Origin of the sequence: Phaeodactylibacter xiamenensis (genome assembly GCF_965229835.1) — a bacterium.
Lineage (GTDB): Bacteria > Bacteroidota > Bacteroidia > Chitinophagales > Saprospiraceae > Phaeodactylibacter > Phaeodactylibacter xiamenensis.
The window spans coordinates 288,358-346,028 of record NZ_OZ245931.1 but is presented as its reverse complement, the minus strand read 5'-3'; the positions used below and the strand labels follow the sequence as shown (position 1 = coordinate 346,028).

At 50.9% G+C, this 57,671-nt stretch carries 52 protein-coding genes and 2 tRNA genes (1 of these 54 running past the window's edge); 26 read left to right on the top strand and 28 right to left on the bottom strand.

Going from position 1 to position 57,671, the window contains the following annotated elements; all coding sequences use genetic code 11:
• The 9 genes from ACO08I_RS01290 to ACO08I_RS01250 form a co-directional block, all read right to left on the bottom strand.
• Positions 1 to 219 carry the 5' portion of a four helix bundle protein gene (locus tag ACO08I_RS01290; RefSeq protein ID WP_345894636.1) on the bottom strand. It extends 141 nt beyond the left edge of the window, so 219 of the gene's 360 nt are visible here — the first part of the coding sequence; it begins with the start codon at positions 217 to 219; the stop codon falls past the left edge of the window.
• Between the two features lie 344 nt (positions 220 to 563).
• Positions 564 to 1,625 (bottom strand): ketol-acid reductoisomerase, encoded by a 1,062-nt coding sequence (gene ilvC, locus ACO08I_RS01285; RefSeq protein ID WP_044226152.1) that lies wholly within the window; start codon positions 1,623 to 1,625, stop codon positions 564 to 566.
• Positions 1,626 to 1,984: 359 nt separating this feature from the next.
• Positions 1,985 to 3,349 (bottom strand): TrpB-like pyridoxal phosphate-dependent enzyme, encoded by a 1,365-nt coding sequence (locus ACO08I_RS01280; protein WP_421948232.1) that lies wholly within the window; start codon positions 3,347 to 3,349, stop codon positions 1,985 to 1,987.
• 110 nt (positions 3,350 to 3,459) lie between these two features.
• Positions 3,460 to 4,107, bottom strand: coding sequence for a class I SAM-dependent methyltransferase (locus ACO08I_RS01275; protein WP_421948231.1), 648 nt, complete (start codon positions 4,105 to 4,107; stop codon positions 3,460 to 3,462).
• Between the two features lie 26 nt (positions 4,108 to 4,133).
• Positions 4,134 to 5,291 (bottom strand): DUF3419 family protein, encoded by a 1,158-nt coding sequence (locus tag ACO08I_RS01270; RefSeq protein ID WP_421948230.1) that lies wholly within the window; start codon positions 5,289 to 5,291, stop codon positions 4,134 to 4,136.
• A 68-nt stretch (positions 5,292 to 5,359) separates the two neighbouring features.
• Entirely contained in the window at positions 5,360 to 7,411 is a 2,052-nt protein-coding gene (gene ppk1, locus ACO08I_RS01265) for a polyphosphate kinase 1 (protein WP_421948229.1), read from the bottom strand.
• Positions 7,412 to 7,503: 92 nt separating this feature from the next.
• Entirely contained in the window at positions 7,504 to 8,238 is a 735-nt protein-coding gene (locus ACO08I_RS01260; RefSeq protein WP_282779971.1) for a tRNA1(Val) (adenine(37)-N6)-methyltransferase, read from the bottom strand.
• Positions 8,239 to 8,321: 83 nt separating this feature from the next.
• The gene (locus ACO08I_RS01255) at positions 8,322 to 10,349 is read right to left on the bottom strand and encodes a DUF5689 domain-containing protein (protein WP_421948228.1); all 2,028 of its coding nucleotides are present in this window, start codon (positions 10,347 to 10,349) and stop codon (positions 8,322 to 8,324) included.
• A gap of 45 nt (positions 10,350 to 10,394) precedes the next feature.
• A complete protein-coding gene (locus tag ACO08I_RS01250; protein WP_421948227.1) occupies positions 10,395 to 13,184 on the bottom strand; it encodes a TonB-dependent receptor in 2,790 nt (929 codons plus the stop codon).
• A gap of 259 nt (positions 13,185 to 13,443) precedes the next feature.
• Here ACO08I_RS01250 and ACO08I_RS01245 point away from each other — a divergent pair, with 259 nt between their 5' ends.
• From ACO08I_RS01245 to ACO08I_RS01210, 8 genes are all read left to right on the top strand, one after another.
• Complete coding sequence (locus tag ACO08I_RS01245) at positions 13,444 to 14,538, top strand: endonuclease/exonuclease/phosphatase family protein (RefSeq protein WP_421948226.1); 1,095 nt, start codon at positions 13,444 to 13,446, stop codon at positions 14,536 to 14,538.
• Between the two features lie 130 nt (positions 14,539 to 14,668).
• Complete coding sequence (locus ACO08I_RS01240; protein WP_282780802.1) at positions 14,669 to 15,970, top strand: ATP-dependent DNA helicase; 1,302 nt, start codon at positions 14,669 to 14,671, stop codon at positions 15,968 to 15,970.
• Positions 15,971 to 16,026: 56 nt separating this feature from the next.
• Complete coding sequence (locus ACO08I_RS01235; RefSeq protein WP_282780803.1) at positions 16,027 to 16,860, top strand: phosphatase PAP2 family protein; 834 nt, start codon at positions 16,027 to 16,029, stop codon at positions 16,858 to 16,860.
• A 79-nt stretch (positions 16,861 to 16,939) separates the two neighbouring features.
• Positions 16,940 to 17,680: a class I SAM-dependent methyltransferase gene (locus ACO08I_RS01230; protein ID WP_421948225.1), complete on the top strand. Its 741-nt coding sequence runs from the start codon at positions 16,940 to 16,942 to the stop codon at positions 17,678 to 17,680.
• A 3-nt stretch (positions 17,681 to 17,683) separates the two neighbouring features.
• Positions 17,684 to 18,274, top strand: a complete 591-nt coding sequence (locus tag ACO08I_RS01225) for a phosphatase PAP2 family protein (RefSeq protein ID WP_421948224.1) — start codon at positions 17,684 to 17,686, stop codon at positions 18,272 to 18,274.
• Positions 18,271 to 19,008: a ZIP family metal transporter gene (locus ACO08I_RS01220; RefSeq protein WP_282780808.1), complete on the top strand. Its 738-nt coding sequence runs from the start codon at positions 18,271 to 18,273 to the stop codon at positions 19,006 to 19,008. Before ACO08I_RS01225 ends, ACO08I_RS01220 begins: the two co-directional genes overlap by 4 nt.
• 191 nt (positions 19,009 to 19,199) lie before the next feature.
• Positions 19,200 to 22,028: a TonB-dependent receptor gene (locus tag ACO08I_RS01215; RefSeq protein WP_282780810.1), complete on the top strand. Its 2,829-nt coding sequence runs from the start codon at positions 19,200 to 19,202 to the stop codon at positions 22,026 to 22,028.
• 65 nt (positions 22,029 to 22,093) lie between these two features.
• Positions 22,094 to 23,689 carry a T9SS type A sorting domain-containing protein gene (locus tag ACO08I_RS01210; RefSeq protein ID WP_282780811.1) on the top strand — a complete coding sequence of 532 codons (1,596 nt, stop codon included), beginning with the start codon at positions 22,094 to 22,096 and terminating at the stop codon, positions 23,687 to 23,689.
• 111 nt (positions 23,690 to 23,800) lie between these two features.
• Here ACO08I_RS01210 and ACO08I_RS01205 read toward each other — a convergent pair whose 3' ends face one another.
• From ACO08I_RS01205 to ACO08I_RS01190, 4 genes are all read right to left on the bottom strand, one after another.
• Positions 23,801 to 24,172 carry a response regulator gene (locus ACO08I_RS01205; protein ID WP_421948223.1) on the bottom strand — a complete coding sequence of 124 codons (372 nt, stop codon included), beginning with the start codon at positions 24,170 to 24,172 and terminating at the stop codon, positions 23,801 to 23,803.
• A gap of 218 nt (positions 24,173 to 24,390) precedes the next feature.
• Positions 24,391 to 25,404, bottom strand: coding sequence for an acyl-CoA reductase (locus ACO08I_RS01200; protein ID WP_421948222.1), 1,014 nt, complete (start codon positions 25,402 to 25,404; stop codon positions 24,391 to 24,393).
• Positions 25,401 to 25,961, bottom strand: a complete 561-nt coding sequence (locus tag ACO08I_RS01195) for a DUF1415 domain-containing protein (protein ID WP_421948221.1) — start codon at positions 25,959 to 25,961, stop codon at positions 25,401 to 25,403. Before ACO08I_RS01195 ends, ACO08I_RS01200 begins: the two co-directional genes overlap by 4 nt.
• Positions 25,961 to 27,019, bottom strand: coding sequence for an RluA family pseudouridine synthase (locus ACO08I_RS01190; protein ID WP_421948220.1), 1,059 nt, complete (start codon positions 27,017 to 27,019; stop codon positions 25,961 to 25,963). Before ACO08I_RS01190 ends, ACO08I_RS01195 begins: the two co-directional genes overlap by 1 nt.
• 407 nt (positions 27,020 to 27,426) lie before the next feature.
• Between ACO08I_RS01190 and ACO08I_RS01185 the strand changes: the two genes are divergently transcribed.
• Positions 27,427 to 28,626: a trans-sulfuration enzyme family protein gene (locus ACO08I_RS01185; RefSeq protein WP_421948219.1), complete on the top strand. Its 1,200-nt coding sequence runs from the start codon at positions 27,427 to 27,429 to the stop codon at positions 28,624 to 28,626.
• Positions 28,627 to 28,628: 2 nt separating this feature from the next.
• Here ACO08I_RS01185 and aroF read toward each other — a convergent pair whose 3' ends face one another.
• From aroF to ACO08I_RS01140, 9 genes are all read right to left on the bottom strand, one after another.
• On the bottom strand, positions 28,629 to 29,639 hold the full coding sequence (aroF, locus tag ACO08I_RS01180; protein ID WP_282780821.1) for a 3-deoxy-7-phosphoheptulonate synthase: 1,011 nt from the start codon (positions 29,637 to 29,639) through the stop codon (positions 28,629 to 28,631).
• Between the two features lie 3 nt (positions 29,640 to 29,642).
• Positions 29,643 to 30,434, bottom strand: coding sequence for a tryptophan synthase subunit alpha (gene trpA, locus ACO08I_RS01175; RefSeq protein WP_421948218.1), 792 nt, complete (start codon positions 30,432 to 30,434; stop codon positions 29,643 to 29,645).
• Positions 30,431 to 31,627 carry a tryptophan synthase subunit beta gene (trpB, locus tag ACO08I_RS01170; RefSeq protein WP_421948217.1) on the bottom strand — a complete coding sequence of 399 codons (1,197 nt, stop codon included), beginning with the start codon at positions 31,625 to 31,627 and terminating at the stop codon, positions 30,431 to 30,433. The genes trpA and trpB overlap by 4 nt, the downstream gene beginning before the upstream one ends.
• Positions 31,624 to 32,283: a phosphoribosylanthranilate isomerase gene (locus ACO08I_RS01165; protein WP_421948216.1), complete on the bottom strand. Its 660-nt coding sequence runs from the start codon at positions 32,281 to 32,283 to the stop codon at positions 31,624 to 31,626. Before ACO08I_RS01165 ends, trpB begins: the two co-directional genes overlap by 4 nt.
• A gap of 11 nt (positions 32,284 to 32,294) precedes the next feature.
• Positions 32,295 to 33,116: an indole-3-glycerol phosphate synthase TrpC gene (gene trpC, locus ACO08I_RS01160; RefSeq protein ID WP_282780829.1), complete on the bottom strand. Its 822-nt coding sequence runs from the start codon at positions 33,114 to 33,116 to the stop codon at positions 32,295 to 32,297.
• Positions 33,117 to 33,149: 33 nt separating this feature from the next.
• The gene (gene trpD, locus ACO08I_RS01155) at positions 33,150 to 34,142 is read right to left on the bottom strand and encodes an anthranilate phosphoribosyltransferase (protein ID WP_421948215.1); all 993 of its coding nucleotides are present in this window, start codon (positions 34,140 to 34,142) and stop codon (positions 33,150 to 33,152) included.
• A 2-nt stretch (positions 34,143 to 34,144) separates the two neighbouring features.
• A complete protein-coding gene (locus ACO08I_RS01150) occupies positions 34,145 to 34,741 on the bottom strand; it encodes an anthranilate synthase component II (protein WP_282780834.1) in 597 nt (198 codons plus the stop codon).
• 3 nt (positions 34,742 to 34,744) lie between these two features.
• Positions 34,745 to 36,163 (bottom strand): anthranilate synthase component I family protein, encoded by a 1,419-nt coding sequence (locus tag ACO08I_RS01145; protein ID WP_421948214.1) that lies wholly within the window; start codon positions 36,161 to 36,163, stop codon positions 34,745 to 34,747.
• A gap of 497 nt (positions 36,164 to 36,660) precedes the next feature.
• The gene (locus tag ACO08I_RS01140; protein WP_421948213.1) at positions 36,661 to 37,323 is read right to left on the bottom strand and encodes a Uma2 family endonuclease; all 663 of its coding nucleotides are present in this window, start codon (positions 37,321 to 37,323) and stop codon (positions 36,661 to 36,663) included.
• A 450-nt stretch (positions 37,324 to 37,773) separates the two neighbouring features.
• Between ACO08I_RS01140 and ACO08I_RS01135 the strand changes: the two genes are divergently transcribed.
• The 5 genes from ACO08I_RS01135 to ACO08I_RS01115 all read left to right on the top strand — a co-directional run bounded on the left by ACO08I_RS01135 (position 37,774) and on the right by ACO08I_RS01115 (position 42,284).
• Positions 37,774 to 38,124: a hypothetical protein gene (locus tag ACO08I_RS01135; RefSeq protein WP_282780840.1), complete on the top strand. Its 351-nt coding sequence runs from the start codon at positions 37,774 to 37,776 to the stop codon at positions 38,122 to 38,124.
• A gap of 189 nt (positions 38,125 to 38,313) precedes the next feature.
• Positions 38,314 to 39,660, top strand: coding sequence for a Gfo/Idh/MocA family protein (locus ACO08I_RS01130; protein WP_421948212.1), 1,347 nt, complete (start codon positions 38,314 to 38,316; stop codon positions 39,658 to 39,660).
• Positions 39,661 to 39,709: 49 nt separating this feature from the next.
• The gene (locus tag ACO08I_RS01125; RefSeq protein ID WP_282780844.1) at positions 39,710 to 40,459 is read left to right on the top strand and encodes a 3-keto-disaccharide hydrolase; all 750 of its coding nucleotides are present in this window, start codon (positions 39,710 to 39,712) and stop codon (positions 40,457 to 40,459) included.
• Positions 40,456 to 41,043 carry a 3-keto-disaccharide hydrolase gene (locus tag ACO08I_RS01120; RefSeq protein ID WP_282780846.1) on the top strand — a complete coding sequence of 196 codons (588 nt, stop codon included), beginning with the start codon at positions 40,456 to 40,458 and terminating at the stop codon, positions 41,041 to 41,043. Before ACO08I_RS01125 ends, ACO08I_RS01120 begins: the two co-directional genes overlap by 4 nt.
• A gap of 509 nt (positions 41,044 to 41,552) precedes the next feature.
• On the top strand, positions 41,553 to 42,284 hold the full coding sequence (locus ACO08I_RS01115; protein ID WP_282780849.1) for a DUF6733 family protein: 732 nt from the start codon (positions 41,553 to 41,555) through the stop codon (positions 42,282 to 42,284).
• Positions 42,285 to 42,336: 52 nt separating this feature from the next.
• Here ACO08I_RS01115 and ACO08I_RS01110 read toward each other — a convergent pair whose 3' ends face one another.
• From ACO08I_RS01110 to yihA, 4 genes are read right to left on the bottom strand one after another with little or no spacing between them, the layout of a single operon-like run.
• Complete coding sequence (locus tag ACO08I_RS01110; RefSeq protein ID WP_282780851.1) at positions 42,337 to 42,879, bottom strand: 3'-5' exonuclease; 543 nt, start codon at positions 42,877 to 42,879, stop codon at positions 42,337 to 42,339.
• A complete protein-coding gene (locus ACO08I_RS01105; RefSeq protein WP_044226080.1) occupies positions 42,876 to 43,697 on the bottom strand; it encodes an ion transporter in 822 nt (273 codons plus the stop codon). Before ACO08I_RS01105 ends, ACO08I_RS01110 begins: the two co-directional genes overlap by 4 nt.
• 5 nt (positions 43,698 to 43,702) lie before the next feature.
• Positions 43,703 to 45,409: a 1-acyl-sn-glycerol-3-phosphate acyltransferase gene (locus ACO08I_RS01100; protein ID WP_044226077.1), complete on the bottom strand. Its 1,707-nt coding sequence runs from the start codon at positions 45,407 to 45,409 to the stop codon at positions 43,703 to 43,705.
• Between the two features lie 28 nt (positions 45,410 to 45,437).
• A complete protein-coding gene (gene yihA, locus ACO08I_RS01095) occupies positions 45,438 to 46,055 on the bottom strand; it encodes a ribosome biogenesis GTP-binding protein YihA/YsxC (protein WP_044226074.1) in 618 nt (205 codons plus the stop codon).
• Positions 46,056 to 46,191: 136 nt separating this feature from the next.
• On the opposite strand from yihA, the gene ACO08I_RS01090 reads away from it, so the two are divergent.
• The 9 genes from ACO08I_RS01090 to ACO08I_RS01050 all read left to right on the top strand — a co-directional run bounded on the left by ACO08I_RS01090 (position 46,192) and on the right by ACO08I_RS01050 (position 54,291).
• On the top strand, positions 46,192 to 46,836 hold the full coding sequence (locus ACO08I_RS01090; protein ID WP_282780855.1) for a porin family protein: 645 nt from the start codon (positions 46,192 to 46,194) through the stop codon (positions 46,834 to 46,836).
• 98 nt (positions 46,837 to 46,934) lie between these two features.
• Entirely contained in the window at positions 46,935 to 47,450 is a 516-nt protein-coding gene (locus ACO08I_RS01085; RefSeq protein ID WP_282780857.1) for an RNA polymerase sigma factor, read from the top strand.
• 3 nt (positions 47,451 to 47,453) lie between these two features.
• Complete coding sequence (locus tag ACO08I_RS01080; RefSeq protein WP_282780859.1) at positions 47,454 to 48,161, top strand: hypothetical protein; 708 nt, start codon at positions 47,454 to 47,456, stop codon at positions 48,159 to 48,161.
• 33 nt (positions 48,162 to 48,194) lie between these two features.
• The gene (locus ACO08I_RS01075; RefSeq protein ID WP_282780861.1) at positions 48,195 to 49,202 is read left to right on the top strand and encodes a hypothetical protein; all 1,008 of its coding nucleotides are present in this window, start codon (positions 48,195 to 48,197) and stop codon (positions 49,200 to 49,202) included.
• Positions 49,203 to 49,425: 223 nt separating this feature from the next.
• Positions 49,426 to 50,688 (top strand): FAD-dependent oxidoreductase, encoded by a 1,263-nt coding sequence (locus ACO08I_RS01070; RefSeq protein WP_421948211.1) that lies wholly within the window; start codon positions 49,426 to 49,428, stop codon positions 50,686 to 50,688.
• 120 nt (positions 50,689 to 50,808) lie between these two features.
• A complete protein-coding gene (locus tag ACO08I_RS01065) occupies positions 50,809 to 51,687 on the top strand; it encodes an SAM-dependent methyltransferase (protein WP_421948210.1) in 879 nt (292 codons plus the stop codon).
• 41 nt (positions 51,688 to 51,728) lie between these two features.
• The gene (gene mltA / locus ACO08I_RS01060; RefSeq protein ID WP_421948209.1) at positions 51,729 to 52,922 is read left to right on the top strand and encodes a murein transglycosylase A; all 1,194 of its coding nucleotides are present in this window, start codon (positions 51,729 to 51,731) and stop codon (positions 52,920 to 52,922) included.
• A gap of 731 nt (positions 52,923 to 53,653) precedes the next feature.
• Entirely contained in the window at positions 53,654 to 53,845 is a 192-nt protein-coding gene (locus ACO08I_RS01055; protein WP_044226051.1) for a hypothetical protein, read from the top strand.
• A gap of 230 nt (positions 53,846 to 54,075) precedes the next feature.
• Positions 54,076 to 54,291 carry a PspC family transcriptional regulator gene (locus ACO08I_RS01050; RefSeq protein ID WP_282780869.1) on the top strand — a complete coding sequence of 72 codons (216 nt, stop codon included), beginning with the start codon at positions 54,076 to 54,078 and terminating at the stop codon, positions 54,289 to 54,291.
• 3 nt (positions 54,292 to 54,294) lie between these two features.
• Here ACO08I_RS01050 and ACO08I_RS01045 read toward each other — a convergent pair whose 3' ends face one another.
• Both ACO08I_RS01045 and ACO08I_RS01040 read right to left on the bottom strand, forming a co-directional pair.
• A complete protein-coding gene (locus ACO08I_RS01045) occupies positions 54,295 to 54,960 on the bottom strand; it encodes a DUF4159 domain-containing protein (RefSeq protein ID WP_282780871.1) in 666 nt (221 codons plus the stop codon).
• A 3-nt stretch (positions 54,961 to 54,963) separates the two neighbouring features.
• Positions 54,964 to 55,668 (bottom strand): 16S rRNA (uracil(1498)-N(3))-methyltransferase, encoded by a 705-nt coding sequence (locus tag ACO08I_RS01040; RefSeq protein ID WP_282780873.1) that lies wholly within the window; start codon positions 55,666 to 55,668, stop codon positions 54,964 to 54,966.
• A 207-nt stretch (positions 55,669 to 55,875) separates the two neighbouring features.
• On the opposite strand from ACO08I_RS01040, the gene rseP reads away from it, so the two are divergent.
• The 3 genes from rseP to ACO08I_RS01025 all read left to right on the top strand — a co-directional run bounded on the left by rseP (position 55,876) and on the right by ACO08I_RS01025 (position 57,581).
• The gene (gene rseP / locus ACO08I_RS01035) at positions 55,876 to 57,216 is read left to right on the top strand and encodes an RIP metalloprotease RseP (RefSeq protein WP_044226041.1); all 1,341 of its coding nucleotides are present in this window, start codon (positions 55,876 to 55,878) and stop codon (positions 57,214 to 57,216) included.
• Positions 57,217 to 57,361: 145 nt separating this feature from the next.
• A tRNA-Leu gene (locus tag ACO08I_RS01030) sits at positions 57,362 to 57,445 on the top strand.
• A gap of 52 nt (positions 57,446 to 57,497) precedes the next feature.
• Positions 57,498 to 57,581, top strand: a tRNA-Leu gene (locus ACO08I_RS01025).
• Positions 57,582 to 57,671: the final 90 nt, after the last annotated feature.

The following is a 57,671-nucleotide window of genomic DNA, read 5'->3' as shown; positions in this document are numbered from 1 at the left end:
ATTCTCCGCATCCGAATCAGACAACTTGCTAATAAAATGCTTAGGATAACGCCGCTTCCTGTACCCCTCCGCAATATTCGCACACACCGAGCGCGATGCCCGCCGGATTTGATCCGTCAACGAGTACCGCTCCTCCTTAGGAAAAGACTTAGAAACTTCAAAGATATCAACCGCCAGCTCAAATGCCTTTTTATATGCCAGCAGCTCCGTATACCTCAAATTAAATTTCTTCTCCATCCTATCCCATTTTAAGACAAGTTAAACAAATCCCCCCACTACAAGACTCCCCACTGCCGACTGCAAGACTCCCCACTGCCCACTGCAAGACTGCCGACTGCAAGACTGCCCACTACCAGACTCCCCACTGCCAGACTGCCCACTGCCAGACTGCCCACTGCCGACTGCAAGACTCCCCACTGCCGACTACAAGACTCCCCACTGCCGACTGCAAGACTCCCCACTGCCGACTACAAGACTCCCCACTGCCGACTGCAAGACTCCCCACTGCCGACTACAAGACTCCCCACTGCCGACTACAAGACTCCCCACTGCCGACTACAAAACTACCCAACCTTCTCCCCCTGATTCTCCGGCCGAAGCCCCCGCACCGTACGGCCCGCTCTCCACATCTCACTATCATGCAACTCCTTGAGTTCCGCATCCAGTTTTTCCCGGTAATCGGACTGACTATTGGAATCAATAGACCGCTGTGCCTCTTCGCCCTTCGCTACGCTATCGTATAATTCATCAAAAACCGGCGCTACCGCATCACGGAACTTCTTCCACCAGTCCAACGCACCCCGCTGTGCCGTAGTAGAGCAATTCGCATACATCCAGTCCATACCATTTTCCGCTACGAGCGGCATCAGGCTCTGTGTCAGTTCCTCCACGGTTTCGTTGAAAGCTTCGGACGGGCTATGCCCATGACGGCGCAGGCAATCGTACTGTGCAGCGAACAAGCCCTGAATCGCCCCCATCAAAGAGCCGCGCTCACCGGTCAGGTCACTGTACACCTCCTGCTTGAAAGTCGTTTCGAACAGGTATCCCGAACCTACGCCAATACCCAATGCGATCACCCGGTCCTTAGCACGTCCGGTTGCATCCTGGAAAATAGCGTAGCTGGAATTCAGCCCTTTGCCGGCTACGAATAAACGGCGAAGGCTTGTACCGGAACCTTTAGGCGCTACCAGAATCACATCCACATCTTCCGGTGGGATAATGCCCGTGCGCTCCTTGTAGGTAATGCCAAAGCCATGAGAAAAATACAACGCTTTGCCTTTGGTCAAAAGCGGTTTAATCTTAGGCCATACGGAGATCTGTGCCGCATCGCTCAGCAGGTACTGAATAACGGTACCACGCTCTACGGCTTCCTCAATCGGGAATAGCGTAACACCCGGCTCCCAGCCATCATCTACAGCCTTGTCCCAGGTCTTGGAATTCTGACGCTGACCGACAATCACATTAAACCCATTGTCCTTGAGGTTGAGTGCCTGCCCCGGGCCCTGTACCCCGTAGCCAATGACGGCAATGGTTTCGTCTTTCATAATCTCCCGCGCCTTTTCCAGCGGGAATTCCTCACGGGTGACTACGTTTTCCTCTACGCCACCAAAATTTAGCTTTGCCATGTTATTTTGTTGTTTTTTAAGCTTTCTGAAATGTACTGCATGATGCAGGGGAGACGAAATAACGGAATTTCAACACCCGCCGCTGTTATCCCCGCCGCCTTTTAGCGGGCATTTTACAGTAGTAAAGACCACACTCCCAGACACTACGGGTTTTAGGCAACAAATTCATTTCCCACACTCAATATATTGATTGCCAAGATATTGAACCATTAGGCTTCTAAACTATCCCCCTAAGATGTCGCCTACGTTTCCCAAGCCAGCCCAAGGGGCGTATTACGAAATCCAAGCAAAACAAAGCGGCACCGATAATCCCAAAAGGATCACCAATGCCGCTGATTTCATTAACCCTCCTAAATAGATTAATCGATCGTAGGCGTGTCAAGCTCTGCCAGAGCCGCCTGTATTTCTTCCTCGGTGATTTCGTGCCTGACCAGGTTGCCGCTTAGGTAATTTTCGTAGGCAGCAAGGTCAAAGTTGCCGTGCCCGCAGAGATGGATCAATATGGTCTCGCTCTTGCCTTCCTCCTTGCAGCGCCTGGCTTCCTGAATGGCCGTGGCGATAGCGTGGTTGGTCTCAGGTGCTGGAATGATGCCTTCTGTTTTGGCGAAAAGCACGCCTGCTTCGAAGCACTCGAGCTGATCGTGTGCGCGGGCCTCAATAAGTTGATCCCTTAGCAGCTGACTCACCACAACGCCCGCCCCATGGTAGCGCAGCCCTCCGGCATGAATCGGTGCCGGGACGAAGTTATGCCCAAGGGTGTACATGGGCAGCAGTGGGGTCATTCCGACCATGTCGCCAAAGTCATAACGGAACACGCCGCGGGTGAGCTTAGGGCAAGAAGAAGGCTCACTGGCAATGCACCGGATATTTTGGCCCTCTTCCAGATTAAGCCGCAGGAAAGGGAAGCTGATGCCGGCAAAGTTGGAACCTCCACCAAAAGGCGCCACCACAATATCCGGCTGATCACCGGCTTTCTCCATCTGCTTGACGGCTTCCAGCCCAATCACCGTTTGGTGCATGAGGACATGATTGAGGACGCTGCCCAAGGCATATTTGGTATGCTCATCAGAAGCTGCACGCTCTACGGCTTCTGAAATGGCAATGCCAAGGCTACCCGGCGAATTGGGGTTTTTGGCCAGTACCTGACGCCCCGCTTCGGTAAGATCAGTGGGCGAAGGGTAGACTTTGGCGCCCCAGGTATTCATCATCATCTTGCGGTAGGGCTTCTGCTCGTAGCTGATCTTCACCATGTAGACCTCACATTCGATACCGAAGTGCTGACAGGCAAAACTCAGGGCACTGCCCCACTGACCGGCGCCGGTTTCGGTCGTGATCCGCTTTACGCCTTCCTGCTTGTTGTAGTAAGCTTGCGCAACCGCAGTATTGGGCTTATGAGAACCGGAAGGGCTCACACCTTCGTACTTGTAATAAATTTTGGCAGGAGTGTCCAGCGCTTTCTCCAACCCTGTGGCCCGAAACATTGGCGTGGGACGCCAGATTTTATAGACCTCGCGGACTTCCTCTGGTATTTCCACCCATTTTTCCTGGGTCACTTCCTGTTGGATCAGGCCCATTGGAAAGAGGGGCGCCAGGGCATCCGGGCCGATGGGTTCCTTAGTGCCGGGGTGCAGCGGAGGCAGGGGCTTGTTGGGCATATCGTGCACAATATTGTACCACGCCTCCGGAATCTCATTTTCCGACAGTAAGATTTTCCGTGTGTTCATGCTAATTTGAATTTGGTTGCAGTAATACCCACCAAATTAGCATATTCACCAAGTTTTCCCACTCCCAAACCAAACAAAAATCGGCAATTTTACAAAAACAAGAGACAACCTCACGCCTTACTGCCCAGATGCACGAAGTAATCCCACACCCCACCGTAGGCTGGTTTTACACTATGGAAAAGTGTCGTGAATTCCTGTTCCAAAAGCGGCAGCAGGTGCCCGTCCATGCGAACGTGATTATTGCCCATGTGCGTCTTGAACCACCCAAACCGGGAATCAAAAAAGTCAGCTGCCGCTATGATGCCCCCGGGCTTCAGATCAGCCTTAGCCTGCCGGATCAGCTCTTCCCACTGTGGATTAATCATGGTCAGAGAATAAGAAAACAGAACGGCGTCGAATTGCTCCAGGTATTGGGTGTCGCCCAGTGCATAGGGGCGCTCCTCCAGTTGGACCCGCTGCGCAAACGGCTTGGTCGCTTTTGTGGCTTTCTCAATCATGTGAGCAGATACATCCAGCCCGGTCAGGTGAGCTTTGGGAAAACGGCGGGCCAGCAGCCGAAGGTTGTAGCCGGTGCCGCAGCCCACTTCCAGGATACGGTGCGCTTTTCCGGGGTCAAGGGGCAACTGCCGAATGACTGCCCGACGCCCAAACAGGAAGGTCCAGCGGGTGAGGTCGTAGATTTTGGATTGCAGCACGTAATAGCGCTGCATGGTTTCGTTCTGTTCTGTAACGGAGGCCGTGATATGCTTGGATGCCATATTTGATTTTTTGATTAAGGAGGTGACTACTGTACTTCGGCCAGATAAACACTAGCGTAAGTGCCCACCCGGTCAAGTTGATGGGTTTTAGCCGTTAAATCCTGCTCGAAAACAACCGCTTTCTGCACAAAATCAGGAAAGAAGTCCACTTCATGAGCCGCTGAGCGCAGCAATATTTTGGTGCCGGGCCGGCTATTCTCCAGAATCAGTCGCCACTCTTCTTCCAGCGCCGGCCGGTCATTGGCAGCCAGCCAGTCTTGATGGTCAAGGAGTACGTAGTGGGAATAGGCACCAGGATTGTCCTTCAGGAACTGACTGATTGTAGTGGTATTTGTCTGCACCCGGTCTATTCGGTCACGAAGAGGCTCAAAGTGCTCCGGCAACAGGTAATTGGGAGCGCAGGTTTCTGTATAAGTGCCATACATGTACAACCGGTAGAAGTAGTTGTCCTGCAAAGGCAACTCCGTGAAGACTTTGCGCAGACACTCCTGAATGAAGCCCAATGCGCCCCGCTCGTATTTTTTCACAAAAAGCTCCTGCTGCGACCGGGGCACCCCTACCAGGCACATGGTGAGGTGGCGGTTGACCATCCATTCTACCATATTATTCAGGACACGCTCTTCTACCTGCAGGTAGATTTCCTTCTGCTCTTCCAGCGTAGCAGCGTGGAACATTTGATCGATCTGACGGAAGAGTTTCTTGCGCCCCTTTAGGTAATTGCTGGCCAGCCAGGCGAAGGTGCCCGAGGAGCCAAAATGATAAAAGGACTTCCGCAAGCCTTTAGGTGAAAAGTAATGGAGGTGCTCATCCCAGTATTCCTGCGCATAGCCAGGCAGTGCAGAGCGGAGCTGCCGGTGGTAGAGCTCCGGGAAAGCCTCGTGGCTGCCCCTGCCAAACACTTGAAACAACGTTTCCGGATCACTGTGGCTGAAAAAGGCACGCTTGAGTTCAAGCAAAGCATTTTGCCGGGGGTTCATGTCAACGCAGTGCACGGCTCTGGGCCCATCCAGCAGATAATCGAGCGCATTGCAGCCGGCACTTGTGATCATAACAATTTCGCTGTCCGCATCAATAGCCATGAGTTCGCGGTCGCAGCGGGGGTCTTCCCAGCAGGTATTGTAAACAAGGTTGCTCTTGTGTACGCGGTGGAATACCCAATCCCGCAGGTGGTTGATCTTCGTCACTTTTTTTGTGGTGAAAATAGTACGCGTCAACCCGAATAGCGTTAGCCCTGAATTATCTTTGTGCTAACTTATTGTAAACCTACAGGTTCCCGCTTAGCCAGCCATTGGTAGGTGGCGACCTGAGCCCTTACCGGCGTGCCCCCCTGATAATGGTAAGGGTTATTTTGTTCTGCATTAATGATGCGCGCCTTGGTATTATCAGCAAGTTGCAGGTTGATGATGTGCCGGATCTCCTCCCGGATTCTTTTATCATAAACCGGGAAAACTACCTCCACCCTGCGGTCCAGGTTGCGGGTCATCCAGTCAGCTGAGGCGAGAAACAGGCGCTCCTCCCCTCCATTTCCAAAAATATAAACCCGGGCGTGTTCCAAAAACCGGTCTACGATGCTGATGATTTCCAGGTTTTCGCCCACGCCTTCCAAATCAGGTACCGCACAGCAGATACCACGTACAATCAACTGTACCTTTACGCCAGCCCTACAAGCTTCGTAGATTTCCTCAATCATTTCGGGGTCTTCCAAGCTGTTCATTTTGAGCATGGCGTAGGCTTTTCGCCCTGCTTTGGCATGCCTGATCTCCTGCTTGAGCAAAGCCTCAAAACCGCTCCTCGTGGTGAACGGAGAAACCAACAGATGTTTGCACTTTGGCATAAGGATCTTCCGCTCCAGCAAATCGAAGACCTGCCCGACTTCTTTAGCCAGGCGGGGATCAGCAGTAAGCAAGGCGTGATCGCAGTACAGCCGGGCCGTTTTTTCATTAAAATTGCCGGTGCCCAGATAGGCATAATGCCGCAAATCCTCTTCTTCCTGCCGAATAATCAGCAATAGCTTGGTATGCACTTTGATACCAGGGTAGCTGTAAATCACCGTAGCGCCGGCTTTTTCCAGCTCAGCGCCCCAGTACAGATTAGCCGCTTCGTCAAACCGGGCTTTAGCTTCGATAAAAGCGGTGACCTGTTTTCCATTTTTGAGGGCTGCCAGCAATCCATCCACTACTGCGGAGCGGGAAGCAACCCGGTAAAGGGTAATCTTGAGGGTGGTCACATCCGGGTCCTGCGCTGCTTCGCGGATCAGCCTTGGGATGTAGTCGTATTTCTGATAGGGAAAGTGCAGCACAGCGTCCTGCTCCCGGAGATAAGGCAACAGGGCTTCTGCCTGCTCCAGCCCCTCATGCAGCAGGGGCTCCATGGGCTCATCGTGCAGCTCGCTCTGATCCGTTGGATTGGGAAAACCAAAAAAGTCGTTGAAATTGTGATAGCGGGCGCCGGGGATGAGGTCATGCTTGCTTAATTTCAGTTGCTCTTTGAGCAGCCCCAGGAGTTCTTCCGGCATGCGGCTGTCGTAGAGAAAGCGTGTGGGCAGACCGATATTTCGCTCATCGAGGCTTTCGCGAATCTTCTCTATCAAATCGCCGGAGTATTCGTCATCGATGTAGAGCTCAGCATCCCGTGATACTTTGATGGCGTAGGCGCCCAGGACAGGCTCATCGAGAAAAGCCGGAAGGTTATAGCGAATGATATCGTCCAGAAAAGTTAGGTAGTAAATCCCTGCATCTTCTGAGGGCAACTCCTGAAACCTGGGCAAATTATCTGTAGGCATTTGGAGGATAGCGGTACGGCCTTCCCCTTCCAGATCAATCACAAAGTAAAGCCCCTTGTTTTCAAGGAAAGGCCATGCGGATTCCGGCTCTAAAATGATGGGGTTCAGGCAGGGGTAGACTTTCTCAAAAAAATAGCGTTTGGCAAATTCCTGTTGCGGTCCTGTGAAGGCTTCGTTGTTGATCAGGCGCACACCTGCTTTTTCCAACTCCGGGATGATATCCGTACGGAAGATGCGGCCAAAGACCTCTTGCTGCTCCTGTACAATCCTGCGGATCTGTTTAAGCTCTTTTTTGGGCTTAGTCTCCAGGTCGAGAGCCTTCCGGGTTTTCTTCTTCAGTTCTTTGAAACTACGTAGAGAAGCTACCCGCACCCGGTAAAATTCATCGAGATTGGAGCTGTAAATAGCCAAAAACTTGATGCGTTCGTAAAGGGGCACCGATTTGTCCATCGCTTCCTGAAGTACCCGGTGATTGAAAGAAAGCCAGCTGATATCGCGTTTTACCAATTCCGTTTTTGCCATACTGCCTGCGGATTGAATTATTGAGGGTTAAGCAAGGGAGCAAAACTAGGCAGAATGTGCTTATAAGCGATAGATGGAGTGTTATCTATATATTAAAATTTTAGCAAAAACTCTTGTAGCAGCGCCCGGTAGGCCGGGGTGTAGGAATCCTCCGCTTCCGTTGCCCTGATGGCCAGTTGATCGGTTTCGGTAGGTCTATCTTCCTGCTCGAACTGCATCAGCAAGCGGTTGACCGCTGCGTCAGGTTTTGGCCGCACTTCGGTCACTTTGGTGCAGAACAGGTGGTATTCCTCCGCTCTTTCCTGAAACCGGAGCCCTTCGAGGTAAGGCAACACCAGGCAAAACCGCCCGTTTTTTGCCAATAGCTGCCTAACCGCAATGAGCAGATCTCCGTGCGGCATGCGGACCGTTTGCCGGGCAATCGCACGCTCCTCCTTCATACCGAAGGTGCCGCCGGAAAAGAACGGTGGGTTGGAAACGATAAGGTCGTAAGTGGTGCGGGTGGTGCGCGCATAGTCCTGAATGGCTTCCTGAATCACAGACAGGCGCTTTTCCCATGGCGAAGACGCAAAGTTCTCACCTGCCTGCTCACAGGCCACATCGTCAATATCAATCGCATGGATGGTAGCTTCCGGGGCACGCTGTGCCAGCATGAGCGCTATGACGCCGGTCCCGGTGCCTATATCAAGCGCCTGAGTAGCGGCATCTACCTGTGCCCAGGCACCGAGCATGATCCCATCCGTGCCTACTTTCATCGCGCAACGGTCTTGCTGTACAGCGAATTGCTTAAACTGAAACGGAGCGGTTTGTTTTTCTGTCTTTGCCATAGCTGGATTCAAGTAAGGGGAGCAGGTTTTTGTTACTGCTCCCCTTATTAAGGCTTTTTGGTCAGAATGGTTCAACAGATTGCTTACTGCTGAATATCATTGAGGTTGCGAAGGGTCAGTTGAGGTGAGTTGAACTCGGAAACCATGGCCGTAAGGGTAAAGGCACCATCAGGAACCGCACTACCAGAGAAAGTGGCTTGACTGCGGGTGAAGGTCGCAATGGTAGCTGTACCGTCATCCAGCGTCTTGGCACCGGAGAATGTACCACCCTCTGTGTAAGAAACATCGGAAACCTTAACCAAGGTGGACTCCCAGGCTTCCGCATTATCCAGGATCTCCTGAATGGTGGCGTCACGTGGTTCCGGCAAGGTGCCGTTGCCCATACTTGTAGCATCGGCGTTGTCCACGTCATTTATCTGGAGCAGCCCGTTAAATTCACTCAGCTCGTCACCGCCAACACTGATTTCCACCTCTTCACCCAAAGCAAAGCTATGAGGATCAGCAAAGCGGATAACTATGCCTCCGGTTTCGTCCTGAATGACCATATTCCGGAAGTCTGTATTATTCGCATCCACATCCGAGATCACAACGGCATTGATAAAACGGTTGGCTGGCACAGCTGTGGCACCGCCTTCAAACAGCGTGCGTATCTCCGCAAGGCTGATTTGCTCGGGGTCACCGCCGCCACCACCGGTTTCGCCCCCTACATCTTCCAGGTTGCGGATGACCAACTGATGGTCGGTGAACTGTGAAACAATAGCCGTCATATCCACTGGCTCCGCCGGCAGTGCAGAGCTGGCGAAGGTGGCTGAGGGGCGGGTGAACATCGTAATGCTGCCAGAACCGTCATTTACTGTGGTGGCACCTGTAAAGGTCGCACTACCGGAAATGCTTGCGCCATTGATCTGCACCAGCGTAGATTCCCAGGCCTCAGCATTGTCCAGCACCTCTCCGATAGTAGTTACGCGGGGTTCCACCGGGTCGCCCATGCCATTGGAAGTGGCCAGGTCATTATTGATAAAGTCAAGCTGCAGCAGGTCGTTGAAAAGCGAAAGCTCCTGACCGGAAACGACAACCTCGATCTCTTCGCCCAGGCTAAAGCCGTGGTCGCCCTGAAAGAAAATGGTAATACCAGCGGTGCCATCCTGAACCACTGCTACCCGGCCGTCAAAGTTACCATTCTGATTATCAGAAATCACTACGCCACGGATCTTCCGGTCTTCGGGGCCTTCTGTTCCGCCATCCGCAAAGACGTCCCGCAGTTCACGAATGGTCATAAGCTCTTCTTCGCCCGTGCCGGCATTGCAACGCGTGCCAGTCATATCCACATCGAGGTCAGCGCTACGGAGGAATAACTGCTTGGTATCTCCAAATACATTAAAGATAGCGGTGAGCGTACCATTGCCATCGGGCAGTGTATCAATTGCGAAGTCCGCGAAACCACTTGTGCGAACGACAATTTCATTGCCATCACAATCCTGAAGCGTACGGTTGAGCGTGCTGCGGCCGAAAGCATCGGCGTAGGTCAGCCCCAGCTCGAAGGAGGCAAACTCTACATCCTGCAGCTGTACCAGAGTGGAGATATCGTTGACACCCAGGGAGTTAATCGTGCGGACAGCGGGTTCCGGCTCACCGACAAGCATACCGCGGTAAATGCGCGAATTGTAGTCGATGATGTCGCCCAGCTCTTCACCTCCACCTTCCTGAATGATGTAACCGCCCAGTTGCACGATACCATTGAACTCGCCCAGTACCAGGCCTTTACAGTCAATAGCGACCTCGCGCCCGAGTGGGAAGAGGTTAAAGGCATCTGTAAGGTTGATCAGGACTTCTATACCGGCAGTACTGTCCTGAATGATCAGGGAGCGGAAGAAGTTGCCCTGTACATCGTTGCCTACAACTATACCCTGCACAATGACATCCGTTTCGATAACCGTCAGACGGCCGGGGATGTAGAGGCTTTTAAGGTCTGCGATGGAAGTGTTGCCCGTCACTTCAAGCTCGGTACCGGTTACAGGTGGCTCTTCAAATTCGGTATCAACACAGGATGGAAGCACAGCCATACTAAACAGCAGGCTGAAAAAGAACAGCTTTGAAAACTGAAAATTCATTGTATAATCGCTTTTATGTCTTTTAAATGATGATTGAGGTCTGTCTTACAGGCTTAAACTAATATTGACAAAGAAGTTACGGCCATACAGGTAATAATACCGCGGCTGGAAAACAGAATCAGCGCCAGTCCGGGCATCAAAGTCAAAGCGCAGCTGATCAAAACCACCTGTAATGAATTCGGTATTGTTCAGGATGTTGTTGACCCCCGCATTGATGTACAGGAAGGTACTGCCAAACTTGAAGGACTTACCACCGAAGAAGTCAACAGTGAACTGGCCGTCAGTTTGACGCTGCGCCACAATCTGATCATACTCCAGAGAGCTGGGCTCCAGCCCAATCACAGCCTCCGGTGAACGGTTAATCGGGCTAAAGTCGATAAATACGTTGTCGAAGTAGTTGAAATTCAGGTAGGCAAACCAGAAGCCTTTCGGTCTAAGGTTCAGCCCCAGCGTGTAAGCGTTTTGAGGACGGCCCGGTACTTTGAGGCCTTTTTGGAATACCTCAAATTCACTGTTGACCTGATCAAAGGTCTCCTGATCGTCGCCGTACAATTCGCCTTGGGCATTACTGTTAAAAACATAGTCTCCCAGCGCTGCCACCCCCCGAATGCTAAGAGATGGTGTGACCTTTGCCTCAATCGCCAGCTCTGCGCCCTGATGCAGTTGGTCCTGTCCGGTCATTACAAGACTGCCAAATGCACGCTGCAGGTCATTGTAGAAACGGATGATCTCGGTACGGTTGCTAAACTGTGTGTAGTAAAGCGATGCCCGGCCCTGTACATTCGGCGAACGCAGCAGGTAACCGATTTCTCCACCATAAATGGTCTCGCTTTCCAGGCCAGGTACCAGCTGATCCCGGGTACGTGGGGATACGTAGGCATTCCGTACAAATGGAGCACGAGTCATATGCGTACCATTGGCAAAAAGGTAGTTACGGCCATCAATTTTGTAAGTAATCCCGCCCTTCACGCCGAGATTGGTGAAATTCTGTTTTTCAGATTCACCAAAGGATTGATCCGGGAAGCGGCCCGTACGGTACTTACCTGTGCGCCAGAAAGTGGTTTGATTCGCATTCACCGCAGCAAAAATGTCGAAGCGTGGCAGGGTAAACTGCCCTTGCAGCCATCCATCGGCACGGCGCACATCAATATCGTAGCTCCACCCGAAACGGTCCCCTTCACGCACGATGCGGTTGGGATTGTTCAGGTCACTCTGCTGCACCTCCGGATTGTCGGGGAAATCGCGCACCGCAAAAGCGTCGATGTCCACGAAGTAATCGGCGCCAAGCAGATCATCCACCACCTTAAAGTTATCGATGGTTTGCGTTTGATAAGTCAACCCACCGCTAAGCGTGAAGATATCGCTGATCACATGATTGTAATTGCTGTAAAAGTTAAACTCCCGGGAGTCGTAGCGGCGGTCTTCCACCATATACTGTGCCCAGCGGCCTTCCGCCTGCTGCCCTTCAAGGAACTCCGGGTACTTATCTGCCAGCTGAGAAGTCCGGTTGACCTCATAAAACTGATCCCAGTTGATTTGACGGGAAGATTCATTAGTGCGCAGGTCTGCTTCTACAATGGCTGCTGCCTCAGGTTGGCCGATTGACTCGTAATAGCTGGGCAGGTTCCGGTAGTAGTCGGGGCGTGGGTCCGGGGCTTCAAACCAGTTCAGGGCCGTACCACCGATGCGCCCAAACTGATAAGATGCCGTAGTAGTCAGTGTAGCGTCTTCACTCAACTGCCAGTCATGCCGGAGCATAATCACCGGCTGATGCACCCGGGATATGCGGGAGTTCCGCTTTTCACCATTTTGGTAGCCCCAGAAGGGGTTGTAGTAGTTGTTATCTGCCAGATCGTACATTTCCGGTGTACTTGCTCCGGCCCGGCCACGCTGCGTTGGGGCACCAAATGTGGTCAGATTCAGCAGATGCTTGTCTCCCAGTTTTTTATCAACAGCCATGAAGTAAGCATAGGCATCGTAAAAACTACCTGGCTCATACCCCTCCTGCGCCCAGCGGTGAGACCCGGAGAAGGAAAAAGCCCAGCCATTGTCCATCATTCCGGTAGAGTGCGTGAGCATGGTACGCCAGCGGTAGCCCCGGTTGGTTGCGGACATCGTCACGCGGGTCTGCTCGCGCTGTGAAGAAGCACGGGTATCAATGGAAGAACCCCCGCCTACGCCACCAAAGGCATAAGAAAGCGGGCTCAGTCCAACCTCTGCATTCCGGTTGCGGGTTACATCGTTCAAACCACCCAGGGCGCTCCAGAAAGCACGGCCATTTTCCAATTCATTGAAAGGCACTCCGTTTATGAAAACAGCGGTGTTTTCGGAGTCATAGCCCCGAATCCGGAAACGTGCAGGGCCGAAAGTAAAGGCGGCCGCTGAGACAAAGACATCTCTTGAAGCAGCCAGGACACCGGAAATATTCTGATTGTCCGTTTCCTGTTCAAGGTCACCATCCGAAAGAGTAATGGTAGGGATGAAGTCCTCTTTATTAGTGATGCCTTCATCGCGCTGCGTGGGCACGAGCTCTACCCTTCCAAGCGTAAAAACACCATCGCCCTGATCTTTAACGACCGTGCTTTGGGTTTGTGTAACGTAGTCCTCTGTACCTCGGAAGGTGAAATCATGTTTACCCTCTGGTACGTTGAAAAAGACAAAGGCACCTTTCTCTTCAGAAACGGCGGTGGTCCCATCATCAAGGGTAACTACTACCGCAGCTACCGGCCTGCCTGTCTCACTGTCCAGGACAGTACCGCGAACCTCTACCTGCGCTTGTAACAGCCACGCAGGCAAAAGCGCTAAGAGGGTAAAAAGCGTTCTTTTCAGTTGCATAAGTATGGTTTATATCAGAATAATGTACGATGGAGCGGGTGTGTAGTCGTTGGGATAGCTGTGCAGCAATCAGGGGGCATTGGTCCTGAAAGCGTGTGCAAAAGTAGAAGAAAAATAACTTTATTTAAGATCTCCCAGCCAAAAATTAACCAAAACTTAATACCGATGGCCAATTCAGTCTTCGTTTTTACAAAATCAGAATTAATATATTTGCCCCTGCTTTCCGGTTGGGAAAGCTTGTAATCGAGAAAACAGGTTTATGCAAAAAACGAATTTCCAACACCTTTCTGACAATTTCCAACCCCAAACTGCCATGATTCGCCATCTGACCCTTGTCCTGGTATTTTTAAGCTCAGCCATTACAATACTGACTGCCCAGCAGAACTACAAAATTGCCGCCGTAGGTTTTTACAATTTTGAGAATCTCTTTGACACCCTGGATACCGAGGATGTGCGCGATACCGAATTCACGCCCACCGGGAGCAAAGTCTGGAACACTAAGCGGTATCAGGCTAAACTGGACAACCTTGCAAAAGTCGTGGCGGAATTAGGCACTGACGTTACGCCGGATGGGGTAGCCGTACTTGGCGTTTCAGAAATAGAAAACCGCAGTGTGCTGGAAGACTTTGTGAAGCATCCCCTCATCAAAGACCGGAACTACCAGATCGTCCATCAGGATTCGCCTGATGAGCGTGGGATCGATGTCGCGCTTTTGTACAACCCCAAGTACTTCGAGCTGAAGGGCCATGAGAACCTCTTTGTGGAACTCTACCGGGACGGCGAGCCCGATTACACCCGCGACGTTCTCCTCGTTTCCGGCAATTTTGACGGCGAGCCCATGCATTTTATGGTCAACCACTGGCCAAGCCGAAGCGGCGGGGAAGCCGCCAGTCAGCCTGCCAGGAATAAAGCTGCGTTGGTTTGCAAAACCGCAGCCGATTCCATCTTTGCCGAAGCCCCTAAGGCAAAAATCATCATCATGGGCGACCTGAATGATGACCCCATCAGCCCTTCCGTTAAGGAGGTCATCGGTGCTAAGACCAACCGCAGGAAAGTGCGCAAGGGGGAGTTTTACAACCCCATGTATGAGCTGTACCGCAAAGGCATTGGAACCCTGGCTTACCGCGATGCCTGGAGTTTATTCGATCAGATGATCCTGTCTGATGGGTTGTTGGATGAGCGGCAGGAAGGCTATCAGTTTTACAAAGTCAGAATACACAATCCCCGCTACATGTTGCAAAAACACGGCCGTTTCAAAGGTTATCCGTTTAGGACTTTTGGCGGAAATGAGTACCTTGGGGGCTATAGCGACCACTTCCCGGTCTACATTTTCATGGTAAAGCCTGCCGGGTAGCCTGATGCGATCAAACCGAAGATTATTTGCCGGCATTTCTCCCCTTAGCCTTTGCTGCTGAGCGGGCTGAACGTACAGATAATTACGGCCCCATTCATCAGTGGCCCGGCGAGGCTAAAATTGCAGGCACTTGGCATTCGAAAAGGCACCATTAGAACTAAGCAAAGACTTCAAGACGGCCCTTCAAATGATTGAAAATGAGGGGCGGAATGTCTTCATTACCGGCCGGGCAGGCACGGGCAAGTCCACCCTGCTACAGCTTTTCCGCAATACAACCCGGAAGAAAACCGTTGTGCTCGCGCCCACCGGTATTGCCGCTCTAAATGTAGGCGGGCAAACCATCCACTCTTTTTTCGGCTTTCCGCCCAAGCCCCTGAGCCGCCAGGACCTTAAAAAACGCCGCAACCGCAGGCTATACACCAGCCTTGAAGTGCTTGTGATTGATGAGATCTCCATGGTCCGGGCCGATATGCTGGATAATATTGATTGGTTTCTGCGTATCAACCGGGAAGTACCTGCACCCTTTGGCGGGCTGCAGGTGGTTTTCTTTGGGGATATGTTCCAGCTGCCCCCGGTAGTAGCTAATGACATCGAAGCCATGCGCTTTCAGCTGGAGTACGACTCGCCCTATTTCTTCTCCGCTCATCTGTTTGAGGATCAAACCTTTTTCCTGGAGATGATGGAACTCAATAAAGTCTACCGGCAGGAGAACCGCAACTTCCTGCGTTTGCTGGAGTCCGTGCGCCTCAACCGGCTGGATTACGATGACCTGGAAGACCTCAACAGCCGCCATCTGCCCCAGTTCGAGCCCGAAGACTTCTACGTCACGCTCTCTGCACGTAACGCCACCGTAGACCGCATCAATCAGCGAGAACTCAGCCGGATACCACTGGAGGAAAAAACCTATGTCGCCACCATCAGCGGGCAATTTAACCCCCGCCTCTACCCTACTGACCCGGCCCTGAAACTCAAGCTGGGCGCTCAGGTGATGTTTATCAAGAATGATCCGGACAAACGCTTTGTCAACGGCACCATCGGCAAGGTGATTAAGCTGGATAAGAAGACCGTGACGGTGCAAATTGAGCAGGCTGATGGCACCCCCACCCAATTGGAGGTAGAGCCCGTCGATTGGGAGGTACTGAAGTACAAACCCAGCGAAAAAGACCCTAACCGGATAGAAACAGAGACCTTAGGCAATTTTACCCAGCTCCCTCTGCGTTTAGCATGGGCCATTACAATTCACAAATCGCAGGGCAAAACGTTTGACAAAGTCATTATCGACCTGGGAAGAGGCGCCTTCGAACACGGGCAAACCTACGTGGCGCTTAGCCGCTGCCGGAGCCTGGAAGGCATCGTTTTGAAGACACCACTGCGCATGCAGGACATCCTAATCGACGAGCGGGTCGTTCAGTTCTACGAAACCCACTTCTAAGGAGCGAACTTAACGCGGTTTGAAGACATCTTGGTAAGAAAACTCCCACCGACCACATGCGGCTATCCTGGTTTCTATTCTTTGGGCTGGTTTTTCCAGCTACTGCTTTACTGGCACAACCTTCCAACGACACCTTGGAGATATATAACGTCAACCCCTGGGTAAGCGGCGGCGTAGGGCTGGTGGGCACTTATACCAATATCATCGGGCTGCCCAAAGTAAAAGATAAAGAGCAATTGACCGAACTCGAACTTGAGCGGCTCCTTCGCACCAGCGTCAACCGATTTAACCAGTCTGGGCTGACTCAAGACCCAGCTAAGCGGGAAAACGCCCACCAGATTTCTGACTTCTTTATGTATGGTACGGCGAGTATGCCCTTCCTCTTATTTTTGGACAGAAAAGTAAGAAAAGACTACCGGGATGTCGCGCTAATGTATTTCGAAACCATTGCCCTAACCTCAAACCTTTACACCTACAGCCCCCTCGGCCCCACATTTGTAGACCGGTACCGCCCGCTGGCCTTTTACGAGGAGGTCCCGCTTGAGGAACGCCAATCGGGCAATATGCGCAATTCTTTTTATTCAGGCCATGTCGCCACCACCGCTATGGGCGGTTTCTTTTTGGCTAAGGTGCTGCACGATTATCACCCGGAATGGGGCAGCCGGCGTTGGCTTCTTTTTGGTGCAGCGACACTGCCCACCGCCACTGTGGCATGGCTTCGGGTACGTGCGCTAAAGCATTTTCCAACTGATGTCATTGCTGGTGGTTTGATTGGAGCAGGCATGGGCATCCTGATCCCGGAACTCCACAGGAAGCTCCAAAACCGGATGAAAGTTCAGGCTGGTTTTGGGCTGCAAGGCAATACTTTAGGTGTAATATGGGCTTTCTAAGCAGGTAAATATCTTGCAACTTCGTTGCAAAACCCTCTGGGAAGACTATCTTTGCGCCCGTTAACTTAATTCAGTTAAAATGGTCAAGGAAGAATGGTTCGCGGAGTGGTTTGATTCCCCCTACTACCACATCCTATATAAGGATCGGGATGAGTCCGAAGCAGAAGGCTTTATTGACCATCTCCTTGAAACGCTCCATCCGCCGTCCGGCAGCCAAATGCTTGACCTGGCTTGCGGCAAGGGCCGCTATTCCCGTCACCTGGCCGGTAAGGGGTACGATGTAACAGGCCTGGACCTCTCTGAGCAAAGCATTGAGTTTGCCCGTCAGTTTGAGCACGACCATCTCCACTTTTTTACGCATGACATGCGGGAGCCCTTCCGGGGAGCTGCTTTTGATTATATTTTCAACTTCTTCACCAGCTTTGGGTATTTTGAAGAAGAAACCGAAGACCTGCAGACCCTGAAAAATGTAGCGCACAGTTTAAAGCCGGAGGGTACCTTTGTCCTCGACTTTTTTAATGCCTACTATGTCCGGCAACGCCTGACCGGCCCTGAGCACCGGGAAATCAACGGTATCACCTTCGACTTGCACAAGCGGCAGGAAGACCAGCATGTAGTAAAGACCATACGGTTTGCCGATGGGCACAAAAATTATTTCTTCGAGGAGCGCGTCCGTTTGTTTGAACTGGCTGATTTTGAACGGCTGTTTGAACTGGCCGGGCTCAACATCCTTCGCACCTACGGAGACTACCAACTGCAGCCCTATAACTGGATAGAAAGCCCACGGCTGATTTTAGTGGCCAACCTCGCCAACCCCTAAGCTATGGAAACACTTCTATCCAATTTGTTGCATTGGGATGAATCCCTTTTCCACCTGCTGAATGGCGTATGGACCCATCCGGTGCTGGATGAAGTTATGCCTTGGTGGCGGGACAAGAAAACCTGGATTCCGCTGTACGCTGTTCTGGCCGGTTTCGCTATTTACCGCTTCCGGCTGAGAGGGCTATATTTTATCCTGGGCGTGGTGCTGACGGTTGGCGTGGCCGATACAGTGAGCAGTAAGGTAATGAAACCCACCTTTGAGCGTCTACGCCCCTGCAACAATACGGAGCTACCCTTTGAAGTAGAACAACGGGGCGGCTGCGGCGGCGGCTACAGTTTTACCTCCTCCCATGCTACCAATCATCTGGCTATTGCCTGGTTTATTGCGCTGACGCTGGGTGCTACCTACAAATGGCTCCGGTGGCCGCTGGTGCTGTGGGCAATCAGTATTGCTTACGGACAGGTCTATGTCGGAGTACACTATCCACTCGATGTACTGGTTGGCGGGTGCATCGGAAGCCTTATTGGCTGGGGGCTGAGCAGCGCCTTCAATGCCAGCCCTAAGCTAAACCTTCAAAACGTTAATGTATGAGCCTACCCGAATACATCGCTTTATTCCTGACCGTCATTGCGGGAGGCTGGCTAAGCTTCCGGTACAGCACCTTTAATGACCAATGGCTGAAACTCACCCTCTCTTTCAGCGGCGCTTACATCATGGGCATTACAGTGCTTCACCTGATGCCCGGCGTGTTTGAACAGGGCGGCCATAATGCCGGCTTTTGGGTACTGGGCGGTTTTTTCACCCAATTGATCCTCGAACAATTCAGCCGGGGCATAGAGCACGGGCATGTGCACGCCCATCAGCACGAGCCCGCCAGTTTTGCGATACAGGTAATGGCTGGCCTCTCTTTGCACGCTTTTCTGGAAGGCATGCCACTAGGCTATTTTGAAGACTTCCACGCCCACCATCATCAGCATGAAGAAGGCGGGCAGCAATTGCTCATCGGTATCATACTACATAAACTCCCGGCCGCCTTCGCGCTGGTGGCACTGCTCATCCGCTCTGGCTTTAACAAGAGGATCGCGTGGACGTGCCTGGTCATTTTCGCACTGATGTCCCCACTCGGAGCCCTTGCTGCCGGCACCTTTAACCTTTCGGGCGCGCAAATCGCCAATCTGCTGGGCTTTGTGATTGGCTCCTTTCTCCATATTAGTACTACGATTCTGTTTGAAGCCGATGATACCCATCAGCACCGGGTCTCCTGGCGGAAGCTCGGCGTGATCATTCTGGGGGTTGCATTGTCAATCGGGGCAGACATGATCTAACATTCAGCGAAAATTCGCTAAATCCTTTTATGCTAATGCCAGCTGATTATCAACTCCTTACCCAAAACAGAAATGTCATTATTTGCCACACCCTAAATTTATTGTGTTAAAGCTGGGTTAATTGTATTGAAAATTCCCTATTTTGGCAGCCGAAATCCAAATAAATTTTCCAAACCAGACAGGTGGATGACATGAAATTTGCACGCATAGGTTGGTTTCTAAATTTTGTTCTTAGTTTGCTGTTTTTCAATGCTTCCCATGCGCAGGTCACCCTCAGTGGAAAAGTATTTGACGAAAACACTAAGGAGCCTTTAATCGGGGCAAGTGTCGTAATAGATGGCACCACGGAAGGTACCGTGACCGACTTTGACGGTGCTTTCGCACTGAAAACCCAAAGCAGCCTGCCGGTAAAGCTCAGTGTATCCTATGTAGGATATGAGCCTAAAATTGTGGACGTGGCTTCTGATGAGGAGCTTAAGATATCCTTGGGCGAGTCGGTCATCACCACAGATGTGGTGGAAGTGCGCGGGCAGCGTATTTCTGATAAACAGAAATCCTCTCCGCTAACGGTGGAGTCCATGGATGTACTGGCGATTAAAGAGACGGCAGCCACGAGTTTTTATGATGGGCTTGGGAATTTAAAGGGGGTTGACCTAACCGCTGCCAGTTTAGGTTTTAAGGTAATCAATACAAGAGGTTTTAATAGTACTAGCCCGGTCAGGTCTTTACAGATTATAGATGGTGTGGACAATCAAGCGCCGGGGTTGAACTTTTCATTGGGCAACTTCCTGGGCGCTCCGGAACTTGACGTTCGGAAGGTCGATATCATTCAGGGTGCCAGCTCTTCATTCTATGGCCCAAATGCTTTCAACGGCGTGATCTCTATGGAAACTAAAGACCCATTTTACACTGAGGGGCTTTCGGCTATGGTCAAAGGTGGGGAGCGAAACCTGCTAAACACTGAGGTACGGTGGGCAGATAGCTTTAAAGACAAAAATGGTAATGAAAACATTGCTTACAAATTCACTTTGTCCTATTTACAAGCTGATGATTGGGAGGCCAATAATGACCAGGCAGTAGATGGGACGCCTACACCAACTGGCAATCCCGGTGGATGGGATGCCGTGAATACTTACGGAGATGAATACGACCTCTTTGGCGATTTCACTCAAAATACAACTAATTCCTTTAATGAATCCGCAGGGTTGTTGACTGTCCACAGGCCAGGCTATCGCGAAGAAGATGTAGTCGATTACGATACACGAAACTTCAAGGCGCTTGGTTCTGTATATATCCGTACCAACCCAAAATTACAGGAGGAATCACCTGAGCTTGTACTTGGCATGAGCTATGGTTGGGGTACAACCGTTTATCAGGGTGATAACCGCTTTAGCCTCCGTAACATTCAATTTTTCCAGCCAAGGGTGGAATTCCGAAAGAAAGATAATTTCTTCATCCGCGCATATATGTCCCGGCAGGATGCAGGAGATAGCTATGACCCTTATTTTACCGCGCTAAGGTTGCAAGATAGAGCCGTTCGGGATGGGGCCTATTACAACAACTACAAAAAGTGGTGGGAAGACAACCGGATAGCCGCTCAAATGGTAGAAATGGGCTACCCTGACGAGCAAATCATATTTGATCCGGAAACAGGACAGGTAGAGGTGATTTTTGATTCTCAGGAAGCTCAACAGTGGCTTCAGGATAACCAGGAGTTCATGAATGAGGCTCATGCGATGGCCCAGGATTTTGCCAATGCTCCAGACCCCGCAAACAACCGCCCCGGCAGATTTGTGCCTGGCAGCCCGGAATTCAATGAAGCCTTTAATGACATCCGGTCAAGGTACAACAATGAAGAAGGCGGTACCCGTTTTTTTGACAGGTCGGCCCTCTATCACCTGCATGCCGAGAAACGCTTTGATACGGATTTTGCAGAGATAATTGTGGGCGGCAACGGCCGGTTGTACACGCCAAATTCACGTGGCACAATCTTCTATGATTCTGCGGACATTAGAATTACCAATTATGAATATGGTGCTTATGCTGGTATAAATAAGACAATGGACGATGGGAGATGGCGGACAAATGCTACCTTCCGGGTAGATAAGAATGAAAATTTCGACTATGTCTTTTCTCCAGCTGCATCTGTCGTTTGGAAGCCTCGCCCCAATCATTACCTTAGGGTGAGCTTCTCTTCAGGTGTACGGAACCCAACACTGACCGACCAATTTCTTTCGCTGAATGTAGGCCCGGCTATTCTGGCCGGAAACCTGAATGGTGCGGACAGTGTGATTACACTTGAGTCCTTTCAGGATTACCTTTCCAATTTCCTGCAAAGAAGCCTCCTGGAATACTATGACGTAGACCCTATTCGGCCCGAGCGTGTCAGAACGCTTGAAGGCGGTTACAGAGCTACACTTTGGAACAACTTGTTCCTCGATGCAGGCTATTATTACAACATTTACACCGATTTCATAGGTTTCAATATCGCAATTGATGCACAATTTGACTCCCCATCGGACTTTGTCCCCAGTGATGTACAGGTATTCAGATTTGCCTCAAATGCCCAGGAAACAGTAACCACACAAGGGTTCTCAGTAGGTTTGAATTATTATTTCGCGGATTACTTTTCGCTAAATGGCAATTATTCTTACAACGCAATAGTTTCGGCTTCTGATGACCCTATCATACCAGCCTTTAACACACCAGAGCATAAATACAATATTGGATTTTCAGGCAGGAATATCCGAATGGGGAAAATCAAAAACTGGGGCTTTAACATCAATTACAAATGGGTGGAAGGCTTTCTTTTTGAAGGTTCGCCACAGTTTACCGGATTCGTCCCTTCCTATGGTTTATTGGACGGTCAGGTCAACTATAATTTCAATGACCTGAATACCACTTTGAAGATTGGTGCTTCCAATATTCTTAATAATGAAGTATTCCAAACCTATGGTGGTCCGCGTGTTGGACGCCTGGCATACATCTCCTTGCTTTATGAGTGGAAAAACACGAAATAGCATGGAAAAAGGACAACTTATCAATAAAGATAATTTTGCAATAACCAAACATGAAATCTTTGACTATGAAAAAAAAGATTAACTCGCTGTTTTTCTTGCTTGCCTTGGTTTTCGCCTCGGTAAGCCTTCAGGCACAGGATGAAACCCTGTACCTTGACGCGCAGTTCGATGTGGAGGTGACCTCCAATATTGTATATGGCGTTAATGCTACGATTATGCCTGTAATCGCCCAGCAAACAACAGAAGCGATTGCGCGACCGCTGGTGATGGACATTTACCAGCCTGTTGATGCGCCAGGTGACCGCCCGGTTATGTTGGTATTTCATACCGGCAACTTCCTTCCTTTCCCTGCCAATAACGGTACCGGAGGAACGAAGACCGATTCAACTGTTGTTGAACTGTGCAACCGGCTTGCTTCCCGGGGTTACATCGCTGCCGCTGTGGATTACCGTAAGGGTTGGAACCCAATCGATCCTTCTCAGGACTTCCGTAAGTTTTTCCTGATCAACGCCGCTTACCGTGGGGTTCAGGATGCCCGTACTGCTGTCCGTTTTATGAGAAAATTAGCAGTAGATGGTGATGACCAGGGCAATGTAAACCCTTACCAAATCGACCCTGATAAAATTGGACTTTGGGGCGTTGGTACAGGTGGGTATATTGTCGCGGCAACAGCTACTATCGACGAATATATGGAAATCGTCATTCCAAAATTCCTGATTGACCTTGATGGCCCGGGCCCAAGCCCTACTGTACCAATGGTTATTGAAGCCGTCAATGGCAATATTAATGGTACCTCTTTAGGATTGGTACCACCGGGCTACCCTGTTCTGCCTGCCGGAGACACATTGTGCATTCCAAACCATGTAACCTACGCAAACGGAGACCCTATCCCTTCTGACATTAGCGTTGTAGTCAATAATGGAGGTGCACTGGGTGATATTAGCTGGATAGATGAAAACACACCGCCATGGGTATCCTTCCATGTTCCTACCGACCCATTTGCTCCATACGAAACCGGAGTTCTAAGAGTGCCAGGAACTGGTGACCCTGACGATCCATCTGACGACTTTGCCGTAGTTGAAGTTTCTGGTTCTTATGACATTCAGGCAAGAATGAATGAGTTAGGCAACAACGATATTTTCGACAACGTCAATGGACCTAATGTAGAAGACTTTTCAGCTGTAGCCAATAGCCGAAACGATGGTTTGAACGGCTTGTTCCCGTTCCCTTCCTCTGACCCTCAAGAGTCTGCTCAGTGGGATTTCTACGCAGAAGACAATCCAAACGCCACGGAACCGCCTATGCCTGAAGTTGCCCGAACTTACTGGGACACCATTATGGCCTATGCTGGTCCAAGAGCTTGTGTAGCCTTGGAATTATCTCCATGCCTCGAAGTAAGCACTAATCACATCAAGCCTTCAGAAATCGGTGTACTCGCTGCTCCAAATCCTGCAACTTCTGAAGTGTTGATCAGTGTTGCTCCGGAGCACACCATAAAAACAATGGAATTGTACAATGCCAACGGCCAAATGGTACAAGCCTATTTCGATGTAAACAATTATCAGCACACGATTTACAGAAAGGCGCTGCCGGCAGGTACTTATTATCTTAAGCTTAGGCTAAAAGATGGGGTTTCCTTCCAAAAACTGATTTTCAGATAAGAAGAGATCGCTAATGTATTAAACCAAAAAGCGCAACACTGCTCATCAGCGGTGTTGCGCTTTTTTTATTCCAAATCCAGCGTGAAAGTAGCTTCTTCGGGAACCCTTTTTCTACCCCTCAATCAAAGCCTTCACCTTCTGCTCATCCAACGGCTTCTCAATGAAGCCCATCACGTGGCTATGCTCATTAGCCCGGTTAATATCAGACGGATCAATGGAGGAGGAAACAATATAAATCGGGAAGGTCACCGCTGATCCTTTCTCCTCCAGTTGCTCCAGAAAAGTCCAGCCGTCCATGACCGGCATATTCAAATCGAGCAGGAGCAGGTCCGGCTTTTCCTGTATCAAACGGTTTATTGCCTCCTCAGCATTGCTGAAAGACTGTATATCAGCCTCGGGAAATACCCGTTTAAGGCTGAACTTTGCGGTCAGTAGAAAGATCTTGTCGTCATCTACCAAAAAGATCTTATCAAAACTACTCATATCGTGAGTTAATGTAGCTTTCTATATTCGGGACGGGTGCAAAACGCTTGTTTTCTTTGTAGCCTGTCTGTTAGCAATAAGACAAGTTAGTGAATTGAAAGCCTGTTAATTTACCCCCTCAACACCCCCAAAAGTGTATTTCAAATGCCTAATATGTAAATTCAATTGACAAATTAAGGCATTTGCTCCTTAATTTTCAGTATTTGGTCAACTTTTACTCACAATCTGGCAAGGAAAGCTAAAGTATCCTCTCCATCCGGATAATCCCAAAGTGCCGGCTCCTGTGCCTTGCCAAAATTAAAAGCAGGTATAGGCAGTACTCCACTTTTTGCAACGGTACACTGCACCTCACTTTCACGTTCCTGCAGCTCTTTAGCCACTTCCTCTAACGAACTGTAGGACTCATAATGCAGACAGGCTATACGGGATTGCAATGCGGGATCTTGCACCAGCAGAATACAACCATTAGCTTTAAATTCAATCTTATTGAGTATAAACAAGGCGTAGTTGTAATCGAAATTGTTCTTGTACTTCGTATTGAGCACCACTTCCCGGTACTCGTGCAGGGCTTCCAGTAAAGGGTCGAAATCATACCCTTCCGGAACGTACAGCTTAGCTACATTGCGGCAGCCTAGTCCATAGTACCGAAATATGTCTTTTCCCAGCTCCTGCAATTCAGCGGGCGTCTCGTCTCCGGTTAGCACGGCTACTCCGTTCCGGTTTTTGCGAATGATATGGGGATACTTTGAGAAGTACGCCTCGAAGTAGCGGGCGGAGTTGTTGCTACCGGTCGCGATGACGGCATCAAACCCCTGCAGGCGGTCGGTTACCTCTGTATAGGCCAGGGTACGCTCATCCAGGCGCTCCAGTATTTTCATCAGGTACGGAAAAAGAAAAGGGTCTTTCTCTGATAGTTTCACCTGTGCTATATGCCCGGCGGCGAATACACAGAGCCAGTCATGAAACCCCACCAACGGGATATTACCGGCCATAACTATCCCCACTTTCTTAGGGCTGTTTTCGGTTAGCTCGTAGCGGGACAGCCACTCCTGCAGCCGGTCCCGGTTGAGCATCTGTAACGCTATTTCCCGGACCGCTTCCTGCTGATTGTCTTCGGTAAACCAGCCATTGTGAAAAGCGGTGCGCTTCATCACCGCTTCCAGGTACTCATCCTTGCCTAGCAGGTGGTCGCCCAGTTGCCCCAGGACCTCTATGCGCTCGGATAATGTCATATCTTGCTTTTTGGTTTGATCTGATGCAATAGATCTAAAATGCCGGTGCGCCCCATAGCTTCCAGCCTGGCAATATTCCGGTTGGGGATATCTTCCGGGGCTTCGTAATGCTCCAGTGCCGCTTCCAAACGTTCCTCCCGGATCAGGTGCAACATCGGATAGGGCGATCGGTTGGTATAGTTGGAAACGGCATCCGGTGCCTCTCCTCCAAACTGATAGTGCGGGTGGAAGGAAGCCACCTGCAGCACGCCTTCCCAATTTTCTTCAACAACAAGCGCTTCAACTTCGCGGAGGTACTCATTGTAGTCAAAAAAGTTGCTCAGTACGTGCGGGTGTATCAACAGCGTAGTCTCCACTTCCTTCCACGAGCGGCTGATCAGGTATTCTCCCTCCGCAATCAGGTCTGCCGAAAGGGCATCCGTTGTAGTTGCTTCAGAGACCTCGATGCGGATTTGTCCGAGCCGATAAGGCTTTGCTGCAAACGGGCAGAAATTAAGCCCAATCACAATCTGCTCCAACCAGCGCCGGGTGTGTGCTATGTAATCCTGAGCGTTCATCACAACTGTTTCTTGGCCTGACGGTCCCGCAGATAGGTACGCCAGCGTTCCAGAGCTTGGTCGAACTCCTCCGGCAGCTCACTCTCGAAATACATTCGCTCCTTAGTTGCCGGGTGGGTGAATCCAAGGCTTTTGGCATGCAGGGCCTGACGGGGCAGTACCTGAAAAGTATTCTCTACAAACGATTTGTATTTGCTAAAAACCGTGCCTTTCACGATTTGGTCACCACCGTATTTCATGTCATTGAAAAGTGGGTGCCCAATGTGCTTCATATGCACCCGGATTTGGTGCGTCCGCCCGGTTTCCAGCTTACACTCCACTAAAGAAACGTAGTACAGGTCTTCCAAAACCCGGTAGTGGGTCACCGCCCATTTGCCGCCCTCCCCTTCCGGAAAGACCGTATGCTTTTGACGGAATCGGGGATGACGGCCTACATTACCGCGGATGGTGCCTTGTTCTTCTTCAAAACCGCCCCAAACCATAGCTACGTAGCGGCGTTCGATGGTATGCTCGAAGAATTGCCGTGCCAGGTGGGTCATCGCATAATCAGTCTTCGCTACCACCAAAAGCCCGGAGGTGTCTTTATCGATCCGGTGCACTAGACCCACCTGCTGATGGGTATTACCCTCCAGTACCGGAAGTTCATCGAAATTGAAGTAATGAGCGAGAGCATTGACTAGTGTCCCGTCCGGATTGCCCACTCCGGGGTGCACGACCATACCGGCCGGCTTGTGCACGATCAAAATGTCATCGTCTTCGTAGCGGATATCGAGAGGGATATTTTGCGGTTTGACAAAGCTCGCCCTCTCCGCATAGTGCTGAGGGACGACCACTTCGATCTCATCCCCCGGCTTGATCCTGTAGTTCGGCTTCACCTGTTTCCCGCTTACGGTGATGGAGCCTAGTTTTATGGCATCCTGCACCCGGCTACGGGAAACGTGCTGTAGCTTGTCATTCAGGAATTTATCAATCCGGATCATGGACTGCTTGGGATCCGCTTTAATGACCTTATGCTCAAAATATTCGTCTGAAGTATTATCTTCCATCGCTTTTTCCACGGCCTGTTTTTTGGGAATGGTATTGGGTGTTGCTTGTTTAACGGGCAAAGTTACAGAAAATGAACACACCCTAACGTATGAATCTTGCCAATCTCATCAGGGTCTTAACATTTACGTGGAGGCGACTGTTTATACTGACGATTAAGTGGTTTGCCACAGCAAACCTACTCAATGCTTGCCCGTGTCTCGTCGCCTTTGGGCTTTGACCACCTTAAAGGCGGGAGGGTCAGCATTTACGCTGGGAAGTGGCTTGCGCTTGCCCTGACAAGCTACGCTTCGTCCGTGGCCGATGTCGCAAATCCAAGATCCCGACATTTATCGTTCCCCGTGCTGGCCGTCAGCGCCAGTAGGTGACCACTTCGTATTGCGTATAACCTTCCTTCAAATAAACAAAACACCTTGCTGGTATGAAAAACTTACAATTCGGGTCACAGTGCGTGCGTGCTGCCCGGGACACAAAGACCACCCGCCCTCACCAACTCCCCATTTATGCTACTTCCTCCTTTGCTTTTGAAAATTTGCCGGAAGGCATGGCGGTGTTTAGTGGCGAACAGGCAGGGCACCTCTACAGCCGCTTTGGCAATCCAACCATTGATGCCGTAGCGGAAAAAATTGCTCAGCTGGAAATGCATGGTAGCGGGGAGGAAGGACATGGGCTTTTTTGCAGCTCAGGCATGTCAGCCATCAGTACCCTTTGCCTGGGATTATTGCAGCCGGGTGATGCCATCCTCACCCAGCCCAACCTGTACGGAGGGACCGATGAGCTTTTCCGGAAAGTGCTTCAGCCACTCGGCTTTGAGGTTATCCTGGCAGATCTTTCCGACCTGAATGCCGTTGCTAAAGCGCTGGAGCAGCACGCTGCCATCCGGATGGTCTACTTCGAAACCCCTGCCAACCCCACACTGAGTTGTGTAGATATCAAAGCGGTTAGCACGTTAGCCCATAGTCATCAGGCGATTGCAGTAGCCGACAATACCTTTGCCACCCCTTACCTTCAGCAACCACTGCTCCTGGGCGCCGACTACATAGTGCATTCCACGACCAAGTACCTCAATGGTCATGGAAATTCCACCGCCGGTGCCATAGTGGGCACGGACAAGGAGGCAATGCAGGAACGGGTCTTCCCTGCCCTGAAACTAATAGGCACCAATGGCAGCCCCTTTGAAGCCTGGCTGCTGAACAACGGCATGAAAACCCTGGAACTCCGCATGGAACGTCACTGTCAAAACGCCGTAAAGGTTGCAGAATGGCTGACTCAGCAACCACAGGTCAGCCGCGTCAATTACCCGGGACTACCCGACCACCCCGACCACCAACTGGCCCGCCGCCAAATGCGCCATTTTGGTGGTGTAGTCAGCTTTGAACTGAAAGGAGGGCTCCATGCCGGGCGGCAGTTTGTTGAAGGGCTGCAACTTTGCACCCTCGCTCCGACGATGGGCGATGTGGATACCTTAGTCATGCACCCTGCTACCATGTCTCACCTGAAAGTACCCGTGGAGCAACGGCAGGCGGCAGGCATTTCCGATGGCCTGATCCGGCTATCCGTTGGCATTGAGGCATCAGACGATATCCTGTCTGACTTGGAGCGAGGGGTAAGCCGCATATAAGCTTAAAAAGCCTCCCGCAACTCATAAGCCTGCCGCATACGCCGGTACAGCCGGGCCGCCTCCGGAAAGCTTAGCGTCTGCTGCCCGTCCGAGAAGGCCTTTTCGGGCTGTTCGTGGACTTCCATGATGACGCCATCTGCACCTGCCATGATGGAAGCCAGCGCAATCTTATCTACATAACGGCGCAGGCCGATACCGTGAGAGGGATCAGCAATGACCGGAAGATGCGTCTTTTCCTTAAGCATAGCGATGGCGTTGACATCCATGGTATTCCGGTAGGCTGTTTCATAGCTGCGGATGCCACGCTCACAAAGCATAACCCGTTCGTTTCCGTTGGAAAAAATGTACTCAGCGGCCTGTAACAATTCATCGATGGTACCGGAAATACCGCGCTTTAGCAGTACCGGCTTATCTACTTCACCCAGGGCATCCAATAAATTGAAATTCTGTGAGTTGCGTGCGCCGACCTGAAATACATCTACATAGTCAGCCATGGCTTCGATTTGCTCCACCATCATGACTTCGGTGATGATTTTAATGCCGGCCTCACGGGTACGTTTGTACCACATTTTCAATCCATCGATGCCCAGCCCCCTAAAGGAATAAGGCGAACTACGGGGTTTGTACACACCGCCCCGCATGATGCGGACGCCTTCCTGCTGCAGGTGCGTGATGGTCTTTTCAATCTGCTCCTCCGACTCTATGGAGCAGGGACCTGCCATAATTCCAAAGTGGCCCGTCCCCAGCTGAATGCCATCGCCGAGATCGATAACGGTGTCTTCGACCTTCCACTTTTTGGACACGAGCTTGTAGGCGTCGCTTACCCGGTGGATATCGCGTATGCCCGGCAGGGTACCAATGCTGCGGATATCGAATTCCGCCTTGCCTACGCCAATGATGTAGTCTGCAAACTGCGTCGTTACCCGCGTGGTGCTATAGCGGATGGCGTCAAGTTGTTCTTCCAGCTGCTGCAAATGTTCAGCTTTAATATTCGGTTCGAGTTGAATGATCATGATTTAGTCTTGAGGGATGGGTGTTTTAAGAATTTGTTGTACAAACTGATGAGTGGCTTCGTCTACGGGCTGCCCTTTCCCAAGCGCCCGGATGTAAGCACTGCCAATGATCGCTCCGTTGGCGTACTGACAAGCTGTTTGGAAAGTTTCGTGGCTGGAAATGCCGAATCCTATCAGGCGTGGGCTTTCCAGCTCCATGCTCCGGATGCGCTCAAAGTAGGCGATCTGCTCCTCTGAAATCCCCGATTTCGCTCCTGTGATAGCAGAGTTGGAAACCATGTAGACAAACCCGGTGCTCAGTGCATCGATTTGACGGATGCGCTCGTCGCTTGTCTGTGGGGTGATCAGAAAGCTGATGTCCAACCCTGCTTTTTCGATGCCTTCCCGGTAGAAGTTTTCGTATTCATAGATCGGAAGATCGGGCAGGATTAAGCCGTCGATGCCCACCTCTGCACAGCGGTTGAAGAAGCGTTGCTCCCCGTACTGCATCACCGGATTAAAATACCCCATCAGCACCAGCGGAATGTCGGTATGTTGCCGGGCCTCAGCGATTTGCTCAAACAAAAGCGGCAGGGTCATGCCATTCTGAATCGCCTGCTGACCGCTCTCCTGTATCGTGGGGCCGTCTGCCAGTGGGTCGGAATAAGGCATGCCCACCTCAATCAGATCTACACCTGCGTCATCCAATGCGCGGATGACCTTGCCGGTGTCGTGCAGGGCAGGATAGCCGGCAGTGAAGTAGACATTTAGAATATTCTTTGGCTTTTGTGCAAATAAGTGTTGCAATCGGCTCATAATGCTCCGTTTTGATAGTCATCAAAATGATTAATGAAGGTCTCCAGGTCTTTGTCGCCCCGGCCTGAGAGGCAGATGACGATGACATCGCTGCTGTTGTATTCCATAACGTCCAGCGCGGCAAACGCATGGGAAGTCTCCAATGCCGGGATAATGCCCTCTTTCCTCGACAGGAAGTAGGCGGCTTTAAGGGCGTCCTCATCCGTAATGCTAATCGCTTCTGCCCGTCCACTTGCGATGAGGTGGGCGTGCATAGGGCCAATACCAGGATAGTCCAACCCGGCAGAAAGGGAATAGGGCTCTACAATTTGCCCGTCTTTAGTCTGCATAAGCAACGTCCGGCTCCCGTGAATGATACCTTTGGTGCCCAGTATGCTTGTCGCTGCCGATTCGCCGGAATGTACGCCTTTGCCAGCGGCTTCCACCGCGATGAGGCGTACATCGGGCTCGTTCAGGTAGTGGAAATAGGCGCCAGCGGCATTACTGCCACCGCCAACGCAGGCGATCACTGCATTAGGCTTAGCACTCCCCGTATGCTCCTCCAGCTGCCACTGCATTTCCTCACTGATCACAGATTGGAAACGGGCGACCATATCCGGATACGGGTGCGGGCCCACGGCAGAACCGATGATGTAGTGGGTGTCCACGGGGTTGTTGATCCAGTCCCGGATGGCTTCATTAGTAGCGTCCTTAAGCGTTCGGCTACCGCTTTCTGCCGGGCGCACCTCTGCCCCCAGCATGCGCATGCGGGAAACGTTGGGAGCCTGCCGCTTGATATCCACAGCGCCCATGTAGACCACGCAGGGCATGCCCATAAGTGCGCAGACGGTAGCTGTCGCCACGCCATGCTGCCCGGCACCCGTCTCAGCAATAATACGCTTTTTGCCCAACCGCTTAGCCAGCAGGATTTGCCCAATCGTATTGTTAATCTTGTGGGCCCCGGTATGATTGAGGTCTTCCCGCTTCAGGTAAATATTGGTGTTATAATGCTCCGAAAGCCGCTCTGCCAGGTACAAAGGCGAAGGCCGCCCGACATAATCGCGCAACAAGCGGTGGAACTCCTTTTGGAAAGTATCCTCCTGCATAATCTCCAGGTACCGCTGCCGGAGCTCTTCAATATTCGGATAGAGCATTTCGGGTATGTAAGCCCCGCCAAACTCTCCATAGTAGCCTCTTTCATCCACTGCGATCATAAGATGTCGTTTTTCAAAGTTTCAAGAAAAGATTTCAGCAGCTCCGGGTCTTTAACGCCCGGTGCGGTTTCGAATTTACTATTCAAATCAATACCGTAAAGCTGTGGGTGGCGAAAAGCCAATACGTCGGCTGCGTCTTCCGGGCCAATGCCCCCGCTAAGGAAGAAAGGCGTCACGCCCTGATATTGCTGAAGCAGCTCCCAATTGAACTGTTCGCCATTGCCGCCGTAGTTTTTGCCTTTCGTGTCAAACAGCACGTAGGTACAGTGGGCAGCATAGGGGTACACCCGGTTGAAATCGAAAACATCACCTACCTGAAAAGCCTTCATCAACTGTGCTTTGCGCATGGAGGTGGTTTCCATGAGGTTCCGGATGAGCTGACAGTATTCCGGGCTTTCCTCGCCGTGCAGTTGCACCAGGTCTAGCTGAAAATCATGGACCGCATTGAGCACCTCCTCGATTTCCGCATTGACGAAAACGCCTACCCGCTTTTTACCGGACAGCGTTTCCTGTTGCTCTTCCAGCCATTTCGCCAGCTTTGGCTTCACCGCTCTTGGTGAATTGGCGTAGAAAATAAACCCCAGCCAATCCACAGGCAATTGGGCCACTTCCAGGATATTTTCCGGCTCGCGCAGCCCGCATACTTTGATTTGCATTCCGATAGTCTTTAGTTTTTAGCAATTGCACCGTCCAGCAGCGCTTCCACGTGCCTGACTTGCTTCACAAATTCCTGGCAGGCTTTACCAGGCTCTGCCTGCTTCATGAAGTGCTCCCCAATCAAAAAGCCTTCATACCCCGCATGACGGAGCTCTGCCACCACCTGTGGGTCGCTGATGCCACTTTCGGATACCCGCGCTACGTCTTCCGGTAATTGCCCGATCAGCTCCAGGGAAGTGGCGATATCTACATTAAAGGTTGTCAAATCGCGGTTGTTGACCCCTACGGCATCAATCTCGGGCACGTACTTGGACAGCTGCCCGGCACTATGCACTTCCATCAGGATTTCCAGCCCCAGGGCTTTGGCCTGCTTCGCCAGCGCAGCCAACTGACCAGCCTCCAGGCACTCCGCAATGAGCAGCACCGCATCCGCCCCAATCGACTTGGCTTCAATCAGTTGGTACTCATCGATTACAAAGTCTTTACGTAAGATGGGGCAAAAATTGAATTTCCGGGCTTCCGTAAGGTCGGCATTCTTACCACCAAAAAACTCGCCATCTGTGAGCACGGAAAGCGCCGATGCCCCGGCCTGCATGTACCCAATCGACACCCGCTCTACGGATGCATAGGGGTTAATATCTCCCTTGGACGGAGACCGCCGCTTAAACTCAGCGATAATGCCCGATTTGTCAGGCCGGCGGAGGTACTGCTTCAGGGAGACCACCGGGGTCTCGAAGTAGATGCTTTGCTCCAGCAGTTTGACCGGGTAGCGTTCTTTGCGCTGAGCGACCTCCTGCTTTTTGTGGGCGACGATTTTATCCAGGATGTTCATATTTTCTTGTTTGTTGACCAGTTTAGGCCAGATTTAATTCATGGAAATCAATTGGTCTAAGGTACGCCGGGCCTTCCCACTTTCGATGCTTTCCCGGGCTTCCGCCATGCAATCGGACAAGCTTTGCTCCGGGCGCAGGCACTGTATAGCAAGACCGGCATTGGCTACAACGACAGCTTTTTGAGCTTCAGTGCAGGTGTCCTCAAGGACCGAACGGAAAATATGTGCCGCCTCTTCCGGCGTATCGCCTCCGTACAAGTCCTGCTGCTGCAACTGCGGCGCCTGTAAATCCTTCGGGGTGAAAATGGTGTCTGACTCATTGGTCCGCAGCCGGAAAGGGCCAGTCAGGGACACCTCATCGTACCCATCGAGTGCATAGACGATACTGTAGCGCCGACCGGTTTCCTGCATAATGTACTGATACAGTCTCGACAACTCCAGGTCGAACGTCCCAAACAACTGATGTGTAGGCTGCACCGGATTGACCAATGGGCCAAGCATATTGAAGAAGGTCTTCATACCCAACTGCTTGCGCACGGGTACAACTTCCTTCATAGCCGGGTGGAACAATGGGGCGTGCAAAAAGCAAATATTCGCCTGATCAAGCTGACGGCGCAGCGTGTCTGTGTCATTGGTAAAGGTGTAGCCCAGCTCCTGTAACACATTGGAAGACCCTACCGAAGAGGATACGCCATAGCTGCCATGCTTGGTCACCTTATAACCAGCACCAGCCACGACCACAGCCGAAGTGGTGGAGATATTGAAAGTGTTTTTCCCATCACCTCCCGTACCGACAATATCAATGGTTTCCATACCGTCCACTTCGAAGAGGACGCAAAGTTCCAGGAGCGCATCCCGGAACCCCTGCAGCTCCGCAATCGCCACCGGGCGCATTTGGAAGACCGTCATAAAACTGGCCACCTGTACATGATTGTAGCGGGCGTGGGAAATATCCAGCAGCACCTGCCGGGCTTCCCTCCGGCTAAGCCGCTCATGGTTAAAGAGACGGTTAAGAATTGCTTTCATAATCAGACAGTTACCGGTTCAGGGTTCACGCAATACTTGAAGAAGTTGGCGAGCATTTGTTTGCCCTCCGGTGTCATGATAGACTCCGGGTGGAACTGCATACCCCGGACGTTGTATTCCCGGTGGCGCATCGCCATAATTTCACCCCGGTCGTCCACCGCGGTTATTTCAAGCTCCGGCGGAAGGCTGTCCTTTTTCACCACCCAGCTGTGGTAGCGCCCGGCCTGAAACTGATCTGGCAACCCCAGGAACAGGGGCGCATCTGCAACCACTCTTGTAATCGGAGTTTCAATGCCGTGGTAGACTTCCTCAAGGTTCAGCAAATCAGCGCCAAAGGCTTCACCGATCGCCTGATGCCCAAGGCAAACGCCAAGGATGGGCTTGGTGGGGGCATAGCGTTGAATCAGCTCCGGCATGATTCCGGCTTCGGCGGGCAGGCCCGGGCCGGGAGAAAGCACGATGGCATCAAAATCGTCCACTTCTTCGAGGGAAATGGCGTCATTGCGGCGCACGGTCACCTCCTGTTCCAGCAGTTCCTGAATGTACTGCACCAGATTGAAGGTGAAAGAATCGTAATTATCGAGAACGAGTATGTTCATGGTTTAGAGTTTTTCGGCTTCGCGCAGTGCTTTGGTGAGCGCGCCCAGTTTGTTATTGACTTCCTGTAATTCTTTGGCTTCCTGACTGGCCACGACGATGCCCGCGCCGGCCTGGTAGTACAAGGTATTGTCCTTGCTCAGGAAAGAGCGGATGACGATAGCGTTGTTCATCTCTCCATTGAAATTGATGTAACCCAAGGCACCACCGTAAAAACTGCGGTTTTGATTTTCGTACTGATTGATTAGCTCAAGGGCTTTGTACTTGGGCGCACCGGAAAGCGTACCTGCCGGGAAGGTATCGCCAAAAACCTGTACCGGGTTTGTATCCGGCCCCAGTTCACCGGTCACCTTGGAGACCAGGTGGATCACATGGCTGAAGTACTGAATATCTTTGAGGGATTCCACCTTGACATTCGTAGCGTGGCGCCCCAGATCGTTGCGGGCCAGGTCGACCAGCATGATGTGCTCGGCATTTTCCTTAGGATCATCGCGCAGTTCCAGGGCATTGCGGGTATCTTCTTCCAGGTCGCCGGTACGTCGGTAGGTGCCGGCGATAGGGTTGACCACTGCCTTGCCTTTGTTTACGGACATTTGTGTCTCCGGACTGGAGCCAAAAATCCGGTAACTCCCAAAATCAGCATAGAAAAGATAGGGCGAAGGATTGATAGAACGGAGCACCCGGTACACACTGAAGTCGTCGCCGGTATACTTCTGGGAAAACTGCCGGGAGAAGACAATCTGAAAGACATCCCCGATCTGGCAGTGATGCTTTCCAATGCGCACCAGCTCCATAAATTCTTCGTCGGTGAGGTTGCTTTCTTCTTCCCCCACCCGCTGAAAATGATGGGTGGCAAACTTCTGGCTTTTGATCAGCCGGTCCACCTCATCCATACGGGAGGGCGTACCTTCCGGCAGATTTTCCAGCACATATAGCTCATCCTTAAAATGGTTGATCGCGATGATGATCTGGTAAAGATTGTAGCGGATATCCGGCAAATCGAAGCGCCGCTTTTCTGCATCAAACTTCAGGGTATCAAAATACTGCACCGCATCAAAAGCCGTGTAGCCAATCAGCCCGTTAAAGCCGGCATAGGCAGCATCCTGTTCCACCTCAAAGCGCTTGAGAAAACCCTGCATCGCTGCCGGGACAGCTAGGGTATCAGTGACCTGATGCTGCTCCGTTGTGCCGTCCGGCCAGCGCTCCGTAACCTGGAAGTTCTGCACCTGAAAGCTGCCCAGTACGCCCAGCCCCATGAAGGAGTAGCAATCCTCCTTATTGCGGAAGTCGTTGTTCTCAAGCAGTACCGGTTCTGAGAAATGATCACGCGCCTTGAGGTAAAGCGTCACCGGCGTGACCGTGTCCGCCAGGTATCGCCTGACCGTGGTTTTAATTTTGAATGTCGTGTCCGTAAGCGTTGGCATGAATGATTTCGTTATGCGGTGAAACAGAAAAGCGGCTTGCCGAGTGAATCGACAAGCCGCTTTTTATCTTGATTTAATTTTACAAGCATAGCCGTGTCACTTCACCCGGTCTCCCGAACGATTGTGCCACCACCACCAGTTATTGCTTGTAAAAGAATTCATTTCGATTGCGTTTGCGCCAAAGATAACGGCATTTGATTTAGAAAAACAAATGTGTCTGGAAAATATTTTCAATCCCTTGCAAAAGTATGACGATTTACTTCAGGGAATTGGCTGGAGGAAAACGGGTTTCACGAAAAAGAAATACATCGGGTCACCGAAACATATGGCACGGTCACACATTTATTCAGCACCTATGAGTCTTACCGTTCAAAATCGGATGAACAACCCTTTGCCTGTGGCATCAATAGTATTCAATTGCTTTATGATGAAGAGCACTGGTGGATTGTCAGTGTCTATTGGATGGGAGAAGCAGAGGAGCAGCCGATACCAGAGCACTATTTACCAGACTGATCTTCAGGTTTTTCGAAATCAACGCCGGCATACAAATCCCCGATTTTAATAGGCTTCCCGTTGATTTCGAAGTGTACTTCTTTTTCCGTGTAGACCGTTTCCAGCCACTGATTATCGCCCTGCCGCTGCATGTGGTGTACTTTAACGGTAGCCCCGTCAACGTAAAGAATGTGCTTAATACCTTCAATCTGCTTGTAACAAGGCAGCTTCTCTCCCAGGTCGCGCACCCGGGTGGAAGGTGAGAGCACTTCAAAAACCACGATGGGCGTCAAATCTGCCCGCATGCCTTTTTGGTATTCATAAAAACGGGCCGGCAGCTGAATAACAGAGCCATCCGGATTGAAAATGGCATTACCACAGGTTGGGATACAGACCGGGCGGTTGCTGTTGCCAATCCTGTATGCTTTAAAGTCAAAGAATATTTGCTGCAAATAGAAATTAAGCCGCGATGCAATTACAGCGTGGTCTTCAGATTCATAACTCATAGACGCGATGATTTCTCCACGGTAGTAGTCTGCCCGATACTCTGCTTCCTGTGCGACCGACCAATATTCTGCTTCCGATGCCGGATAGCGGAGCGGCAACGGTTTATCGGTTTTAGACAGCTCTTCATTGGTCAGTGGCATAGCAGCAATTACAGTTGACATAAACAAACAGTTGGTATCACAACAAGATAATACAATTCGTGAAGAAATGCGCACCTTTTTCCTTTCCTAACAGCATGAGCACGGCTTTATTGTAGGAGTTCCTTTTGCATTTTCCTAATTTAAAGCGCTAAATTCATCAAACCACAGAACGAAACCACCAAATTGTGGGCCAAAATGGATAAAGAAAATATAATTGCTGCCTTTCGTCCCCAAGCGCGCAAGCACCTAACCATAGAAACGGACGGACGAACCTTGACTTTAAGGGTTCGTGGGGGTGGCTTCCCCATGAAACTATTGGGCTTAGCGCTCTTGGCTGCTTTCTTAGTATGGGCGCTTCAGTTTATACTACAATTTGGGACAGGCGGAACTGCTGCAGGTATAATTCGCCTCGTTATGCTGGCGGGCCTTGCCTGGGGTATTGCCAGTGGTAGCCGAAAAATAGTGGCGTCCATGGCAAACAACGTACAGCTAACCGTTGCGCCCAACGGTATCAGGCGCCAAGAAGGGCCAATCATACTCCCGGGAAGAAATTGGGACTATTCGCGCATTGCTATTGAGGGCTTGTATGTGCAAGCGCGGTCCTATAAAAGCCATGGACGTCCAAAGTACACCTCAAGAGACCTTATCATCCGCCTCAAAAGTGGAGAAGAATACATTGTGTTTCCCAGTGCATTGCTGGTCGGAAGAGAATCAGCTCAAGACCTGGAGCAAATATTGGAGAAATACCTGGACCTGGAGCACGTACCCATTGCGGGGGAGTATGAACCAGATCCCAGCAAACGCCCTCGCCGATTTGGATAAGAACGCCGCTTCCTATGCGAGCGACCAATATTGTGATCCGATGCCGGATAGCGGAGCGGCAACGGTTTATAATGCTCATCTTTTCCCTTTCCTAACAGGATAAACACGGCTTCATTGTAGGAGTTCCCTTACCCTTTTCCTAATTTAAAGCGCTAAATTCATCAAACCACAAAACGAAACCACCAAATTATGGGCCAAAACCGCAGATCATTCATCAAAAAAGCAGGCTTAGCAGGCGCTGCGCTGGCTGGTGCCGCCAGGTCGGTGGCACAGGAAGCTCCTGTACCTTACGAAATATTAAAACCTAAACGACGCCCTGCACCGGGACAGACGCTGAATATCGCTGTGATCGGGGCAGGGGGTATGGGCACCGTGGATGTCAATACCGCACTGGAGCACGAGGGCATACGCATCGTTGCGGCCTGTGACCTCTACGACGGGCGGCTTGAAGCGGCTAAAGAGCGCTGGGGGCAGGACCTTTTCCTGACCAAGAACTACAAGGACATTCTAAAACGCAAGGACGTGGACATGGTCATCATCGGCACGCCCGACCACTGGCACAAGACCATTAGCATTGATGCGATGAAAGCGGGCAAGCACGTCTATTGTGAAAAACCGATGGTGCACAGCGTTGGGGAAGGCCAGGAGCTGATTGATGCCTGGAAAGCCTCTGGCACCGTCTTTATGGTAGGCAGTCAGGGCCTGTCCTCTCTGGGCAATGAAAAGGCCAAAGAGCTGCTGGAAGCCGGGGTAATCGGAGATATCAACTATGCCGAAGGTTTCTGGGCCCGCCACTCCCCTGCCGGTGCCTGGCAATACCCGGTGCCTGAGGATGCCAGCGAAAAGACGGTGGACTGGGCCACGTACATTTCCAATACCACGAAGCGTGGCTTTGACCCTCTGCGCTTTTTCCGCTGGCGCAACTACCGGGATTACGGCACGGGCATGTCGGGCGACCTGTTTGTACACCTGTTTTCCAGCCTCCATTTCATCACCAGTTCCCTTGGCCCGGAGCGCATCGCGGCCATGGGCGGACTGCGGTACTGGAAGGACGGCCGGGAAGTGCCGGATGTCCTGCTGGGCATGTTTAACTACCCTGACAGCGAAGCGCACCCGGGCTTCAACCTGTCCCTGCGCTGCAATTTTGTGGATGGCACAAGCGGCTCTACCTATCTTAAAATCAACGGCAGCAAAGGCTCCATGAATATCGGCTGGAACGATATCACTGTAGAGCGCAACCGCACCGTTCACAGTGATGATCCCTTCCTGGATGCCAAAGAGAAAGAAACAGGTACCCGCAGCGACCGCAAACAAATCCTGCCACCCCAAAAGATGGTCTACGAGGTGGAAAAAGGCTATAAAGGCGCCCACTACGACCACTTTGGCAACCTCTTCCGCGCCATACGCGAAGGCGGGCAGGTCGTGGAGGACCCCATCTTCGGCTTCCGGGCCTGTGCACCGGCACTTTTGTGCAACGACAGCTACTTTGAAAACCGGTTTATTGACTGGGACCCGGTGAATATGAAAGTGGTTTAAATCCAGGCCGATCGCTATTCAAAACGACTAATCAACTAAAATCAACTGTATGAAGAACCTATTTTTCTTAGCCTTAACGCTGCTCATTGTGGGGTGTGGAGGCGCTACATCTGAACAGGAACAGGCCTCAGCCGCAACTCCGGAGCCTGAAGCGCCCGCCGCTGATAACACCCTCACCGAAGCCGAAAAAGCAGAAGGCTGGATGCTCCTTTTCGATGGCCAATCCACTGAGGGCTGGCGGGGCTACAATCAGGACAGCCTTCCGCCCACCTGGTCCGTTCAGGAAGGGGTACTCATGACCACAGGTTCCGGAGGGGATATTGTATATGGCAAGCAAAACTTTGAAAACTTTGACCTTTACCTGGAGTGGAAGATCGAAAAAACCGGCAACAGCGGGATTTTCTACCATATTCTGGAAGGAGAACAGTACCATGCCATGTATGAAAATGCTCCGGAGTATCAGTTGCTCGACGATATTGGATTTGAGCAAGCGCTGCTTGACAATCAATACGTGGGGGCTGATTACGGCATGTATGTACCTAAAAAAGACAAGCCCGTTAAGGCGGCAGGCGAGTGGAACAGCAGCCGAATCCGCTTCACCCCGGAGAAAGTAACCTACTGGCTCAACGGGGCGGAAATGCTCAGTTTCGAACCCTGGTCTGCCGACTGGCAGATGCGCAAGGAGGTCGGCAAGTGGAAAGGCTATCCTGACTATGGCGTTGCCAAGTCCGGGCTAATCGGCTTGCAGGACCACGGCAGCAAGATCTGGTTTAAGAATATCAAAATCCGCCCGCTATGAGAGTATTACTTGGATTTGCCCTGTTGGGGCTTTCGCTCAGCCTTAGCGCCCAGCAGCAGCTTTTTAACGGAAAAGACCTTACCGGCTGGCAAGCCTACGGCACCGAAAAATGGTACGTCGAGGAAGGCCTGCTAATTTCTGAGAGTGGTCCGGATGAACAGTACGGCTACCTTTGCACTACTGAATTCTACGACGACTTTGTGCTTACCCTTGAATTCCTGCAGGAGGCGAACGGCAACAGCGGCGTTTTCTTCCGCTCCACGGTTGATGGCACGAAAGTACAAGGCTGGCAGGTGGAAGTAGCCCCGCCCAATAAGCATACCGGAGGCATTTACGAGTCCTACGGCAGAGGCTGGCTGATCAAGCCCAGTGCCCGGAGAGAAGCAGCACTGATGGCTGATGCCTGGAATACCATGAAAATCAAAGCCAAAGGCGACCGGGTAACTACCTGGCTTAACGGCAAACGTATGGTCAGGATAAAGGACGAAAAAATCGGGACGGGCGAAGGCGGCATTTGCCTTCAAATCCACGATGGTGGCGGCATCCGGGTCAAATGGAAAAACCTGGAGCTTAAATCACTTTAAGCACAACCCTGATTGAAAAAAGCTACTGCTTCTGAATAGCCTTTCCTGCTATGTAGTCAGGAAGGCTATTCAATTCTTAAGACCACAAAACTCAAACCCGATAGCAATACCATTGCATCTAAAAGCAACAAAATCAGCTTGGGCGTAACAAAAAAAATCACGCTATAAATTTGATTAACAGTATATTAAAACAATTTTTCATTTTTTGGCATAACACGGCATAAAAAATCAGAGTAGTATTACTCCGCTTCTGCCCCTACTTTTGACACCATCCTGATACGAAAGGATACCTCTTTCCAGATAGACCAAACCTAACCAAGCTATTCTCTGGTATAAATGCCATATACCGGGGGGATCAAGACATCTTTTATTCATTATCCATAACGCTTTGCGCCCTATGCAGGCAGGTCCTTTGTATTGCCCTGACTTACAGACGGAGCACATAGCTTAGATTTCTGTGCAAGCATTGACTTGAATTTTTTTTTCATAACCAACAAATCTCACTAAAAATGAAGCATTTTAACCACCTCAAGCGTTTAGCACTTGCCACAATCAGCTGCCTGGCATTAGTTTTTTCAGCTCAGGAAGCTCAGGCTCAGGAGGAGGAGGAGAACAAATTTAGCATGAACGTCACGCTGAACTCCGATCAGTTCTTTGGGTTTTACCCTTTCTTCTCCGGGGGCTACAGCGTTAGCGACAAGATGGACTTTACCTTTTATGGCATTCTTTGGTCCGGAGGCACTGGTGGAGGCTGGGGCAACTGGACAGAATTTGGCATGGGGGTAAGCTTTCAAGCTTCTGAGTCTATCAGCATCACTCCACAGATAGGTTTCCTTGGTGGCAACTTGCTCTCCAGTGCCACAGCCGGCCCTGGCATTATGGGCGATGGTATCGTGCCTAACCTAACCGTTGGGCTAAGCACAGAGAGCCTGGAGGGAGAGTTCTACCTGGGCTACTACGCACCACTACGTGAAGAAGGTTCCACCTTGGCCTACACGCACTACTGGCTGAACGCAGGCTACAAAGCGCTGGACTTCCTATCTTTTGGTGCGCACTGGGAACACCTCATCCTTTCCGGCGGATCCGATGTGGAGGAATCATCCGATGTCTATCAGTGGGTCGGGCCCTATCTGCAGTTCTCCAACCCCAACGGTAGTACGTGGGCACGGTTTGCCTTCGGCAGCGATGTACTGGAAGGCAATGACTCCTTTTACAAGCTTACCGTAGGCATGGGCTTCTAAATTAAATGGAGCATAGAAGAACCGGCGATGTAACTGCGCATTGCCGGTTCTCTTAATACTGCCACTCATCGAGGTACTTGATAAACAGCTTGGCCAGGTTTTCTGCATCGTCAATCGCCCGATGGTGGGTGCCAGTGAATTCAAAACCCTCTTTTTCCACGGCAGAGCGAAGCCCACGCGGTCGGCGCAGCCCGCGCATTCTTGCATATTCCTTTTTCACATTCAGGTGGTGTTCTGCCCACTCCCACTCCATTCCGTGCAGCTCGCAATCCTGTATGAGCATTTTACGGTCAAAGGCACCCCACGAACAAAGCAGATAATCCTCATCAAAAATCTCCGCCCAATCCTGAAAGTGCTCAATAACTTCCGGGAATTCATTAGACCGGTCGACATATTCCTGCTCGATAGAGGTCAGGTCCCGGCAAAAAAGGGACAGATTAGGATTGAGTACCGGCCGGATGAACTTGTTGAAAGAGCCTGTAACTTCCCCATAGCCATTGATTGAGATCGCGCCAATCTCAATAATTTCCTGAGTTTTATTGGGCGGCCGCCCTTCCCAGCAGGTTGCTTCCAAATCGTAAACGATGAAGTTCATGGGTTTTCTTTTTGTGCGTTACGTAGCAGCAGAGCTTTAAGTTCCTTTATTTCGTTGTGCAGGTCATCAACTTTGCGTTCCAGAGCATCATTATTGTCCATAGTCATTTCATCAACAAAGACAGCATTGGCAAGGGACATGCCAAAAACACCGCCCAGCAACACCACCAGCACGAAGTAGAGCCGGGTCAGCCCAATAAGGATACTCGTATTAAAAATCCCTGCCTGAGTCTGCCGCTCTGATAGACTTTGGGCGATCGTGGCCGGAATTTCATTCCATCCTTCCACGGTAAACATCTGGAAAATAGAATAAGATGCAATAAGGGGGTCTCCAAAATACTGCGGAGCAACATCTGCAAAAAAATGGCAGGTGAATATGGCTAGCAACAGATTGAGGAACAATAAAGCCAGCAGCACAAAGAGCGAGGCCTGCAGCGCCCGCCCCAAACCGGTAATCACTTTACTCAAATGCGGCACGAAACGAATAAAACGAATCAGGCGAATCAGGCGGAACAAGCGCAAAATGATCAGCAGCGAGGTATCGGGTACAGGTATGACCTGCACTAGCAAAGAAGGCAGGCTGCCCAGGACAATGATCAGGTCGAAACGGTTCCAGGGGTCAGCAAAATAATAGCGTGGTTTGAGCGTGTAAAGCTTAACGGCTGCTTCCAGAAGAAAAAAGAGGATGAAGACATGATCGATCAGCTCCAGCCATTCATTGTGCCTCCAGCCCGGAAAATACAGCATAAATATGAGCACTGCATTGACCAGGATTGCAGCCATCATATTGCGTTCCGAAAGAAAAAATCGTTTGATCATAGGGGTTAAACCATTTCAAGGTCAAATTGCTTCCACTGCACCTTTTCTTCCAGCCCGTAGCCGGTGAGGCGGTTGTGATAAAAATACAACACCTTGAAACTTTCACTAATGATTTGCCCTTTTTTATTGAAGCGCAATGGTTTGGCTATGTGATAGGTCCCCAATCGGCTGATGCCGTCTTTTATGAGCTGATCCACATCATACATCACTTGTTCCGACAGCTTTACCTCTCCGGCTTCTGCCATATCAATGAGGCGTTGCCGTAGCTGCCCCACCACTTCCCGCATCGTCGCCATTGGAAAGACATAATCATCTGCCGGCAGGCGCAGGATACCGTAAAGATCGAGGCGGCTGTTTTTATTTTTCACAATCTGGAAGGCAGCAAAGGCCACCAGATGGCTGCTCAGCACGATATTATCCTTAAAATAGCGCTCTACAATTCGCTCTCCCAGCCGCTTGGTGTACTCGGATTCCCGTTGGAGGTTCTTAGTGACCTTGCCAGCGGTATAAAAATACTCTTCCAGGTTGATTTCATTACCATACTGATCAAAGCTGTGGCCATCGGCATCTACGTAGTTGCCCAGCACGTCCATAGGCTGACCGAAGGAGAGCGTAATATCATTTTCCTGAGAAAAGAACTGCCAGATAAATTTAGTGAGCTTGCGGAAGCTGTAAAACTCATCCCGGCTTTGCATGTAGCGCTCCTTGCCCATCCGCTTAAGGTGCTGATCAATCAGGAACTGCCCCTCCAACACAAAGTGATAGCCCAGAATAAGCGGACAGATAAAAACCTTCTCCTGCCGGCCTTCCTCATAGATAGCCCGTTGAGCTTCCACTGCAGTGCTCATCAGGCCCAGCTTCAGTTTAGTCTCCAGGGCACCGGAACGTGAGCGTGTGCCTCCCGGGAAGAAAAGACTGTTGACCCCTCGCTGAATGGAAAGTTTGGACATACCTTTGAGTACTTCCAGATAGATCGGGTTTTTCTTACGCCGGTCCACACGGTAAGCACCGAGGCGGTTCATAAAGTAAGCCGTATAACCTGTATTATAAAGGTTGAGTCCTGCTCCGTAGGAAAAGGAGGGCAACCCAACAAAGGAGTCCAGTGCATACCCAATCAGTATAGAATCGAGGTTGCTGAAGTGAGTGGGGACGATCACCACCGTGCCTTTTTTCATCAAGGCCCGGATGGTCTCTACATGCCCCCTGACCAGAAGCCGGTCCTGAAGCCGGTGCTTACTGCCCCAAAAACGCCGCCAGTTACGGCTGGCAGCGGTGTTGAGCAAACGGGTAAAAAACAAGGTCAAAAACCGCCGGGCAAAGAGGAAAGTGCCTTTTTGGAAAGTACCAACGATTTCTTCAGAGTACCGGTGGACGATTTTCCGGAGCAACTCTTCATTGGTCCGGCGCGCTTCTTCTTCGCTGCGGTCCAGCGACTGCCCCATAAGTTGATTGCGAATTTTACGCCAAAACTGACGCTCATTCGGCGGGTCCACTTTCCAGGGCTCCTCTTTCATACGGATGCGCTCCAGGTAAATGGTCTTAGATAAGATATCCGTAAGCTTAGGGGTGGGCTGCCGCATAAAGCGGTCTGTGATGAACTGATCGATGTCCGCAATAAAATTGCGCCGGTCCTGGCTCAGTTTATAGATTGGCCAGTCCTCAATATCCGGTATCACATGCTCATAGCCTGTTTGCTGTTCTTTCTTTTTCATTGGCTTCTACGTTCGGGCTCCCCGGTTGCTACAGGTCCTCGTGATGTTCAAAATACTGCTTATTGACCTGATCAATGTATGCTAGCAGCTCCTCCCGGCCGAGCCCCGTGTTGGAAGAGGTGATGAATTCAGGAGGCAGCGATTCCCAGTGCTGCAGGATAGCCTTACGGATTTGCGCCAGGTTGTCCTCCAGCTCCTGCGGCTTGAGGCGGTCTGCTTTAGTATATACGATCGCAAAAGGTATCTGCTCCTCTCCCAATTCATTCATAAAATCGAGGTCAATCTCCTGAGGGGGCACATTACTATCAATAAGCACAAAGGCCGATTGCAGGGTATACCTGGTTTTGAGGTACGTCCGGATCATTCGCTGCCACTCCGCCCGCTTTTTCTTGGAAATTTTGGCGTACCCGTACCCCGGCAGATCAACCAGGTACCATAACCCGTCAACCAAAAAATAATTGAGGAGTTGGGTTTTGCCCGGCGTGCGGGAAATACGGGCAATGCTCTTCCGTTTGCAAATCATATTGACTAACGAAGACTTGCCTACGTTTGAGCGGCCGATAAACGCATATTCCGGCTTACCGTCACGCGGGCACTGCGATTCTTTTGCGAAGCTTCCGGCAAATGCCGTCTGTTTGATTTCCATAGGAAAAATCTGATTTTATCCAAGACAGCAATTATAGCCTAAATTTGTGGTTAATAAAAATACGAACGCAACCCCGAAGCACCCGCTTCGTTTACTTTTGGGAAAAGAACAGTCGAAAACCATAAAACGTATGCATATGAAAATCCCGACTTTGATCACCCTGCTGTTATTATGCACCCTAACTTTATCTGCCCAGGTCCGCCTCGGTATACGTGCCGGGCTGGTCAACCTCAACGTGCCTTCAAGCCCCAACAATATCCCCGAAGGAGGCAGCTCGCCTGAGCTAAACCTCGATGTAGACGAGGCGCAGTTTGGTATTCAGGGCGGGCTTGTCCTGCAAATCCCCCTCGGTGAAAAATGGATCATACAGCCGGAAGTCATCTTTAATTCCAACCGGGTGGACTATGAAGTGGAGGAGCTCAGAAGTTCCGGAGCGGTCCGTAAAGTCCTCTCTGAGAAATATCAATATCTTGATATCCCACTCCTGCTCCACTATCGCATTGGTGCACTGCGGCTCTGTGGCGGGCCATTGGGGCACGTGTATATCAATAGTACCTCTGATTTGCTGGCCTATGAAAACTATGAACAGCGTTTTGAAGACCTAACCTACGGTTATCAGATTGGGGCGGGGCTCGACATTTGGAATATTATGCTCGATGTACGCTATCAGGGCAACTTCACCCGCTTTGGTGACCACATGTACTTCAACGATCAGCGATACGATTTCGATCAGCGCCCAGAACGGCTGATTTTTTCACTCGGCTTATTACTGGGTAAGTAATTTTTTCATTCCTATACAACCTGTTCTGTGCCTGGAGCGCTCTTTGTAACCGAAAACTAAAGGAGAACTCCAGGCTCATGGTTTATGTGACAAAAAGTATGACGGAATCAGAACTTATTGAAGGCTGCCTGGCCCACGACCGCCTTGCGCAACGCGAGCTGTACGAGCGGTACTGTAAAGCCATGTATACAGCCGCATACCGGATCACCAACGACTTTGATTCCGCCAATGATGTTTTACAGGATGCCTTTATCAAGGTCTTTCGGGCATTGCCTAAGTTCAGGCGGGAGTCTACGCTTGGGGCCTGGATCAAAACAATAGTAGTCCGAACAGCTTTGAGCCATATTAAGCGCCAACTGAAATTTGAGCCCCTGGAACATAACCTCGGGGAGGAAGCTATTAACTGGGGGCACCAACTGGATGTTGAATACCTCGAACGGGCCATTCAGGCCTTACCGGAAGGCTACCGGGCGGTATTCGTCCTGATAGAAATTGAAGGCTACCCGCACAAAGAAGTAGCAGAAATGCTGGGTGTCTCGGTTGGCACCTCCAAATCGCAGCTCTTCCATGCTAAAAAGCGGCTGCGGGAAACACTAGAACATTACAACTCCTAATCGATGAGTGAGCAAAACCGCACGACCCTGAAAGATGCACTTTCCCGAATGCCGGTCTATGCTCCCCCGGCAAAATGCTGGCAGGAGATCGGCCGGGAATTGGATAAAGTGGCTGCAGAAGCCCCGTTGCATTCTGCGTTACATGAGCTGCCTGCCTACACACCTCCTTCTATGGTTTGGGCACGCATCACGGACACGCTTGAAGCGGACACATCCCAACAGCAGCTAACGGAAGTTCTCGCAAAGCTCCCTCAATATGCGCCTCCGGCCAAAGTCTGGACGGCTATTGAAGGGGGTATCAGGCCACCCGCCCGCAGATTCCAACTAATGATGCTGGCCAGAGCAGCAGCGGCTATTGCCCTTGCACTCGGTCTTTGGTGGGCCTGGCCACAGCCGGATGAGGCACCGTTGCAAGCCACCTACACTTACGATCAGCAGACCACAAGAGCCCAATTCGCCAGTATTGAAGACTGGGGGCAGGCGGATGCTTTGATGCAAAAAGCGGTAAACGAATTCCGTGAAGACCCGGTAGCGAAACAACTGCCTACCTATGAACTGCTGCTATCCGAGTGGGCAGACCTGAAAGACGCTCAGGAGGAAGTGGCCAAAATGATGGAGCGCTATGGAAAAGACGCTCAGCTCATCCGGCAAATGAGCGAGATCGAAAAAGAACGCTCCGGCCTGATCCGGGAAATGATTACTCAAATTTAATCACCATTGCCCATCAAAATATCTGGACCAATAATGAAAAATTGGAACCCTTTATTTAGCGCAACCCGGACTCTTCGGGCGCTGCAGGCTGGCAAACGAAGCCTAAGCCGGCTTTTCCCAAAGCCACTTTGGATAATGCTCGCTCTTTACGGGCTGAGCTTTCCCGGCAACGGGCTGATGGCGCAGACCACCAACCTCCACGTCATCACCAAGCGGTTGGAAAAAACCTTCAAATACCGGGAAACCTATGAAGTGAACATCGAAGGCGAAAAAGCTGATGTCTCTATCGAAACCTGGAATAAGGACGAAATCGCCCTTACTGTTGAATTCATTGCCAAACATCCCGACAAAACCACTGCAGAGGCAGATATTGAAGCGATCAAGTATATCGCAGAGCGCGTACGCAACAAAATCTACGTGCGCAACTACATCTCTGTGCCCGAAGGGGCTCCTAAGCCTGCTTCCAATCTCTCTGCCCGCTATGTAGTAAGAGTACCCGAAGACTGCCCGGTCTACCTGAAAAACTATTTTGGCACAGCCAACGTCATCAACCTCGCCAAAGGGTTCCGCTATCAGGGCGAGTTCAGCCCGGTTGGGCTTGAAAATGTTAAGGGCAGCATTGATCTTTCCACACGCTTTGGTGATGTTTCCGGTAAACGCCTCGATGGCGACATCATGATCAATGCCCGGCGTTCAAACGTGACTCTGGAGGAGATCAAGGGCCGGTACAGCATTGAAGCTAACTATGGAGATGTGCGTATCCTTTCAGCCTCTGCCGGATTATTAGATCTCAATATTACCGGCACCAAAAGTGACATTTTCCTCTTCGACCCCCGGCTGCTGGACTACGGCTATGCCCTCACCGCTCAGCACGGCAGTATTTACTTTCCCAGCAATCTCAAAATGGAATTCCTGAAGAATACAGACGAGATTAAAAAGGTAGAATTCCAGCCCCGGGCGGAGTACTACCCCAATGTAACGATTTCCGTGACATTCGGGGACATCTACCTTGAGAAAGAAAAGCCGGATCAGCGCCGCTGAACCTCAATCCAACTTTTCGGCCTCTAAACCTCCAGGTTATTCATCTTGCCTATGTACTGCATCGGAGCACCCGCCATGAAAGGCTGGGGTCGCCCTTCCGTATGCTCCTGGCAATAACTATTAATACTTTTAATGATTTTTATCACCCTCTTGTGTGACCCATTGCACAAAAGAAAAAAAGGATTGGCTCTAACTTCACCAAACATTATTAAAGCCAATTCACATGAAACATCAGATAGTGATCATTGGAGCAGGCACGGCTGGTATTACCGTTGCTGCTCAACTACTCCTCAAAGACAAAAACCTGGACATTGCCATTATTGATCCGGCATCAAAGCATTACTATCAGCCCGCCTGGACGCTGGTAGGCGCAGGCACCTTTAATTATAAGGACACGGAGCGCAACATGGGCGACCTAATCCCAAAAGGCGCGCAGTGGATTCAGGAATATGTGGCCGCTGTCAACCCGGATAACAACGAGGTCGTACTCAAAGACGGCACTAAGGTATTCTACGACTACCTGGTGGCCTGCCCGGGGGTTAAGTATGACTATTCGCAGATTGAAGGCCTGGAAGAAACCATGAACAAGAACCAGGTCTGCAGCAATTATGTAGATCCGGATTATACCTGGGAAGTCCTTCAGGAATTTAAAGGCGGTAACGCTATTTTCACCCAACCTGCCACGCCCATCAAATGCGGTGGTGCCCCTCAGAAGATCATGTATCTGGCGGATGACTACTGGCGTAAGCAGGGCGTACGCGAGAAGTCCGACATCGTGTTCCTGACACCGGGCAGTGTGATCTTCGGGGTAGAACCGTTTAAGTCTACCCTCATGAAGGTGGTGGACCGCAAAGGGTTGCAGCTGCGCTTCTTCCACCGAATTAAAAAAATTGACGGGGAAAATAAGCGGGTATACTTTGACATCGTGAAGGAATACGACAAGATTTCTGCCGTGTGCTATAACTACCGTGACACTGAGAAAGAAGAAGTTGTAGAAGGCCACGCTATGATGGAGTTCGATATGCTCCACCTTGCCCCACCACAAGCTGCACCCGATTTTATTCAGGAGTCTCAGCTCGCCGTACAGGATGGCCCTACCAAAGGCTGGATTGAAGTAGACATTAATACCCTGAAGCACAAGCGATACCCAAATGTTTTCGCACTGGGTGATGCCGCAGCTTTACCGACAGCAAAGACCGGAGCAGCCGTACGCAAGCAGGCTCCCGTGGTCGTAGAGAACCTCTTCCATGCCATAGCCAATGATGGCAAGCTCAATAACGATTATCAGGGCTACTCTTCCTGCCCACTGGTGACAGGTTACGGCAAAATGGTACTTGCGGAGTTCAACTACGAAGGCGAACGGGACAGCGACCCGATGTTGTCCAAGTTCTTTGACACTTCAAAAGAGCTCTACCCGATGTGGGTGCTCAAGAAGTACGGCCTGCCATTCATGTACTGGAATATGATGCTAAAAGGCAGAGCATAACACCAACTCATTGTTCTGCTTACAGCAGCCCCGTTAGCCGAATGGCTGGCGGGGCTGCGCTATTTTCATGGCAGTCCTCAAAATTCCCTATTTTGCCAGCAGAAACAGATTTAGTAGCCCATGCCCACCCCTCCCCTGCAGACGACCCATTTTAGTGATGTCATTCGTTATTATGATGAAACCCGGTTTGACTACAAAGTTGCCTGGCTCAATGAAGACAATCAGGCTGTCCATTTCGGTTTTTATGACCGCAACCACCGGACACACGAGCAGGCGCTGCTGAATACCAACCAAATTATGGCAGCATTGGGCAAAGTAGAGCCCGGAGAGCATGTCCTTGACGCCGGTTGTGGCAACGGCGGCAGCAGTTTGTGGCTGGCCGCCCAAAAATCTGTACGGGTAACGGGTATTACGCCCGTTGCCACCCAAGTCGCCACCGCTGAAAAACAGGCTTCAGAACGCAGGCTCGCCCACCTTTGCCAATTCATTGAAGGCGACTACTGTCAGGTGCCCATGGAAGACAACAGCGTAGATACGATCTGGGCCTGTGAAAGCCTTTGTCATGCGCAAAACAAAGCCGCCTTCTACCGGGAAGCTGCACGCCTCCTGAAACCCGGAGGCCGAATTGTCATTGCCGAATATATCCGGTACCAAAGACCACTCCCTGATGCGCAGGAAAAACTGCTGCTGGATTGGGTCAACCGCTGGGCCATACCGGACCTTGATAGTACGCACGAGCATCACGCTCACCTGGAAAGTACGGGCTTTGAGAATATCCAAATTCAGGATTATACCCGCTATACATTTATCTCCCTCAAAAATCTTTACTTGATTTCCCGACGCTGGCTATGGGCCAATTACCTGCTTCACCCTATTGGTATCCGGACCCGGGCACAGCACAATAATATCCTTGGCAGTATACGACAGTTCCAGGCACTGAAACAGGGGCTTTGGTACTATGGGCTGATCACTGCCCAAAAGCCCTTTGGAAGTCACTGATTTTTATAGTATAATTGTTGGTGGCATCAACCTATCTCCTCATGAAAATACGCACGGCTGTCATTTGCCTGGCGCTCACTGCTCTGACTGGCTGTGGGCCTTCTCCCGAGTCCGGGCAACTTCCAGTTGATACCCCTGATGCCCGCCATAAGCCAAAAAAGCTGAAAATCGACAGATACGGAAGGGTGCAGGGACAACCCAAACAGCAGGATATTTACACTCCTATCCCTCTGGATTCCCTCACGCTGCCCATCATTGATGGGAAAGCAGTAGAAGCCCTGCAGCACAACCTTAAATTACTGGACCTTGCCCGAAGCCGAAGCAATTATCAGGTAGGAAACCTGAGAATACGGCACGAAGCGCTCCGTGAAGTCACTGAAATGCTCGCCGCATGGCAGCACGCACAACCCTTTGGCATGGAGAAGTATCTGAACGCCTATCAGATCTGGGGGAGGGACCAGCGTGGGAATGTACAGTTCACAGGGTACTTCACACCGGTCATAAAAGTATCCCGGGAACCTTCCGGGCCGTTCAAATATCCCATTTACAGCCGCCCACTTGACTGGGAAGGCGCTCTTCCTACCCGCGCTCAGATTGAAGGGGAAGGGGTGCTCGACAGTATGGGGCTCGAGCTTGCTTATGCCGCCAATAAGGTGGACCTGTACTATATGCAGGTTCAGGGCTCCGGTTATGTGGAATACCCGGATGGCACCCGGGAGCTCTTTTCATACAATGGCAGCAACCGCCACCCCTATCTGAGTATTGAAAAATATATCATGGAACAGCCGGACCTTAATATCCCCAACCTTTCTATCCGCGGCATCCGCAAGTTCCTGCTCAAAAACCCTACCTTGACTGACACCATTCTGTTTCAAAACCCTTCCTATACTTTTTTCATCCGTCAGCAAACAGTACCATCCGGAGCCGGCAACGTGCCCCTCACTCCCGGCTACTCCATAGCTGTCGACCGCAGGTATATCCCCCTGGGAAGCTGCCTCCTCGCGGCTTTCCCCATTTTCGACAACCGCAAACAGCGCGTGATCGGACATGATTACCGCTTGCTAATTGCGCAGGATGTCGGCGGCGCTATCCGTGGCCCCGGGCATGTCGACTTTTACACCGGTATTGGAGATGCAGCTGCACAGGAAGCCGGCAACCTCAAATCCTACGGTAAATTGTGGCTCTTGCTACCGCCTTCAAGCCAGCCTAAGCCTGTAAGTACAAGCTTAAAATAAACACATACTATTTTTGGCATATATTTTGTAGCTCTGTATATGAACACAATACAGAGAAACAAATGAAGATTTTTTTTAATAAAACACAGTCGAGTCATACATATATAGATAATTTTTATAATATTTGCATAGGCACAGTTGGAAAACTGTATGCCTGCAATCATAATCATTCAGTAAACCAAGACAACCTATGCAGAACCCTTACAAACCGGGTGCAGACTGCCTGGGCAACTACTGCCCCAAAGGCTGCACTGCACCATCTCCTCCTTAAACAACACTCCTACGCTTGCAATTCGCAGGCCATCTACAACCACCGATTTCAAACACAGTATTGGCCAGGTACGGTAGCGTACCCCGCAGGCCCTTTACATTTTTTGCCTGATAGCCCGGCAAACACCAGGCTATCATTGTGTCCAATGTATGCCTGTACCTCTGGCAAGTGTATCCGCTTGCCCTGCTACTCCTATGCCTGAATAGCACGTGCCTGACCGCACGCCGCTAAAGGGGCGAGCTATGCCCGCTCCTGAGTAACAGCCTCCATTGCAACGGAAGCTGAAAGCCCTTGCTGTGCCTTGTCGAAACCTTTTGCCCGGTAAAGTGCCCCGCACTTGCCATGGCATTCCTATGCCGCGTCGGAGCGCTCTGCTGCCCCGACGGGAAAGCCCCCCCCATTCCTAAACCGCAGCTTTCAGCCCTGCCAGTGCTGCTGCTGCAACAAACAACCAAACATCATGGCACGTAACAAGTCGAACATCGAAACTATTATTATCGCATTGCTTCTCGTTTTTGGCGCCGCCGGTGCGTTTTTCCTTTTTTCCGGCTCGGAAGGCAATATGCAAGAACCTGGACACTCTCTGGAGAACGGTGCTGCCGTTTATGAGCAGGTGTCTATGAACGATGCCATGACGGCTATCGCAGAATAATCATGGGCATTGCCTCCGGTAACGTAATTTTTTTGCCGGTTGTGTAATCCATTTACCTATTTTATTGTTAGGGATTTGTTCCAGAACAATAGCGGGCATTGCTATGCTTTTTGACCGGAATCCCGCTTGCCGGCAACGCCTCAACCGGATTAAACGTTATACCTGATGACAGGTTGAGGTGGCCTGCTCGGCATTGCATGGAAGTGAAGTGACTGACCAAAAAATGGCTTATGCGATACGTAAAAGACTTAATGGAAAGATCAGCATTTGGTGTATGCAGCTATCTCGGAGACAAAATGGGGATCGCTTCTGCCCGCGTGCGCATCAATTTTATTTACATTTCGTTCGTGGCCCTGGGGTCGCCGGTAATTCTGTACATTTTCGTAGCCTTCTGGCTTAATGTACGGAACTATATCCGGCGCAAACGGTCTTTGATCTGGCAGTAATTCCTACTGCTGAAAAGCGAATTGTATGATGTTAGCCCCCATCTGAAGGGCCCGGCGACGAATAGGCTCCGGGTCGTTGTGCACGTCTTCGTCTTCCCAGCCATCGCCCAGGTCTGACTCGAAAGAATACAGGCAAACCATCCTGCCTTCGTGAAACAAACCAAAGGCTTGTGCTGGCTTGTCATCGTGTTTATGTACTTTCGGCAACCCATTCTCAAACTCAAACTTCTGGTGAAAAACCTGGTGCTCAAATGGCAACTCTACAAATTCCTGCTCCGGGAATACCTTCTTCATAGCTACCCGCACGTAAGGGTCCATGCCGTAGTTATCGTCGATATGAAGGAAACCGCCTCCCAACAGATAATTGCGTAGATTTTCTGCTTCTGCATCTGAGAAGACTACATTTCCATGACCGGTCATGTGTACAAAAGCAAAGTTGTACAACTCTACGCTTCCCACTTCTACTTCTTCATATTCTGTATCGAAGTCAGTACCTAATTGCACATTACAAAAGGCGGCAAGATTAGGCAGTGCAGTGGGGTTGGCGTACCAGTCGCCCCCTCCGTTATACTTAAGCAGGCCCATCTTCAAAGTTCCTGCACCAGGGTCGGCCGGTGTGGTAAATGACAGCAAAAAGATCGCAATAAGCCCCATTCCAATTCTCAACATGGATTATGCATTTAATAGATGAATAGTATGGCAGGCAACAAGGGCTGCCGTCTCAGTCCGCAGGCGGCTTTCGCCTAAAGTAACAGGGGTAAATCCTGCCTCGGCAGCAGCCTCGGCTTCCTGCGGGCTGAAACCGCCTTCCGGGCCAATCAACAAACAAACGTCTTGCCCGGCTTTGTAGTTTTGTTTTAAGGCCCCCTTAACGCCCTTGCCTAAATAAGCGATGAAACGGTCAGCTTCCCGGTCTGTTTCTGCCAAAAAATCGTCAAACCCGATCAGGGGGTTGAGTTGGGGCAAATAGGCTTTAACGGACTGCTTTGCAGCGGAGAGTACAATTTTCTCCAGCCGCTCCATCTTCAGCACCCGGCGTTCGGAATGACTGCATAGCAAGGGCGTGAAGGTATCTAGCCCAATTTCAGTGGCTTTTTCCAGCAGCCACTCCATCCGGCTGATGTTTTTGGTCGGAGCAACTGCAAGGTGTACCCGGTAAGAGCGTTTGCCGTGGTTTTCCTTATGAGAAATGACCTTCAGCAGGCATGTCTTTTTGCCTGCCTCAGCAATCTCCCCTTCGTATAGCCCGCCCTGCCCGTCTATAAAGCGGATGCGGTCGCCGACTTTATGGCGAAGCACCTGAATACAATGCCGGGCTTCACTTTCAGGAAGCGCAGCCACCTCTCCCCTCACCTGATCCGTAAAAAAAATATTCATATCCTCGCTTAATCGTTTGACGGAAATAGCGCCTGCCACGCAGCTTAAATTGTTTCCGCCTCTTTACTGTTCAGTTTCGTTTCGTCCTGAAATCCGCGGCGCTAATATAATATTTAACTACCTTTGCCCGCTCCTAAACAACATAACCGGAACGAAGCTGTTCTTTTGTTCGATAAACTAACCATCCTGCAAGGAAGAAAATAATTTATGGATTATCTAATTATGGGCGGGCAGTTGATGCTTAGCCTTTCTATTTTGATTGTACTGCATGAGCTGGGCCACTTTCTGCCGGCTCGCCTGTTTGGCACCCGTGTGGAGAAATTCTACCTCTTTTTTGATCCATGGTTTGAATTGTACAAGAAACAAATTGGAGAAACCGAGTACGGGATCGGCTGGCTGCCCCTGGGCGGCTATGTCAAGATCTCCGGTATGATCGATGAGAGCTTCGATACCGAACAAATGAGCGAGGAACCGCAGCCATGGGAGTTCCGCTCCAAGCCGGCCTGGCAACGGCTAATTATTATGCTGGGCGGTGTGACAGTCAACTTTATTCTCGGCTTCCTGCTCTATGGTTTTGTGCTTTGGGTATACGGACAAGAGTACCTGCCCAACGAGAACCTCGAATACGGTATTCAGGTAGATTCGCTGGGGCAGGAAATGGGGCTGCGCGATGGAGACCACATCCTTAGCATAGCTGGTAAGCCTTATGAGCAATTCAACGACCGATTGGTGGTCCGCGAAATCATTATCAATAATGCCGACAAGATCACGGTGGAGCGGGAAGGCCGGGAAGTGGAAGTCCCGATTGATCCCAAATACGTTACGCTGCTCTCAAGCTACGAATACAAGAACAAGGCGCTCTTTTACCCACGTATGCCCTTCAAAATCAAAGATATAATGGAGGATGGCCCGGCAGAAAAAGCAGGCATCAAACCCGAAGATCAGATTATAGGGCTGGATGGGCAGCCCACGCCCTGGTTTATCGACTTTGCAAGAGCTATCCGTGGTAAAGATGGGGTGGAAGTAGATCTTACTGTTTTGCGGAATACCTCTGACACCCTGCAGCTCAGCCTGACCACTACGGAAAACGGCATGATCGGGGTAGAGCGGGTACTTGCAGGCGAGCTATTCGGTACCAAACGTAAGGAATACAGCTTTGCCCAAGCCATGCCAGCCGGTGTACAAAAAGGCTGGACCTTCCTTGGCGATCAGGTAAAAGCCTTCGGGCAAATGTTCCGTGGCCGCATCAAGGCATCGGAAAGTCTGGGTGGGTTTGGTACCATTGGCTCCATGTTTGGCAACGAATGGCTCTGGGAGCGCTTTTGGACAATGACCGCGGTGCTGTCTTTGATCCTGGCCTTTATGAACCTCCTGCCTATCCCGGCACTCGATGGCGGACATGTCATGTTCCTCCTTTATGAAATGATCACTGGCCGTAAGCCCAGTGACAAGTTTTTGGAGCGAGCCACAATCGTCGGGTTTGTGATTGTAATTGGGCTGGTCCTATATGCCAATGGGCTCGATATTATCCGCAGTTTTTTTAGTTAGGAACACACTGACTATCAGACGTAAAGCAAATGGAGCGTTATTATTGAAACTTTTTTCGCTCCATTTGCTTTACAAATTCAAAATACCACTCTATATTTGCATCCGCAATTAAAGCATTGCAGCGCCGATTGATCGGCAATCTTATGCCGACGTGGCGGAATTGGTAGACGCGCTGGATTCAAAATCCAGTTCTGGCAACAGAGTGCGGGTTCGATTCCCGCCGTCGGTACGAAGTAGTGTGAGGCGGGAAGAGCAGTTTATCCCGTTGATAATAATTATAGGCCCGCGTGGCGGAATTGGTAGACGTGCATGATTCAGGTTCATGTGTCCTTACGGACGTGGAGGTTCGAGTCCTCTCGCGGGCACCCCGAAAGCCTGGTTGTATTTACAGCCGGGCTTTTTTTGTAAACTATTTGCACACCCGCCCCCTGTCCCCTATTTTTAAGCTCAACCAA

Bases quoted from the DNA above. Each gene is read 5' to 3' on its own strand.
- ACO08I_RS01045 (WP_282780871.1), bottom strand. From the start codon at position 54,960: ATGTTGAGAATTGGAATGGGGCTTATTGCGATCTTTTTGCTGTCATTT.
- ilvC (WP_044226152.1), bottom strand. From the start codon at position 1,625: ATGGCAAAGCTAAATTTTGGTGGCGTAGAGGAAAACGTAGTCACCCGT.
- ACO08I_RS01125 (WP_282780844.1), top strand. From the start codon at position 39,710: ATGAAGAACCTATTTTTCTTAGCCTTAACGCTGCTCATTGTGGGGTGT.
- ACO08I_RS01130 (WP_421948212.1), top strand. From the start codon at position 38,314: ATGGGCCAAAACCGCAGATCATTCATCAAAAAAGCAGGCTTAGCAGGC.
- ACO08I_RS01195 (WP_421948221.1), bottom strand. From the start codon at position 25,961: ATGAACGCTCAGGATTACATAGCACACACCCGGCGCTGGTTGGAGCAG.
- ACO08I_RS01065 (WP_421948210.1), top strand. From the start codon at position 50,809: ATGCCCACCCCTCCCCTGCAGACGACCCATTTTAGTGATGTCATTCGT.
- yihA (WP_044226074.1), bottom strand. From the start codon at position 46,055: ATGGAAATCAAACAGACGGCATTTGCCGGAAGCTTCGCAAAAGAATCG.
- ACO08I_RS01205 (WP_421948223.1), bottom strand. From the start codon at position 24,172: ATGAGTAGTTTTGATAAGATCTTTTTGGTAGATGACGACAAGATCTTT.
- ACO08I_RS01245 (WP_421948226.1), top strand. From the start codon at position 13,444: ATGCAAAAAACGAATTTCCAACACCTTTCTGACAATTTCCAACCCCAA.
- ACO08I_RS01165 (WP_421948216.1), bottom strand. From the start codon at position 32,283: ATGCAAATCAAAGTATGCGGGCTGCGCGAGCCGGAAAATATCCTGGAA.
- ACO08I_RS01220 (WP_282780808.1), top strand. From the start codon at position 18,271: ATGAGCCTACCCGAATACATCGCTTTATTCCTGACCGTCATTGCGGGA.
- ACO08I_RS01250 (WP_421948227.1), bottom strand. From the start codon at position 13,184: ATGCAACTGAAAAGAACGCTTTTTACCCTCTTAGCGCTTTTGCCTGCG.
- ACO08I_RS01145 (WP_421948214.1), bottom strand. From the start codon at position 36,163: ATGCCAACGCTTACGGACACGACATTCAAAATTAAAACCACGGTCAGG.
- mltA (WP_421948209.1), top strand. From the start codon at position 51,729: ATGAAAATACGCACGGCTGTCATTTGCCTGGCGCTCACTGCTCTGACT.
- ACO08I_RS01135 (WP_282780840.1), top strand. From the start codon at position 37,774: ATGGCAAACAACGTACAGCTAACCGTTGCGCCCAACGGTATCAGGCGC.
- ppk1 (WP_421948229.1), bottom strand. From the start codon at position 7,411: ATGGCAAAAACGGAATTGGTAAAACGCGATATCAGCTGGCTTTCTTTC.
- ACO08I_RS01140 (WP_421948213.1), bottom strand. From the start codon at position 37,323: ATGTCAACTGTAATTGCTGCTATGCCACTGACCAATGAAGAGCTGTCT.
- ACO08I_RS01230 (WP_421948225.1), top strand. From the start codon at position 16,940: ATGGTCAAGGAAGAATGGTTCGCGGAGTGGTTTGATTCCCCCTACTAC.
- trpA (WP_421948218.1), bottom strand. From the start codon at position 30,434: ATGAGCCGATTGCAACACTTATTTGCACAAAAGCCAAAGAATATTCTA.
- ACO08I_RS01100 (WP_044226077.1), bottom strand. From the start codon at position 45,409: ATGAAAAAGAAAGAACAGCAAACAGGCTATGAGCATGTGATACCGGAT.
- ACO08I_RS01115 (WP_282780849.1), top strand. From the start codon at position 41,553: ATGAAGCATTTTAACCACCTCAAGCGTTTAGCACTTGCCACAATCAGC.
- ACO08I_RS01070 (WP_421948211.1), top strand. From the start codon at position 49,426: ATGAAACATCAGATAGTGATCATTGGAGCAGGCACGGCTGGTATTACC.
- ACO08I_RS01255 (WP_421948228.1), bottom strand. From the start codon at position 10,349: ATGAATTTTCAGTTTTCAAAGCTGTTCTTTTTCAGCCTGCTGTTTAGT.
- ACO08I_RS01215 (WP_282780810.1), top strand. From the start codon at position 19,200: ATGAAATTTGCACGCATAGGTTGGTTTCTAAATTTTGTTCTTAGTTTG.
- ACO08I_RS01050 (WP_282780869.1), top strand. From the start codon at position 54,076: ATGCGATACGTAAAAGACTTAATGGAAAGATCAGCATTTGGTGTATGC.
- ACO08I_RS01080 (WP_282780859.1), top strand. From the start codon at position 47,454: ATGAGTGAGCAAAACCGCACGACCCTGAAAGATGCACTTTCCCGAATG.
- ACO08I_RS01185 (WP_421948219.1), top strand. From the start codon at position 27,427: ATGAAAAACTTACAATTCGGGTCACAGTGCGTGCGTGCTGCCCGGGAC.
- ACO08I_RS01105 (WP_044226080.1), bottom strand. From the start codon at position 43,697: ATGATCAAACGATTTTTTCTTTCGGAACGCAATATGATGGCTGCAATC.
- ACO08I_RS01275 (WP_421948231.1), bottom strand. From the start codon at position 4,107: ATGGCATCCAAGCATATCACGGCCTCCGTTACAGAACAGAACGAAACC.
- ACO08I_RS01085 (WP_282780857.1), top strand. From the start codon at position 46,935: ATGACGGAATCAGAACTTATTGAAGGCTGCCTGGCCCACGACCGCCTT.
- ACO08I_RS01150 (WP_282780834.1), bottom strand. From the start codon at position 34,741: ATGAACATACTCGTTCTCGATAATTACGATTCTTTCACCTTCAATCTG.
- trpD (WP_421948215.1), bottom strand. From the start codon at position 34,142: ATGAAAGCAATTCTTAACCGTCTCTTTAACCATGAGCGGCTTAGCCGG.
- ACO08I_RS01075 (WP_282780861.1), top strand. From the start codon at position 48,195: ATGAAAAATTGGAACCCTTTATTTAGCGCAACCCGGACTCTTCGGGCG.
- rseP (WP_044226041.1), top strand. From the start codon at position 55,876: ATGGATTATCTAATTATGGGCGGGCAGTTGATGCTTAGCCTTTCTATT.
- ACO08I_RS01110 (WP_282780851.1), bottom strand. From the start codon at position 42,879: ATGAACTTCATCGTTTACGATTTGGAAGCAACCTGCTGGGAAGGGCGG.
- ACO08I_RS01280 (WP_421948232.1), bottom strand. From the start codon at position 3,349: ATGAACACACGGAAAATCTTACTGTCGGAAAATGAGATTCCGGAGGCG.
- ACO08I_RS01040 (WP_282780873.1), bottom strand. From the start codon at position 55,668: ATGAATATTTTTTTTACGGATCAGGTGAGGGGAGAGGTGGCTGCGCTT.
- trpC (WP_282780829.1), bottom strand. From the start codon at position 33,116: ATGAACATCCTGGATAAAATCGTCGCCCACAAAAAGCAGGAGGTCGCT.
- ACO08I_RS01120 (WP_282780846.1), top strand. From the start codon at position 40,456: ATGAGAGTATTACTTGGATTTGCCCTGTTGGGGCTTTCGCTCAGCCTT.
- ACO08I_RS01055 (WP_044226051.1), top strand. From the start codon at position 53,654: ATGGCACGTAACAAGTCGAACATCGAAACTATTATTATCGCATTGCTT.
- ACO08I_RS01235 (WP_282780803.1), top strand. From the start codon at position 16,027: ATGCGGCTATCCTGGTTTCTATTCTTTGGGCTGGTTTTTCCAGCTACT.
- ACO08I_RS01210 (WP_282780811.1), top strand. From the start codon at position 22,094: ATGAAAAAAAAGATTAACTCGCTGTTTTTCTTGCTTGCCTTGGTTTTC.
- ACO08I_RS01200 (WP_421948222.1), bottom strand. From the start codon at position 25,404: ATGACATTATCCGAGCGCATAGAGGTCCTGGGGCAACTGGGCGACCAC.
- ACO08I_RS01225 (WP_421948224.1), top strand. From the start codon at position 17,684: ATGGAAACACTTCTATCCAATTTGTTGCATTGGGATGAATCCCTTTTC.
- trpB (WP_421948217.1), bottom strand. From the start codon at position 31,627: ATGATCGCAGTGGATGAAAGAGGCTACTATGGAGAGTTTGGCGGGGCT.
- aroF (WP_282780821.1), bottom strand. From the start codon at position 29,639: ATGATCATTCAACTCGAACCGAATATTAAAGCTGAACATTTGCAGCAG.
- ACO08I_RS01260 (WP_282779971.1), bottom strand. From the start codon at position 8,238: ATGGCAAAGACAGAAAAACAAACCGCTCCGTTTCAGTTTAAGCAATTC.
- ACO08I_RS01090 (WP_282780855.1), top strand. From the start codon at position 46,192: ATGAAAATCCCGACTTTGATCACCCTGCTGTTATTATGCACCCTAACT.